Raw genomic sequence first — 55,212 nt, 5'->3', positions numbered from 1 at the left:
GCCGCGCGGATCGGTGAACAGCACCATGCCATAGCCGGGGTTGAGCATCAGGATCAGCGCCAGCATGATGAAGGGCAGGGCCCCCACAATGGCGGCGCTGGCCTTGGCTTCCGATGCCATGGCCCGGATTTTCAGCTTCATGGACCGGCGCTGGCGCACGATGGTGGCCAGATTGGCCAGTGTTTCGGCCAGATTGCCGCCGGTTTCCCGCTGCACCACCACGGCAATGACGAAAAACCGGAAGTCGGCCAGATCCACCCGCTCGGCGGCGGCCCACAGCGCCTGTTCCAGCGTATTGCCCAGGGCCATGCTGTCGCGGATGGCGCGAAACTCGCCCGCCAGCGGATCGCCGATCTCGGCGGCCACATTGGCCAGCCCCTCGTTCACCGGCAGGCCGGATTTCAGGCCACGCACGATCAGTTCGATGGCATCGGGAAACTGGTTCGCCAGCCGCGCCCGCCGTCGCCGGGCCAGCCAGCCCAGTGCCAGATGGGGCAGCCCGATGCCGCCCAGCAGAGCCACGCTCAGCGCCAGCATCCCCGGCAGGCCGATCAATAACAGAACCAGCAGCAGGCCCAGAAACAGCCCGCCAACGCCCTGCATATAGCGCCCCACCGACAGGTGCAGGCCCGCCCGGTCCAGCCGGGCGCGTTGCTGCCGCCGGTGTGGCAGCCAGCGCGCCAGGGCGCCGGCGAGCCCGCTGCCGCCGCCAGCCTCAGGGCCTGACCGGCGGATGGTGCGCACCTGGTCGGGGCGGGCGGCGGTGCGGCCATGGCGGCTTACCAGCCGGGCCAGTCGCGCCCGCGCGGCCCGGCGGCGGCGCCAAGCGGGAAGCAGCAGGGCCCGGCCCAGCACCGCCAGCACGATCAGGCCCAGCAGCAGGGCCAGCAACAGGGTCAGGGTGGCGCTCTGGCTCATGGGTGCCCATCCTTCACGGCGCGCGTTTCCGTCATGGTTTCCATGAGCGCCTTCTCCAGCCCGAAATAATGCGCCTTCTCGATGGCATGGGGGCGCACGCCGGTGGCTTCGAAATGGCCCTTCAGGCGGCCACTTTCGTCCTCGCCGTCATAGACGAAGCGGAACAGGTCCTGTGTGGTGATCACGTCCCCTTCCATGCCCACCACTTCGGTAACGGCCAGAGCCCGGCGGCTGCCGTCCCGCAGGCGCTGCACCTGCACGATCACATCCAGCGACGAGGCGATCTGTTCCCGGATCGCCCTGGCAGGCAGATTGAGCCCGGCCATGTTCACCATGTTTTCCAGCCGGGTCAGCGCCTCACGCGGGCTGTTGGCGTGGATCGTGCCCATGGAGCCGTCATGGCCGGTGTTCATGGCCTGCAACATGTCGATGGCCTCGCCGCCCCGGATTTCGCCCACAATGATCCGGTCGGGCCGCATTCTCAGCGCATTCTTCACCAGGTCGCGGATGGTTACCTCGCCGGTGCCTTCCAGATTGGGCGGGCGGGTTTCCAGCCGCACCACATGGGGCTGCTGAAGTTGCAGTTCCGCCGCATCCTCGATGGTGACCACCCGCTCGCCGCTGCTGATCTGGCGCGACAGGGCATTGAGCATGGTGGTCTTGCCCGACCCGGTGCCGCCGGAAATCAGGATGTTCAGCCGACAGGCTCCCAGGATTTTCAGCAGCTTGCCAAGCGTGGGGGACAGGCTGCCATAGCTCACCATCTTGTCGATGGTCAGCTTGTCCTGCGCGAATTTGCGAATGGAGATGGAAGCCCCGTCGATCGCCAGTGGCGGCGCGATCACATTCACCCGGCTGCCATCGGGCAGGCGGGCATCGCACACGGGGGAGCTTTCATCGATGCGGCGGCCCACGGCGGTCACGATGCGCTGGGCGATGTTCATCAGGTGCCGGTTGTCGCGGAAGGTCACGCCGGTCAGTTCCAGCTTGCCGCGCCGCTCCACATAGACCTGCTCCGGCCCGTTGACCATGATGTCGGATATGCTTTCATCGGCCAGCAGCGGCTCCAGCGGGCCAAGCCCCAGCATGTCATCCATCAGCAGGCGCACAAGGCGGCGCTGCTCGGCCATGTTCAGGGTGATCCGTTCCTGCGCCAGCAGGTCGCCCACCACGTCGCTCACCTGATCGGACAGGCTGTCCCGGTCCAGTTCCGCCGCCACGCCGGGGTCGATATGGTCCATCAAAAGGGGCTGTATGCGTTCCTTGGCGGCGATGACGGCGGGGCTGGCGTCGTCGGTGTCCGGCGCCGCATTGGTGGGCGCCGTGCTGAGCGGGTCCGCGCCCACCGGCCCCACCATTTCCTCAAGCCGATTGAACAGATAGGTGGCCAGTTCCCGGCGCTCCGGTTCGCTGGGAGCGGGCGGCGTATCGGGGCTGTCCGCTTCTTCCGCCAGCAGGTCCGCGATCAGGCCCTCCACCCTGGCGGTCAGGGTCGTCTTGTCGCCGCTACGCAGGGTTTCCGCCACCATCAGGCGGGCGAGCCGGGGTTCGGCCAGCACCGCCAGCCGCTCCACGGGGCTGGTGTCCGGGGTGGCGCCGGTCACGGATGCGGCGGGCGCCGGGGCTTCGGTCGCCATATCGGTCGGCGTGGCCGAGGGGGCGGGCGTGGCCGTGTCGGTCGCCGGGGGCGTGGGGCGGCTGGCGCGCAGCCGCGCGGCTTTCAGGCCGCCGGAATGATGGGTGGGGGCGGTGCGTGCCGTCATGCCGACCCCCCATCCGCCGCATCCAGGCCGAACGCCGCCTTGATTCGCCCCATCAGCCCGCCCTGCGGGGCGGGGTCCGGCGCGCTCACCCGGCCCAGCAGCAGATCCGCAAGGTCCAGACAGGCCAGTGCCGCGGCGCTGTCCGGGGCGGCTGCGGCCACCACCGTGCCCGCTTCCGTCGCGGCCTGATGGGCGGCGGGGTCTTCCGGCATGGCCAGGCTAACCGGCAGGGGTGCGGAAGCGTCGAAATCCGCCTCCGACACGTCCGGCTGGCTCAGCCCGTCGCGGCCCAGCACCAGGTGCAGCCGGGCATCGGGGGCCTGATCCTCCAGAAAGGCGACCAGCCGGATCACGTCGCGCACGCTGGCCAGGCTCTGGTCGGCCACCAGCACCACATCGCTGAACAGCGCCGCCAGACCCGGCAGGCACAGATGGTCGCGCGGCAGGTCGGTGACCAGATGGCTGAAATGCTCGCCCAGCCCGTCCACCACGCGGGTGACCGTATCCGGGTCCATCACGCCCACGCTGCCGGGGGCCGCCTCGCAGCCCAGCACGGACAGCTTGTCCGTGGGCTTGACGGCGGCCCGATCCAGAAACAGCCCGTCGATCCGGTCGGGCGCGCCCAGCGCATCCGCCAGCCCCCGGCCCGGTTCCAGATCAAAGGAAAGCGCGGCGGTCCCGAAGCTGAGGTCCAGGTCTATCAAGGCGGTGTGGTGCCCGTCCTCGGCCAGCGTCCAGGCAGTATTGGCAGCGATACTGCTGGCGCCGAGACCGCCGCGCACCCCCACAACGGCCACATGAAGGCCGTTCTCTCCTGCGGGGGATGCCGGTGTGCCCGAAGCGGCGCGGGTCAGGGCCTCGTCCGCCAGTTCAAGGGCATCATCCAGAAGCGATGCGGGCAGCGTGCCATCAGGCGCCCGCACCAGATAATCCAGCACGCCCGCCCGCATCAGTTCGCGGTAGAGCGTGGCATCATTGGCGGCTCCCACAGCCACCACCAGAACATCATCGGGGATCACATCCGCCAGATCCGCCAGCGCCAGCATGGGGTCGGCGCTGTTGGAAATGTCCACGAACAGCACGTGCGGAAAGCTGCCCTGCCGGGGCATCTGTTCCACCGCGTCGGCCACGCCGCCCGCCCGCAACCAGTCGGTGGGCCAGAACCGCGCCGTCAGCGCGCTGGCCAGGCGGTCCCGCGTGGTGCCGTCATGCAGATAGGCCGCCACAACCGCCGCCGGGGTGCGGGGTTTCCGGCCCGGCTGTGTGGCGTCGGGCGGCGTCATGCCAGGCTGTGTGATGGATGTATCATCCGGCATGGCTCCTCTCCTTATTGCCGACCGCCGCCACCGGCGGCGCCCAGAATGGCCTGAAGCCCCTTCAGCGCGGGCGAGGCGGCGCTACCCCCGCCCTTGGCCCGCATCCGGTCGAATGTGCGGTGGATCGCACCAACCGGGGCATCGGCGGTGCCTTTCCCGGTATGGCCGCCCTTCAGGTCGCGGGGATTGGCGATCATGGCGCCCAGCGTGGCGGTGGTGGCGCAGCCATAGGTCAGGCTCGCCGTATTGCGGGTGTCGCCATAATGTTCCCGCGGCCAGCGGCCACAGGCGGGGCGTTTGACGCGCACGGTTTCCAGCACCAGCGTAAGCGGCGCGCTTTCAGTTCCGTCCGTGGCCGCGCCGAGAAAGTCGAGCCCCTGTTCGGCGCTCCATTGCTTCAGGGCCTGTGCCACGGGCATCCGCGCCCTGGTCATGGCGGTCAGATACACCTGATCACCGGGCCGCGCGCCGCTGCTGGCCAGGAACTGCCGCAGGCGCCGGTCCAGCGCCGGGCTGATTTTGTCTCCGGCCAGGGCGTCCGCGTCGCTGTCGTTGGCGGGGCTGACCGGCAGGCTGTGGCGCTGCTCTTCCAGGCTCAGGCTGTACCCGCCCGACATGGGCGGCGCCGGACGGTCCCGGCCCGCGGTCTGGCAAGCGGTCAGCGCCATCGCCAACAGGCCGAGGCCGACAAGTCGCGCCCCTGTGGCGGGTCGCCGGGCATGGGGGAAAGACATGGCGGTCATGGTCGGTCTCCTGTGGTCCGTTCTTCGGCACCGGACGGCGATGCAGCCGCATCCCGCCGCCTTGGGGGCGGGGCCTTGCCGGGATGGGAATCGGCCCCGCCCGGTGCCCATTGATCGTTGCGGATCAGGCGCTCGGCATCCGTGGGGGCCAGATAATTGTCCGTGGGCAGGCTGACATTCTGCGGCGCCGTGGGCCGCACCAGATAGGGGGTGACCACGATCAGCAGTTCCGTTTCCTCGCGCCGGAAACTCTCCGAACGGAAAAGCGCGCCCAGAATGGGAATGTCGCCCAGGCCGGGCAGGCGGCTGTTGTCCTGCGTGATGGAATTTTCCAGCAGCCCGGCAATGGCGAAGCTCTGGCCGCTGCCCAGTTCCACGGTGGTTTCCGCCCGCCGTGTGGTGATGGATGGCAGGCTGATGCCCTGAATGCGGATGGCGCCCGCCTCGGACAGGTCCGACACCTCCGGCTTGACGCGCATGGAAATGCGCCCGCTGTCCAGCACGGTGGGCGCGAAGGACAAGGATACGCCAAAGGGGCGATATTCGATGCCGATGCCGTTTTCATCGGGCACCGGAACGGGAAATTCCCCGCCCGCCAGGAAATTGGCGCTTTCGCCGGTCAGGGCGGTCAGATTGGGTTCCGCCAGAACGGTCAGCAGACCTTCCTGGTCCAGTGCGTCAATGGCGGCATTCAGGTCCAGATCGCCGGTGGTGATGCCGGTGAACAGGCTGGTGGCCTGATCGCCGGGCCCGAAAAAGCTGCCCAGGTCGCCGCCAAAGGACCGCCCGCGCGCAATGCCCACCTGAACATCGCCGCCGAACAGGCCGCCCTGCCAGTTGAAGCCCAGTTCCTTCAGTACCACGCGGGATACTTCCGCGATCCGCACGCGCAGCGATACCTGAGTGGGCTGGGCTATGCTGATCTGGTTCAACAGCGTGTCCGTGCCGGTCACCTGGCGCACCACGCGCTCCGCCATGGCGGCCTGTACCGGGCTTTCCACCCGGCCACTCAGCATCAGCATATTGCCAAGCGCGGTGACCGATACCGGCAGGTCCGGCAGGGTCTGTTCAAGCGCGCGGCGCACCGCTTTCAGCGGCGGGGTCACGCGCACGGTGGTGCCGAAGATCACCTGATCCTGATCGTCCAGCGCGTAAAAGCTGGTCTCGCCCTGTTTCTGCGCGAACACATAGACCACGCGGGGGGATTTCACCTGCACATCCGCGATGTCCGCATTGGCGATGAAAACCTCGCTGGCGGGCCGGTCCAGCCGCACCAGCACGCCGCTTCCCATGGACAGGGACAGCGCCTGATCGCCCGGTGTGACCAGATCGGCGCCGGGGGCGGCCTTGCTGGCCGGGCTGGCCAGCAGCAGGGTGACCAGCAGCAGGCCGACCAACAGGCCCAAGAGCGCGCCCGGCGCCGTGCGGGGCCGGGGCAGGTGCATGATCCGGCGGGTCATTGCCGCCCCCCGGTGTTGACGGTTTCGCGCCGGGCGCCGCGCGTGACGGTCACTTTCGGCCCGCCTTTCCCGGTATCACCCAGGCGGCCCACCACGCCGGTCACTTCCGCGTCCAGCGTGCGGGACAGGGTGCGGCCCACCGGGCGCGGCTCGGCGTCTTCGGCCAGCGCGCGGGGGGACCGTTCCAGCCCGCGCAGTGCCAGCGCCAGCGTGCCCATTTCGTCCAGCATGGCCACTTTTTCCGCCATCTTGGGGGTGACCTCGATGGTGGCGGTTTCGGCGGGGGCAACGGTTTCCTCGTCCTTCATGCTGCGCTGGTCCAGCGCCAGCACGCGCACATTCTGCAACACCGTTTCCGACAGGGTGCGGTTGCGTTCCTTCAGGTCTTTCATGCGGCGGGTCAGGATCACGTCCACCCGGTCGCCGGGGAAAATGAAGCCGCCCACGCCGGATACCGCCGACAGACGCACCGTCACGGCGCGCATGTCCGGCTTCAGGGCGGCGGCCAGAAAGCCGCGCTCCCCCGGCTCCACCAGCGCCGCGCGGGTGACGGGGCTGCCTTCGGTCAAGCGGGTGCGCACCACGCGGCCCGCCAGTTCGCCAACCACCCTGTCCGCCGCGCTGGCGGGGCCGGTGCCGCGGGCCTGGCGCTGAATATAAGCGTCGTTGATGCCGCTTTCCGGCCAGGTCTGCCAGCTTGTGTCTTCCGGCTGAACAAGGTGCCCTTCAGGCAGGTCGCGGGCCGCCACCAGAATTTGCCGAGTCACGGGGGCGCGGGCCTGCTGCGCCGGGGCGGACTGGCGCGCCGGTTGATCCAGCGCGGCGCGCACCAGCACCACCACGGTCAGGCTCAGGGTCGCCGCCAGCCCCCATAGCACAAGGGTGCGGCGGCGCCGGTTGCCCGGTCCACGCCGCATCTGCCGGGCGGGGCGTGTGCGCCCGTTGGAGCTTGTCCGCGCCTTGGGTCGGGCTTTGGGTCGATCCAGAGTCGTCATGGCTGCCACTTTCTCCCGCTTTGGCCCACACCGGCCAATGACGGGATGATGCACCCCTCATGCGGGGTGCGGGTTCGTGGAAAGGGACAGACGGCGCGCCTAAAACGCGCTCTCCGCCGCCATGCGCGCCAGAACCCAAAGGCCCCCGGCGCTTATGGCGACCCCATAGGGCAGCGTGACGGTTGCGGGGGGTGCCTCTGCCATGGCGGCGGATTGCCGCCGGGCGATCAGGCGTGTCCCCATCATGCCGGCGGCGAGAAGGCCACCGGCGAGTGCCGTCATGATCAGGAAGGGGGGAAGGGCCGCGGGGCCGATGAAGAGCGCCAGCGCGCTCAGCAGTTTCACGTCACCGCCACCCATCAGACCGGCCCGGAACAGGCCCAGACCAGCCAGAAATACGCCGAGCCCGGTAAGAGCGGGCCACACCACCGCGGAGAGAGCGGGGGCGCCGGCCATCATCATCAGAGCCAGGCGAAAAACGGCAAGACCTGTCACAGCCGCCACCAGACGGTTCGGGATGCGGCGCGCGGCCACATCCTGTATCGCCGCCGTCACCAGAAGACCGGCCACCAGCGCCATCAGGGCCAGATCGGCCTGACGGGCAAGGCTTTCCATCTCCGGCACGGGAAGCTGTTCCAACAGAGGATGTCTCACCGCAAGACCCTCCTTCACAATGCCCGCAAGGACATGCTGCCATCAGGGAACCGGGGGAGCGCCACAACCCGACGGGGATGCGCGCGCGCCCGGCATTGTCCCATGTGCGATCAGGCGCCCTTGGGCGCATGATCCGCGCGCTCAGGCGGCACCGGCCGCGCCCCTGCCAAGGGCGCCGGGCCGCCGGGCCGGGTGTCAGGCGCCTTCTTCGCCGCCTTCTTCGCCGCCGTCACCGATCTGTTCGGTCAGCGTGGTGCCGGTATCAGTGAACATCTGGCTGAGCGAACCGCCAAGGGTTTCCAGCGCCGTGATCAGCGCGATGGCCACCAGGGCGGCGATCAGGCCGTATTCGATGGCGGTGGCCCCGCGCTCGTCACGGTGGGCGGATGTGATCAGTTTGGTGAGCTTCGTAAGCATTGTTTGTCTCCAGCTGCCATTTGAGTTGCCAACACCCGATATATCGCAGGTGCAAGTAAACAGGATGTAAATTTTTTGGCTTTTAGCAAGATTTTTCGATTCCAATTTGAAGTATTGATTGATTAAAAATGATTATATAATTTAAAATTCAGTTTAATAAAATTTTATAAATTAAAAGTATTCGATCTATTTGGGCGATAATTACTATGGCCGTATAATGGCACCCGATGCCCGGCGGGTGTGGCAGCACGCACCGGGCGGATGGGTCCGCCAAGGATGTGGCAGCAGCCGGGCCGGGCCATTGGCAATGGAATGTGGCAGCATATGAACAGCCTTCTTGAGCGCCCGCTTGCTCTGGCGGCGGGCCGGATCAAAGCGTTTCGCGGTTTGCTGGCCCGCCTTGGCCGGGATCAGGGCGGCGCGGTGGTGGTGATCACCGGGCTCGCCATGCCGGTTCTGGTGGGGGCGGCGGGTCTCAGCATGGACGTGGCCGCCTGGTACATGGTGGACCGGCGCCTTCAGGGGGCCGCCGACAGCGCCGCGATGGAAGCCGCCCATCTGGCCATTGCGGGGGCGGATATCGACTCCGGCGTGGCGCAATTCCTGTCTGACAACAACCTGCTGGACAGCCGCACAAGCCTGTCGGTGAACGTGCCGCCGCGCTTTGGTGCCCATCAGGGTGTGGACAATCATTATGAGGTGCGCCTGACCCGCCCCGCCCCGCTGTATTTCACCGCCGTTCTGGGCGACATGTTCGGCTGGACCGACTCGGTCAATGCCGATGGCCGGGGCGTGTCCGCGCGCCTTGGTCTGGGCGATCAGTGCGTGGTGGCCCTGGACACGCGGGAAGAAGGGGCGATCTTCCTGTCCGGCAATGCGGATGTGTCCGCCAGTTGCGGTGTGGCGTCCAACAGCAGCAATGATCTGTCCATCCTGCTGTTCGGCAGCGCGCGCCTGCGGGCGGAAACCGTGCGCTCGGTGGGCGGGATTCGCGCCTTTGGCGGTGGCGGTATCGAATCGGAAAATCCCGTGCAGCCGTTCAGCGGGCGATCCGGCAATCCGTTCGCATCCGTTCCGATTCCGTCGGATGACGGCTGCGACTTTTCCGGCGGCACCTTCAAGGACGGTGAGACCCTGACCCCTGGCCGCTATTGTGGCGGCCTGGATTTCAAGGGCCCCGTATCGCTGGAACCCGGCCTTTACGTGGTGGATGGCGGCGATCTGACGGCCAATGCCAAGGCCGCCGTGACGGGGGAGGGGGTCACCTTTCTGCTGACCGGCGACACGCCGGAAGACGTGGGCACGGTAACGGTGAACGGGAAGGCGGATCTTGCATTTTCCGCGCCGGACACCGGCCCCTGGCGGGGCCTTGCCATCATGCAGGACCCGAAAGCCCCCTATCGGGAAACCCGGTCCCGTTTCAATGGCGGTTCGGGCAACCGGATCAAGGGGGCGCTGTATTTCCCGTCCGGCGATCTGCGTTTCGCGGGCGGTAGTACGGCCAGCGATGGCTGCCTGCGGATTTTCGCCGCCACGGTCACGTTCACTGGCGGCAGCACCATCGGCAATGACCCGGATACCTGCGAGTCGCTGGGCCTCAAGGATGCGGCGCCCAGTTATGCGGTCTATCTGGTGGAATAGAGGAGAGGCGCCCATGATCCGTCGAACCGTTTCCCGTATGCGCACCGGGTTTCAACGCGCCCTTGGCCGCCTCACCGGCGCCGAGGAGGGCAGCGTGGCGGTGGAAACCGCCCTTGTGACGACCGTTTTGCTGGTCATGGCGGTGGGGGCGCTGGATTTCGGCCTGGCGTTCAGCCGCCGCATGGCGCTGTCGGAGGCGGTGCGCGCCGGGGCCGATTATGCGGTGATGGCGCCGCCAATGGGGGGTGACATGGCGCCCGTGGTTGCGGCCACCCGGCAGGCGGCACCGGACGGGGCGGGGGCCGAGACCCGCGCGGTGGATGTGGCGCTGTTCTGTACCTGTCCCGGTGAAGCCGGGCGCCATGACTGCATCATCGGGGCGGGGGCCACGCCCACCTGCGCGGCGGGCACGTTGCGCAATGTGTATGTGCGGGTCTCCGCCACCGAGTCGCACCCGCTTCTGGTGGGCCTTCCCGGCCTTCCTGAACGGGTGGCACTGGGCGCCGAAACCGTGCGCCGGATCAATTAGAAGGGCGGGGTAAGCATGAGCGGCCTGAAAACAGAACCATCGACGGGAGTGCAACAGCCGCGTGCCGCCCCTCCGCCCATCCACAGACCCATCCCACGGGCGCGACCGCGCCCCGCCGCAAGTGCGGCGCCCTCGCGGAGCCTTAGCGCGAAGCGCTCAGGCGTGAGCGATGAACAAAGCGCGCGACTGTGCCCCGCAGTCAGTGCCACCCCTCCGCGCAAACACAGACCCATCCGACGGGCGCGACCGCGCCCCGCCGCAAGTGCGGCGCCCTCGCGGAGCCTTAGCGCGAAGCGCTCAGGCGTGAGCGGTCAACAACGCGCGCGATCGCGCCCCCCGGCGCGGAGCGTGCGCGAAGCCGAGGACGGTGCGATGGCGGTGGAGACCGCGCTTGGCCTGCCGGTTTTTCTGACCCTTCTGGCGGTGATCATCGAACTGGGGCGGCTGGGCTTCGCGCTGGCCACGCTGGACCGGGCGGCGGCGGAGGCCGGGCGGCTGGTGTCGCTCAGGCCGGCCATCACCCAAAGCGCCCTGACCGAGCGGGTCGCCAGCGACCTGACCCTGCTGGACCGGTCGGCACTGGGCGCCGTGACGCTGGATGGCCCCACCGTCATGCCCGATTCGGGTGTGAAACGCTTTACGCTCAGCCTGGAATACAGCTATCGTCCCTTATTGCCGCTGGGTCTTCTGGCGCCGGAAGGGGAAGGTCTCACTTTCGGTCTCACAGGGCGGGCCAGCGGCTATGTGGTTGCTCCGCCCGGCAGTTGACGGGCCGGGCGCCCATCAAAAGGGGGATGCTATGGTGGCGCTGACGGACCTGTTGACACGGGCGCGGGCGCTCCGGCGGGTGGAGCCGGATGGCGGCGGCTTTGACGGGTTCCGGGCGGCTGACGGGGCGCGGCTGCGCTTTGCCAGCTTTGCCGCCGGGAATAGCGATGGCGCGGGCCGGGGAACGGTGGTTTTCGTGCCGGGCCGCACCGAATTCATCGAGAAATATTTCGAAGACATGCACCTGTTTCAGGCGTTCGGCTTTTCCGTCGCCGCGCTGGACCTGCGCGGGCAGGGCCTGTCGCACCGGGAAGACCCGGATCGTGACCGGCATGTGATCCGGGATTTCACCCGCCATGTGTCCGATCTGGCCAGCTTTCTGGCTGATGACGGGCCGCTGTCGGACCTGCCCCGGCCCCTGATTCTGGTGGGACATTCGGCGGGCAGCCATGTGGTGCTGCGCACCCTGCACGATCATCCGGGCATTGCCGAGCGGGCCGTGACCATCGCGCCCATGGTGGCGATCAATGGCGGCCCGATGCCTGGCGCGTTGATGCGCCTGATGGCGGGCCTGATGACGGGCCTTGGCATGGGGCGGTCCTGGCTTCCCGGCCATGGCCCCTACCGCGAGGGGGTCTGGGGCTGGCGCAAGCAGCTTACCCATGACGACGGGCGATTCGCCGATGAGGACTGGTTCATCGCCAACCGCGACAGGCGGCTGGCCGTGGGCGGTGTGACATGGCACTGGCTGAAGGCGGCGCTGGCGTCCTGCCATGTGCTCGCCGCGCCGGGCTATGGCGAGGCGATCCAAACGCCCGTGCTCATGGTCCTGGCGGGGCAGGACCGGATCGTATCCAATGCCGCCGCCACGGCGCTCGCCGGGCGTATGCCCCATGCCAGGCGCATCATGCTGGACGGCGCCAAGCACGAAATTCTGCGTGAGACCGATGCGATTCGCCTGTCCCTGTGGCGGGAACTGGTGGCGTTTCTGGACCTGGACCCCACCGGGGCGCGGCTCAGCAGTGCGCCAGATGCGGCAGAACCTGCCCCATAAGGGCCGGGTCCGACAGGGCCAGCAGGCGATGGCTGTCGCCCGCTGTATTGCCGTGCCAGTCGGTGATCACACCGCCCGCGCCGCGCACCACGGGGATCAGGGCCATCATGTCATAAGGTTCCAGACCCGCTTCCACCACCACGTCAAGCTGCCCCAGGGCCAGCAGCGCATAGGCGTAGCAGTCCATGCCATAGCGGGTCAGCCGCACCTGCGCCCTGACCGTGCGGAAAGCCCGGTATTCGGTATCGTCGAACAGGTCGGGGTCGGTGGTGATCAGGGTGGCGGTGCTCAGGTCGCGGCAGGCGCGCGTGCGGATCGGTGTGCCGTTCAGCGTGGTGCCGTCCGGCGTGCCCACGAATCGTTCCTTCAGATAGGGCTGGTCGATCACGCCGATCAGGGGTTCGCCGTCCAGCTTCAGGGCGATCAGCGTGCCCCACAGCGGCACCCCGGTGATGAAGGACCGGGTGCCGTCGATCGGGTCCAGAACCCATTGGAAGCGGCTGTCCGTGGTCTTGTGGCCGAATTCCTCCCCGTGAATGGCATGGTCGGGATATTCGGCCTCGATCAGGGCGCGCAGGGCCTCTTCCGCGCCGCGATCGGCGGCGGTGACCGGGTCGAACCCCCCGGATTCCTTGTTGGTCACGTCATGGGGCCTGCGAAAGGCGGGCAGGGTGACGGCGGCGGCGGCATCCGCCAGTCGCTCCGCGAAGCGGGCCAGCGCCGTGATGTCCTCGGCGGGCAGGGCGGGGCGGTCCTGTGACATGGGCGGGCACTCCTTACCGGTTGCCGGTGGTCGATTGCCGCGGGGCGGCCCTCAATGGGCGCCCTTTTAAGCATGGCGGGGCCGTGTTTGCCAAGCGGGCCATGGCCGGCCAGGGATTGCCGGAAAGCGCGAAAAGGGCCACGCTGCACAGGATCGGGCATTTCTGAAGGGGAGCAGGCAAGGCATGAGCGGCTCGGATTCGCAATCACGGCAGGATGCAGGGGCGGCAGAGGGGGCGGCGGACCCTGTGGGCGGCGACCATCCCGCCCTGATTCGGGCCGACGCGCTCGCTGATAACGGGCGGTGGACCCATGTGGACGTGACAGGCGCCCGACCGGAAGAGACCATTCTGGCGGCGGCGCCGGGCCTGTCGCACAGCACCCTGGCCGCCCTGACGGACGAGGATACCCGGCCGCGCGTGGACAGCGCCGATGGCGGCCTGTTGCTGATCCTGCGCGGTGCCAATCTGGCGCCCGGCGCGCCGGTGGAGGACATGATATCCCTGCGCCTGTGGTGCGACGGGCGCCACCTGATCAGTTGTCAGCGCCGCCCGGTTCGGGCGGTGGAGCGGGTCAGAGATCGCCTGATCGGGCCGGATTCCCCCGCCAGTGCCGGGGCGGTTCTGGCGGCGCTGGTGCAGGTGATCGTGCAGCATATGACGCCTTTCGTGGATGCCATGCTGGAACAGGTGGATGATCTGGAAGACACCCTGCTCGGCACGCCGGACAAGTCCATGTATCATGGCATGATGCGGCTCAGGAGTTCGGTGCTCACCTATCGCCGTTATCTGCGGCCCCAGCGTGACGCGCTGAACACCCTGCAATATGATCCGCCGGGCTTTCTGTCGGCGGAGCGCGGGCGCCTGCGGGAAACGGCCAACACGCTGATCCGCCATCTGGAAGACCTGGATACCGCGCGGGAAGCCCTGCAAATGCAGCAGGAAGAGTTGATGACCATGCTGTCGGCGCGCATGAATGAAACGCTGTACCGCTTTTCCGTGGTGGCGACGATCTTCCTGCCGCTGGGCTTTCTCACCGGCCTGATGGGGGTCAATGTGGCCGGTATGCCCGGCACCGTTCACCCGGATGCCTTCTGGTGGCTCAGTGGCTCGCTGGTGCTGTTCGGACTGGGCCTGTATGCCTGGTTTCGGCGAAAGGGCCTGATGTAAGGGTCTTGTCAAAACCGCCTTTCCGCGCCACATGGGGGCTTTGGACCCCCCGTCCCGGAGCATGTGAGAGAGACGCCGCCACCATGGCAGAACAGGATACAGCCCCCCGCCCCGATCCCGCATCCGCCTCATCAATCGGCATGTCCGGTGGCGGGGTGTATGATGTGATCTGTGTGGGGGGCGGGATCGCCGGCGCGGGCCTGGCCTATTGGCTCAAGGTGCACACATGGCGTACGGCCCGCATTCTGGTGCTGGAGGCGGAGGATATCGCGGGCTATCACACCACGGGGCGATCCGCCGCCTTTTATGCGGAAACCTATGGCGGGCCGGTGGTGCAGCCCCTGACCAGCGCGTCCAAGGCGTTTCTGGCCGATCCGCCCGCCGATCTGTCCCCGCGCCCTTTCCTGACCCGGCGCGGCGCGCTGCACATTTTCTCGAACCGGCAGGCGGATGCGGCCTGGCGCCTTCATGACAGCTTGGCCCCGGCCCTGCCGGATGTGCGGATGTTGAATGCGGATGAAACTCGCCGCCTGGCGCCGCATGTGCGCAGGCCGGACCTGGCGGGCGCGGTGCATGACCCGGACTGCGGCGATCTGGACGTGGCCGGATTGCATCAGGCTTATCTGGGCGCGGCGCGGCGTGCGGGTGTGGCGGTGAAAACCGATGCGCCCGTCACCGCGGCGGTGCGCCGCGACGGTCAATGGCGGCTGACCACGCCGCGCGGCACGTTCGCGGCGCCCGTGCTGGTCAATGCCGCCGGGGCCTGGGCGGATGAACTGGCGCGGCTGGCGCGGGTGCCCGCCGTGGGGATGCAGCCTTTGCGCCGCACGGTGGTCACGGTGCCCCGGCAGGATGCGGTGGGGGCACACCCCCATGCGCCGCTGGTGCTGGACGCGGAGGAGCGTTTCTATATCAAGCCGGAGGGGGAGGGCTATCTCGTCTCCCCGGCGGACGAGACCCCCTCCGCTCCCTGCGATGCGCAGCCGGAGGAAGAGGACGTGGCCCGCGCCGTGGCCCATCTGGAAGAAACGCTGGGTGTGACCGTGCCCCGGCTGGGCGCGCGCTGGGCGGGCCTGCGCACCTTCGCACCGGATCGGGCGCCGGTGATCGGCTTCGATCCGGCGGCGGAGGGTTTCTTCTGGCACGCCGGGCAGGGCGGCTGGGGGATTCAGACCTCCCCGGCATGGTGTGCGCTGTCCGCCGCGCTGATCAGCGGCCATGCGGTGCCCGATCATCTTGGCCGCTTCGGCGTGGACCCGGCCCGCTATGCGCCCGACCGTTTCAAGCGCGCCGCCTGACAGAACCATGCGCCGCACCCATCGGCGATGTCACGAAATCCACTTGATGCGTCGCAGCACCGATTTTTGATCGACGGGCGCGTTCAGCGGATCGGCTGCCGCCCCACCACGGCGGTTACCGGCGCCAGGACAAAGCCCCGTTCATACAGGTCTTCCCGCCAGCGACGGATGGCTTCCAGCGAAACGGGATAGGGCCGCGCCACGCCGACGGCGGCGCCCAGCGTGCGCGCGCGGTTTTCCAGTTGGCCCAGTTGCAGGGCGATTTCCTCCGCCACCAGATCATTGTCGATATAGCGATTATTGATGGCCACGGCGAGCCCCATGGCCTGGCCCATCTTGGCGCCCCGGCTGTACTGGCTGGCGCGGCTGTCCACAAAGATCAGGCCGCGGTTCTTGATTTCCCCCAATACGGGGCGCAGGCTGTCCGAATCCGCCGTGAAGCGGGACCCCATATGGTTGATGATGCCCACATAGCCTGTCATGCGGCCCATGGCGCTGTGCAGCAGGCTGATATTGCGCGATGGCATGTGCTTGACCAGCAGCGACAGCGGCCCCGGATCGTTCTGCGGATAATTCACCGGTTCCATGGGCACCATGAGCAGGGTCTCGAACCCTTTTTCCCGCGCCCGGCGGCCCCATTTGTCCAGTTCCGCGCCATAGGGCGAAAAGGCCAGCGATACCTGTGTGGGCAGGCTGTCCAGCGCGCGGCGGGTGCTGCGCGCGCGCATACCCATATCGGTCATGATAATGGCGATGCGGGGGCGCTCGTCATTCACCGGATGGGCGGCGGCATAGACTTCCGCGGGCATACGCCCGTCCCGGCCAACCTTGGGCAACGGGCCGTTGCTGGTTTCTTCCAGCAGGGCCGGGTCCGGCTCCACGCGCGGGGCGGTGTCGGTGAAGGCCGGGCCTTCAGGCGCTTCGGGGTCGGTGTCCTGCCGGGCCGGGACCGCATCAATGGCCGACCGTGCGCCCGCCTCATCGGGCGCGGATGTGCCGGATTCAGTATCGTTGCCGTCCAGGCTTTCGGTTTCGGGCGCGGCGCCGTTGCCCTCGCCGCTGCCCTCGTTGTCGCCTCCGTTTTCGGCCCTGTTATCGGTGGGGTCGGGGGCGGGATCGTCGTCCCGTCTGGGGGGCGTTTCGCTTTCCCCGGTGGCGGATTGGTCCGCCTGCCCGCCGCCGCTGGTTGCGGGGTCCGGCGGTGTGCTGGCCATTTCCAGCGCCAAAACACCGCCCACCAGTATGATCAGGCTGATCGCCCACGCCGCCAATAGTGCCTTCACACCTTACCCCACTGGCCCGAAACAGGCCCCCATTTGTGTGTCGTTTTCAGGTCCGGCGCGCGCCGATCGGTGCGGGCGCCGGGTTCATTCACCTTCATTGGCGCGTGCGGCCTCGGCCACCTGCGCTTCGGGCAGGCTGTTCATTTTTTTCAACAGGTGCACCGCATGGCGCAGTTGCACATCGACGCGGTTCTCATCCTGCCCCGGCGCGCCGGAGGGGTTGGGCGCTTCATCATCGCCGCCGTCCTTGCGTGCGCCATCGTCCCGTGCCCCGTCATCGTCATTGGCGGGGGCATCCGCCGCGTCCTCCGGGCCGGTTTTGGTGCGGGCGGGGGTGTCATATTCACCGGCCCGGTCAGGGCGGCTTTCTTCATTGGTGATGTGGCCGCGCAGGTCCGCTTCCCGGCGGGGCTTGATGCGGTTGGCTTTCTGGCCGGGGAACAGCACCTCGATATCCGGTTCCACGCCCCATTCCTGAATGGATTGCCCGCTTGGCGTATAATAGCGCGCGGTGGTCAGGCGGATCGCCTTGTCGCCTTCCCGGCCCAGGCGGATTTCGCTTTGTACGGTGCCCTTGCCGAAGGTGCGGTCCCCGATTACCACGGCCCGGCGATGATCCTGCAAGGCCCCGGCGACAATCTCCGACGCGCTGGCGGAATAGGCGTTCACCAGCACCACCACGGGCAGCCCGTCCAGCAGATCCCCGGCGGTGGCATACCAGCGATTGTTGTTCTGGTCCCGGCGGCCACGGGTGGAGACGATCTCCCCCCGGTCCAGAAAGGCATCGGATACGCGGATGGCCTCGTTCAGCAGCCCGCCCGGATTGTTGCGCAGGTCCAGCACCACGCCGTCCAGCCCGGCGCCCAGTTCTTCCTTCAGCTCGCTGATCGCCTGTTCCACGCCCTCGCCGGTCTGCATGTTGAAGGTGGTGATGCGGATATAGCCCACGCTGTCCTCTTCCACGCGGTGGCGCACCGAGCGCACGCGGATGTTATCCCGCACGATTTCCACGTCGAAGGCTTTTTCCACGCCTTCGCGCACCACGGTGATGTTGATGGGGTCGCCCACCGGCCCGCGCATCTTGCGCACCGCTTCCGTCAGGGTCTGGCCCATCACCGGTTCGTCGTCGATATGGGTGATCAGGTCGCCGCCCTTGATCCCGGCCTTGTCGGCGGGGGTGTCGTCGATCGGGGAGACCACTTTCACCAGGCCCTCTTCCATCTGCACCTCAATGCCGAGCCCGCCATATTCGCCTTCCATCTGAACGCGGACCTGCTTGTACACGTCCTTGTTCATATAGGTGGAGTGGGGGTCCAGCGATTTGAGCATTCCCTGAATGGCTGCCTCGATCACTTCGCGGTCGTTCACATCGTCCACATATTCGGAACGGATGCGCTGAAAGACCCGCATCAGCAGGTCCAGTTGTTCATAGACCTGTTCCTCGTCGCTGGCGGCCCGTGCGCCGCGATCCTCCCCCAGCATGGGCAGCAGCGCCAGCGGCAGTGACAGGACAAGGGCGGCGATCGTGAATTTGACCCCGTTGCGCATCATGGTCTCCCGAACTTGGGGCTTGAGGGCCCCATGATTGATCCGGCACCGCCAACGCGGCGCCGAGGGCGGGTACTGTCGCACCCGTGTTTCAAGATCCCGTGCCGCCGGTGCTGGCGCCTTCCGCGGTCTGGCGGGATAGCCAGGGCGCCGGGTCAACCGGGTCGCCGCCCTGGCGCAGTTCCAGATACAGCCGGGCGGGGCGATCCGATTTCGCGGGCATGGCGCCCACCGGTTCGGCGGTCAACACCCGCTGGCCAAGCGAAACGGCCACCTGCCCCATTCCGGCAAGGAGGCTATGATAACCTTGGCCGTGATCAATGATCAAGAGATGGCCATAGCCGCGATACGGCCCGGCGAACACCACGCGCCCTTCAAAAGGGGCAACCACGGTGCCGCCGGGGCGGGTTTCCAGCCGGATGCCCTTCAGCTTGCCCACCGGTGCATCATCGCCGAAGCGGCTTACCACCTTTCCGGTGGCGGGAAAGGGCATCCGCCCGCGTGCTTCGCTGAAGCTGGCGCCCTTGGGCGGGGCGCTGCCCTGGCGGCGCAGAATTTCCCGGCGGCGGCGTTCCCGCTCTTCCAGCTTGCCGATCAGGGCCTTCAGATCGTCCGCGCGGCTGGCCAGCCGGTCCAGTGCCGCGGCTTCCCGCGCGGCGCCCGTCTCGGCTGACTGCGCTTCCTGTTTGCGCTGCGCGATCAGCCGGTCCATGTCCGCCCGGCGCGCCTTGAGATTGTCCAGCGTGCGGTTGAGCGCTCGTTGCCGGTTCGCCACATCGGCGCGCAGCTCCGCCAGCATTTCAAGGTCCTGGCGCAACTGGTCCGACCGTTCCCGGATCATCGGCACCAATGTGCCCATCACGCTGGCGGATCGGGCCGTTTCCACGGCCTTGCCCGGTTGCAGCAGGCTCAGTTCCGGTGGCCGGTTGCCCAGGCGTTCCAGCGCCCCCAGCAGGGCCGCCAGTTCGCCGCGCCGCTCGTCAAGCGCGCTGCGCCGGGCGCGCTGGGCGGCTTGCAGATCATTGATCTTCTGTTCCAGCCGCGTGGCGTCCGCCTCCTTCAGGCGGATGTCCCGGCCAAGGGTGACAAGCCGCTGCGACAGGGATTCAGCGGCGGCCCGCGCCTCCTCGGCGGTCTGCCCAAGGGTTTCGCGGCGTTTGGCGCGGGCGTCCATTTCCTGTTCCAGCGCCTCAAGCTGTGCGCGGGCTTCATCGCTGTCGTCGGCATCCTGCGCGCGGGCATCGCCGAGGGGGCCGCTCAGCCATGCCGCGCTTAACAGAATCAACAGGATCGCCCGCATCACCATGGCGTGCCCCGGTCCTCAGGCGCTGGCGCGGACGCCTGCGCCCGCTTTGAGCAGCGATTTGCCGGTCATGGCAGCCGGCTGATCCAGCCCCATCAGGGCCAGCATGGTGGGGGCCACGTCGGCCAGGCGGCCATTGTTCAGCGTTCCGGTGCCGCCCACCATCAGGATCGGCACGTCGAAGCTGGTATGGGCGGTGTGGGCCTGGCCGGTCTTCGGGTCCGCCATCAATTCCACATTGCCATGGTCGGCGGTGATCAGCAGTACGCCGCCCGCCGCCGTTACGGCTTCTTCCAGCCGCCGCAGGCTTTCATCAATGGTTTCCACCGCCTTGATCGCGGCGTCCAGCTTGCCGGTGTGGCCCACCATGTCCGGGTTGGCGAAATTGGCCACGATGGCGCCGAAGCCGCCATTCCTGATGGCGTCCACCAGCTTGTCGGTCACCTCCGGCGCGGACATTTCCGGTTGCAGGTCATAGGTGGCCACGTCCGGCGACGGCACCAGTATGCGCTCCTCCCCGTCAAAGACGGTTTCTTCGCCGCCATTGAAGAAGAAGGTTACATGGGCGTATTTCTCCGTCTCCGCGATGCGAAGCTGCTTCAGCCCCGCGCGGGAGACCACTTCCCCGAAACTGTCGCGGATTTCCTCCGCCGGGAAAATGGCGGGCAGGTGTCTGCTCAGATCGCTGGAATATTCGGTCATGCCCGCCACGGCGGAAAAGCGGGGCAGGCCATCCCGGTTCAGGGACTCAAAGTCGGGGTCCACCAGCGCGGTCATGATCTGGCGGGCGCGGTCGGCGCGGAAATTGGCCATGATGAAGCCGTCACCATCGGCCATGCCGGCATAGTCCCCCACCACGGTGGCGGCGACGAATTCGTCATTTTCGTCCCGCTCATAGGCCGCTTCCACCGCCGCGCGCGCGCTCTGGGCGGTGTGCTGGCCCGCGCCGCGCGTGATGGCGTCAAAGGCGGTCTGCACTCGGGCCCAGCGCTTGTCCCGGTCCATGGCGAAATAGCGCCCGGTGACCGTGGCGATGGTGGCGCCGGTCGGGGCGATGTCCGCCTCGAACCGTTCCAGATAGTCCAGCGCGCTGCGGGGCGGCGTGTCCCGCCCGTCCAGGAAGGCGTGCACCACCACTTTCAGCCCGGCATCAGCGCCCGCTTGCACCAGCGCGGCAATGTGGCGCTGATGGCTGTGCACCCCGCCAGGGGACAGCAGGCCCATCACATGCAGCGTGCCGCCCGCCGCCTTGATGCGGGCCAGCGTGTCTTTCAGCACCGGCTGATCGGTGAGCGTGCCGTTTTCGATGGCGCTGTCGATGCGGGGCAGGTCTTGCATCACCACACGACCCCCGCCCAGATTCATATGGCCCACTTCGGAATTGCCCATCTGGCCATCGGGCAGGCCCACGGCCTCCCCGCTGGTTTTCAGCCAGGCACGGGGGCAGTTGGCGAAAAGCCGGTCATAGGTGGGCGTATCCGCCTGGGCAATGGCATTGTCCACCGCGTCCTCACGGTGGCCCCATCCGTCCAGAATGCACAAAACAACGGGTTTTCCGGTCATGGGTCGGTCCTTGTCTGGTGGGTTTGGCCCGGCCTTGGCGCCGGGTGTTTCGGGGCTGACCCCACGGGCGGCTCCGTGCCGAACCTGCGCCGGGGGCGATCTGACCGGGAGCATAACAGATTGACCGGGCCGGAACAGGGGGTGCGGCGCATTTTGCCCTCTGGACCGGGAAAAAAGGGCGCCACCATCAGCGGCGGTGATAGGGATGCCCGGTTCGGATCGACCAGCAGCGGAAAAGCTGCTCCGCCACCATGGCGCGGGCCAGCATGTGCGGCCAGGTAAGCTGCCCCAGCGCCAGCACCAGATCGGCCCTGGCGCGCACATCCTTGTGCAGGCCGTCCGCCCCGCCCAGCACCAGCGCCACATCGCGGCTGCCATTGTCTTCCCACTGGCCCAGGCGATCCGCAAGGGCCTCGCTGGTCAGTGCCTTGCCCCGTTCATCCAGCGCCACCAGGCGGGCGCCCGCGGGCACGGCATTCAGCAGCAGGTCCGCTTCCAGCCGCTTGCGCTCGTCGCTGTTGGCGGGGGTCTTTTTCAGGGCCACTTCGCTGAGCGCGGATGGCCAGCCGCACTGCTTCAGATAGCCGTCCGTCAAAGTTTTTTCCGGGCCGGACCTGGCCTTGCCCACGGCGATCAGATGGATATTCATGGGGTGTTCGCGGCCTTTATTGCCCCGTTCCCAAGGGCACGGAGCGCATGGGGCGGTGGCCCGGCACGGGAACCCCCGCAATGCCGGGCCGGGGGATCATCCCCTGACAGCACCTGTCTGGCATCAAGGGCCGGTCAGTTGACCAGGCTGGCTTCATCCAGATCGGTGGCCCACATCTTGTCCAGCGCGTAGAAGGACCGTACTTCAGGCCGAAACAGATGAACGATCACATCCCCCGCGTCGATCAGGACCCAATCCGCCTGCTCCAGTCCCTGAATGGAAAGGGCCTTCAGGCCGCGATCCTTGAGGCTGGTGATCACATAATCGGCCAGCGCGGCCACCTGACGCTGCGAGCGCCCGCTGCTGATCACCATATGGTCGGCAATGCTGGTCTTGCCCTGAAGGTCGATGGATACGGTATCTTCCGCCTTGTGGTCGTCAAGCGTGGCGAGCACCGTGTCGAGAATGGACTGAGAAGAAGGCGCGCCTGCGGCGCTGTCCTGCGCGAGCGTCTCAGAATGAGGGTGCAACACTGTCTCCTTTGGTTGCAGTTGGGGTGGCCCCGATGGCACCTTAGCGTGCCAGCCAGGCCGGGTCCCTGTGCCGTATGCCCGTGGCCGATGCGGCGTGGCGCGGCATGATGATGAAGCTCCACGCCGGTGCGGCCATCCGAACCAGCCGTGAAGGCCGGGTTCGGGCCGCGGGGAAGCGCCGTGCGAGCGCGCCCCGCTGACCGCTCAGAGTGTACGACGGTCTGTCGAATATGGCAATGGGAAGCCGCTTTGCAAGGGCCTGCCAGCGATACCAGCGATGAAACTGCGCGGCGCTGTCCGCCCCCATCAGCCAGACGAACCGGGTGTGGGGCAAACGCGCCTGCAAGGCGGTGATCGTATCCAGCGTGTGGCGGGTGCCGAGCCGGGCCTCAGCGTTGCTGGCGGCCAGGCGGCAATGGCGCGCGGCCAGCCGCCGGGCGGATGCCAGCCGGTCCCCGAATGGTGCCATGCCATGGGCGGCTTTCAGCGGATTGCCGGGGCTGACCAGCAGCCAGACCGCATCCAGCCCCAGCCGTTTCAGGGCGTTTTCGGCCACATGGGCGTGGCCGTCATGGGCCGGGTTGAAGCTGCCGCCATAAAGCCCCACCGTCTGCCCCCGCCAGCGGGCCGCCAGATCCAGCAACAGCGGGTCCAGCCGGGGGCTGCCGGCCGGATGCCCGGCGCCGCCGGGGTGCTCATGCGGGGGCGTGGAGCGCGCCACCGTCACGGGCGGGGCGGGGATCACGGGCGAGTCTGGCCGGTGCCGCGCACCTGGTATTTGAAGCTGGTCAGTTGTTCCAGCCCCACCGGGCCGCGCGCGTGAATGCGCCCGGTGGCGATGCCGATTTCGGCGCCCATGCCGAACTCGCCGCCATCGGCGAACTGGGTGGAGGCATTGGTCATCACAATGGCGCTGTCAACCCGGCCCAGGAATGTTTCGGCTGCGTCACGGTCTTCGGTGACAATGCTTTCCGTGTGGCCGGAAGAATGCCGGGCAATATGGGCGATCGCCTGATCCACATTGTCCACCACCGCCACGGACAGGATGGCATCCAGATATTCGGTGTCCCAGTCGGCGCTGTCGGCGGCCTTGATCGCGGGGTCCAGCGGGTTGATTTCCCCGTCGCCGCGAATTTCGCAGCCCGCGTCCATCAGGGGGCGCAGAATATCCATGGCATGGGGCAGCATGGCCCGGTCGATCAGCAGGGTTTCCATGGCGCCGCAAATGCCGGTGCGCCGCATCTTGGCGTTGAAGGCGATGTCCCGCGCCTTGGCCGGGTCCGCCTTTTCGTGGATATAGACGTGGCAGATGCCTTCCAGATGGGCGAAGACCGGCACGCGGCTTTCGTTTTCCACCCGCGCCACCAGACCGCGCCCGCCGCGCGGCACGATAATGTCGATCAGGCCGGTGGCGGCCAGCATGGCGCCCACGGCGGCCCGGTCCTGGGTTGGTACGATCTGTATGGCGTCTTCCGGCAGGCCGGCATCCTTCAGCCCCGCTTTCAGGCAGGCATGAATGGCATGGTTGGAATGCACGGCTTCCGAACCGCCGCGCAGGATCACGGCATTGCCCGCCTTCAGGCACAGCGCGCCCGCATCGGCGGTGACATTGGGGCGGCTTTCATAGATCACGCCGATCACGCCCAGCGGCACCGCCACGCGGGCGATATCCAGGCCGTTCGGCCGATCCCAGCGCGCCATTTCCCGGCCCACCGGGTCAGGCAGGTCGGCAATGGCCTCCAGCCCCAGGGCCATGCTCTCCAGCCGTTCGTCGTCCAGCCTCAGCCGGTCCACCATGGCGCTGGACAGGCCCCGCTCCCCGGCGGCGGCCACGTCTTTTTCATTGGCGGCCAGAATGGCATCCCGGTCGGTGCGCAGCCGTGTGGCCGCAGCCTTGAGCGCCTGATCCTTGTCCGCCCGGCTGGCCTGCGCCAGATGGCCGGTGGCGGCCCGCGCGCGGTGGCCGAGATCGGCGATCAGGCCGGTGGTGTCGCTCTGATGTGCGCCGTCCATGGCTGCTCTCCTTTATTAGAAAACGACCAGATCGTCCCGGTGAACCAGCGCGGAACGACCCATATATCCCAGCAGGCCGTGCAGGTCCGCCATGCGGGCGCCCTGAATGCGCGCCGTCTCGCTGGCGGAATAGGCGATCAGGCCCTGTCCCACAAGATGGCCGTCGTCGCCCATGAATGCAACCAGATCGCCGCGATGAAAGCCGCCTTCCACGGATGTGACCCCGGCGGGCAGCAGGCTGGCCCCGCGGCGGAGCGCAGCGGCGGCCCCCTTGTCCACATGCAGAAAGCCGCGCGGGCTCATCATGCCGCGAATCCATGCCTTGCGCACGGCAAGCGGGCTTTCCGCCGCCGGGAACAGGGTGGCGCGGCCCCCATCCAGCAGTCGCTGCACAGGGTGGGCGGCGGTGCCGTCGGTGATGATCAGGCTGGACCCGGCGGCCATGGCCAGGTCCGCCGCGGCCAGCTTGGTCACCATGCCGCCCGTGCCCACGCCCATGGCTTCCGGTGGCCCGGCCATGGCCCGCACATCCTGCGTAACCTGCGGCACCACCGGCAGATGCCGGGCGCCGGGCGTACCGGGCGGGGCGGTGTACAGGCCGTCCACATCGGACAGCAGCAGGGTGCAGTCCGCCTCCGCCAGCGCGGCGACGCGGGCGGCCAGGCGGTCATTGTCCCCGAAGCGGATTTCCGACGTGGCCACGGTATCGTTCTCATTGATGACGGGCACGATGTCCCGCTCCATCAGTTCGCCCAGCGTGTTGCGGGCATTGAGATAGCGGGGCCGGTCTTCCAGATCGCCCAGCGTCAGCAGAAGCTGGCCCGTATCCAGGCCGTGGCGGGCCAGTTCGGCGCGGTACAGTTCCGCCAGCAGCACCTGTCCCACGCTGGCCGCCGCCTGTGCCTGTTCCAGCCGCACCACCCGGCCCGTCAGCCCCAGCGCCCGGCGGCCCAGCGCAATGGCGCCGGACGAGACCAGCACCACCTTTTGCCCGCCTTTGACCATGGCGGCGATGTCATCCGCCAGCGCGCGCGCCCAGTCTGTCCGGGGCAGGCCGGTTTCCGGGTCCACCAGCAGGGCCGAGCCGATCTTGACCACCACGCGCCGCGCGGCGGCGAGGCGGGCGGCGGCATTGTCGGCGGTCTGCGCGGGGCTTTGGGTCATGGCGTGGCCTTCGTGAAATTCTGTGGCCGGGACAACGGGCGGCGGGGCCGGATTATACCGGGCTCCAGCCGGGGGTGTCGTCATTGGCGCCGTTGGCATGGCGTGCCGCGTGGTCTTGCGGGTGGCCCTGGGCGCCTGTGTCCACCTTGTCCTTGTGGTCGGCGGCAATGGCGGCGTCAACGGTCTCCTTCAGGGTGTCCACCACCGGGCGCACGCCGTCCCCGCTGACGGCGGACAGTGCCCGCACATCGCTGGCGCCCGCCTGTTTCAATGCTGCCAGCCCGGTGGCGACGGTCTCGGCGTCCAGCGCGTCGGTCTTGGTGAGCGCGGTGACCACCGGCTTGTCCAGCAGGCCCACATTGAAGCGGGCGTCATAGGCTTCCAGCTCGTGGCGCACGGTGCGCCAGTCCGCCACCACGTCCTCGGCGGTGCCGTCGATCAGGTGCAGCAGCACGCGGCAGCGCTCCACATGGCCCAGGAACTGATGGCCCAGGCCCACGCCCTCGCTCGCGCCCTCGATCAGGCCGGGAATGTCCGCCAGCACGAATTCGCCCTGGCTGGCGCCCACCACGCCCAGTTGCGGATGCAGGGTGGTGAAGGGATAATCGGCGATCTTGGGCCGCGCCCGGCTGGTGGCGGCCAGAAAGGTGGACTTGCCCGCATTGGGCAGGCCCAGCAGCCCCGCATCGGCCATCAGCTTCAGCTTCAGCACGACCCACATTTCCTCCCCCGGCCCGCCGGGGGTGGTGCGCCGGGGCGCCCGGTTGGTGGAGGATTTGAAATGGGCGTTGCCAAAGCCGCCATGGCCGCCTTCCAGAATGGTCAGCCGTTTGCCGGGCTCATCCAGATCGGCGATCAGAAACTCGCCGTCCGCGTCGAAAACCTGGGTGCCCTTGGGCACCTTGATCAGCAGATCCTTGCCCGCCGCGCCGGTCATGTCCTTGCCCTGACCGTGGCCGCCCTTTTGCGCCTTGAAATGGCGCTGATAGCGGAAATCCACCAGCGTGTTCAGGTCGTCCACCGCTTCCATGATCACATGGCCGCCGCGCCCGCCATCGCCGCCATTGGGGCCGCCGAATTCCACATATTTTTCCCGGCGGAACGACATGCAGCCATTGCCGCCGGGGCCGCTTTTCAGAAAGACGCGGGACTGATCGACAAATTTCACGGGCTGACAATCCTTGTTCCGGCAAAAAAAGAGGCGGGCCAATGTGCGGCCCACCCCTTTTGTGAATGCGTCTGGCATGTGCCGCACCGGGGCGGCACGGGCCGGGCCGTCAGGCTTCGGAAACCACCGAAACGATGGACCGGTTGCCCTTGCCGCGGCTGAATTTCACCTGGCCGTTGGTCAGGGCGAAAATGGTGTGGTCCTTGCCCAGACCCACATTGTCGCCCGGATACCACTTGGTGCCGCGCTGGCGTACCAGGATATTGCCGGCCAGAACCTGCTCGCCGCCGAACTTCTTGACGCCGAGGCGCCGGCCTTCGGTATCGCGACCGTTGCGCGAACTACCACCCGCTTTCTTGTGAGCCATCTTCTCTCTCCTTCAGCTTAAGCAGTGCTGCGCTTATTCGGCGCTTGCGGCTTGTGTCTCTGTTTTGCTCGTGTCGGTCTTGGCCGCGCTTTTCTTCGCGCCGCCGCCGGACTTGGCGATCTTGGTCACGCGCAGAACGGTGATTTCCTGGCGATGACCCTTCTTGCGGCGATAATTGTGGCGGCGCTTCTTTTTGAAGACGGTGATCTTCTTGTCTTTCTTCTGCTCCAGCACCTCGGCGGTTACCTTGGCACCCTTGAGCAGCGGCTCACCGACCTTGACGCCCTTGTCGTCGCCGATCATGAGCACGTCATCCAGTGCGATGGAGGCGCCGACGTCACCGTCCAGCTTTTCCACCTTGATCACGTCACCCTCGGCCACACGATACTGCTTGCCGCCAGTCTTGACGATCGCATACATGGCTGTTCCTTTCTTCACATGTGCCGCAATCAACCGGGTGGCCGGACCCATCCTTTTCCCGCAATGGGCGGGGGCCACGCTTTGGGCGGTTGCCGCAGGCGTTCTTGTTCGGGGCCAGGCCGATCAGACCGGGCAGACCCTTGAACGCGCGGACTATACGGATTTGCCCCCTGGAGTCAAGCGCCCTCGCGGCCACGCCCCACCCGCACGCCGCCCGGCACAGGATGCCGGGGCGGGATGCCGGAACGGGTGCGCATTTGCTCTTGAAGGCAAGGGGGGACATTGTGTATGCACATCGCACCCTAGCGACGCGCAAGTGTCCCTGATTTGCGGAGAGGTGCCGGAGCGGTCGAACGGGGCGGTCTCGAAAACCGTTGTACCCTTCACGGGTACCGAGGGTTCGAATCCCTCCCTCTCCGCCATTATCATGTAAGGAATTCAAGATGAGGCTCCCTTTGGGGGGCTTTTTCAGAGGCGTTCGCCGGACCCGACCGAACCTCGGAGACTGGCAAGAGGCCGAATTCGGGTTGCTGAACCGCTTTCGTCTCAAACCGAGCGAACCTCATCTGGACCGGTTCGGCTTCGTAAAGGCCAGCGTTTCCAACGGTTCTCGTAGGTCGCTCAAAATTGCATTCAGCGGGCATACTTCCGGTTAACTTGGCCGCCGGGGAAACACGTAGCAAGTCGATTCTGGGAAAAGCGTGCGACATGCCCCCTTTATTAGATATCAAAAATCTGACAGGTCTTCGAGCATTGGTGACAAATCGCTATCAGGTCAGTAGCCTGGCCTAATGTCGAGTGACCCTTGGACCGAGAAAGAGAATGATCTGATTGTCGCGGATTATTTCGCGATGCTGGAGGATGACGCTTTTGGGCGCCCATATAGCAAGGCGGCGCATCGCCGCGCGCTTGTGCCGTTGTTAAATGGCCGCTCGGAGGCATCGATCGAGTTTAAGCACCAGAACATCAGCGCGGTTCTGAAAGGGCTCGGCGAAGATTGGATTCCCGGATATAAGCCCGCTTTTAATTTCCAAATGTCTTTGGTTGAAGCGGTGGCACGGTGGCTGGCAGCGAATCCCATGTGGTTCGACCGTTTGTCAGATTTACGTCTGGCGGCTGGTTTTCAGGAAACTGCGCCAATCTGTACGGGCCCGCCACCTACATGGTCAAACCAGTCGCCACCCCAGGAGTTAGAGCAGGTTCAGCATATCGCTCGAATATTCGACGTGGCAGGCCGGGACGAGCGCAACCGTGCCCTCGGCCGCGCCGGCGAGGAGCGCGTTCTGGCGCATGAGTGGGCATCGCTACGGTCGGCGGGACGTGATGACCTGGCGCGAAAGGTCCGTTGGGTGTCTGAGGAGGACGGCGACGGCGCGGGCTATGACATCGCGAGTTTCGCGCCAGATGGTCAGGCGCGCTTGATTGAGGTGAAGACGACGAACGGGTGGGAACGGACGCCCTTCCACATCACCCGCAACGAGCTGGCGGTTGCGGAAGAGCGCCGATCCGAATGGTTCTTGTTCCGGCTTTGGGGTTTCTCGCGGGAGCCGAGGGCCTTCGAACTGTATCCGCCGCTCAATGCCCACGTCACACTCACGGCCACAGCATTCGTGGCAGGCTTCCATTGATGGCAGGGCGCCGGCGCGCTCAGTCAAAAACCATGTCCATCTGCTCCGCCCACGGCCGATCGGCAACTGTGACGAGGTCGTTCAGCGAAAGCGCCGGTGGTACGCGCCTGATGACGAGGTGTTCGAGCACCTCCGGCGACAGATAGGCGAGCCGCATCATGCGGCTCACGAACCGGTCCGAGACCTTCTCGGCCGCGGCGATATCCTGAATGGTGGAAGCGGTATCTGTTTACAACTACCGCCTTCAACTCAAGCGCGGGCGCGATGGCGTCCATCACATAAGGGTCCTGTGGTTGGCTGTCCCTGACTGGTCACCTCGTTAAGTAAGAGTGTCTATCGTCACCCACTACCCACCTGTGCAGCCCCCAGCGCACAACCAAAAACGCCGGAAGGGTTGTTCCCTCCGGCGTTTATCTCTTCTGCTGCGGGCCGCGTTCAGTAGCTTACGCGGTAGCCGATGGAGATGCGGCGGCCGGGGCCGCGGACATTGGCGAACTGGCTGTTGAAGGCCTGGTTGATCACCGGCAGGTAGTGATTGTTGAACAGGTTGGTCACGCCCAGCTCGAACCGGCCCGGCATTGATGGTGCCGAACAGGTCCACCAGCAGATCGTCATTGATATCCTGCCCGCCCCCCCGCAAACGTGGCGCCCGCCATAGACTTTCAGGCGGGAAAGGCGTGCCGCGTGCGGTTGGCCAGGGCCACGAGGGACAGCATGACCGGCACTTCCACCAGCACGCCCACCACCGTGGCGAGCGCCGCGCCGGAGCCGAGCCCGAACAGGCTGATGGCCACCGCCACCGCCAGTTCGAAAAAGTTGGATGTGCCGATCAGGGCGGCGGGGGCGGCGGTGGCAAACGGCACGCGCCACAGATAGGCCCAGCCATAGGCCAGGGCGAAAATTCCGTAGGACTGGATCAGCAGCGGCACCGCGATCAGGCCGATCACCCCCGGCTTGTCCACCAGCGTTTCCGCCTGAAGGGCGAACAGCAGCACCACCGTCGCCACAAGGCCCATGGTGGCAAAAGGCTTGACCCGGTTGGTGAAGGCGGCGAGCCGGTGTGCCGCCACGGTGCTGTCGGGCGCGCCCCGTGTCACGCCCAGCCGTGTCAGCGTGCCCGCGATCAGGGGCGTGACCACATACAGCACCACCGACAGCAGCAGCGTTTCCCATGGCACCAGCACATCCGTCACGCCCAGCAGCAGGGCGGCGATCGGGGCGAAGGCCACCACCATGATCAGGTCGTTAACGGACACCTGCACCAGCGTATAGGTGGCATCCCCCCGCACAAGCTGGCTCCACACAAAGACCATGGCCGTGCAGGGGGCCACACCCAGCAGAATCATGCCCGCAATATACTGGTTGGCATCCGCCGGGCTCACCAGGTCCGCGAACAGGTGGTGAAAGAACAGCACGCCCAGCCCGGCCATGGTGAAAGGCTTGATCAGCCAGTTCACCACCAGGGTAATGCACAGGCCGCGCGGGCGACGGCCCAGATTTTTCAGCGATCCCAGGTCCACATTGATCATCATGGGATAGATCATGGCCCAGATGAAAACCGCCACCACCAGATTGACCCGCGCCACTTCCAGATCGGCAATGGCGGCCATGGCGCCGGGCACCAGAAGGCCCAGGCCCACGCCCGCCGCGATGGCCAGTCCCACCCAGACGGACAGATAGCGTTCAAAAAAGCCCAGCGGGCTCGTGGCGTTATCAGATGCGGGCTGGTCGGGGGTGTCCGTCATGTGAACCGGTCCTTTACACGGGTGATGATATCCGCCAGCACCGCGTCGAAAAAGGCGCTGCGTTCGTGTTCGTCGCCGTCCGCGGCAGCCGGGTCGGGCAACGACCAGTGCAGGCGGTCGGCAGGTCCGGCAAAGGCCGGGCAGCTTTCCCCCGCCGCGCGGTCGCATACGGTCAGAACCCGGTCAAAAGCCTGCCCGGCGAACCGGTCCCAGCTTTTGCTGTGCGGGTCATGTACGGTAATACCATGGCGGTCAAGCGCTGCCAGCGCCAGCGGGTGCACCTGACCGGTGGGGTGGCTGCCCGCGCTTTCCGCCCGCCAGCCCGGCGCCAGATGATTGATCGCCGCCTCTGTCATGATGGAACGGCAACTGTTTCCGGTGCAGAGCACCAGAACGCGGAATGGTGGTGTATCCGGCATGGCATGTCTTCCCCTGACGCGGCGCCGCTGCAAAGCCTGTCATGACCGGGAGCGATCCAACACCGGATTCATGACAGCTTCGTGTCAGTGCCGGTTTCTGTTCCATTCCCGGCGTCGCAGGTCCACCCGGCGGATCTTGCCCGAAACGGTTTTGGGCAGGCTGGCCACGAAGCGGATGCGGCGCGGATATTTATAAGGGGCGGTGACCGCTTTCACATGGGCCTGTAACACGGCGGCCAGCGCGTCGGACCCTTCATGGCCCGGTGTCAGCACCACATAGGCGGTGACCACTTCGCCGCGCTCCGCATCGGGGCTTGATACCACGGCTGATTCCGCCACCAAAGGGTGTTCCTGCAAGGCGCTTTCCACCTCGAAGGGGCCGATGCGATAGCCGCTGGACAGAATCACGTCATCGGCCCGGCTCTTGAACCAGAAAATGCCGTGCCTGTCCCGTGTGCCCCGGTCGCCGGTGAAATACCAGTCGCCGTGAAAGCGGCTCGCGGTCTGGTCCGGGTCGTCCTGATATTCCAGAAACAGCCCCCTGGGCCGGTCGGGTTTGACGCGCAGGGCGATGTGCCCCTCGGCGCCGGCGTTCAGGGGCGTGCCCGCATCGTCCACAATGGCAAGGTCCACGCCCGGCGCCGGGCGGCCCATGCTGCCGGGGGCGGGGGTCATGCCGGGAAAGGTACCCGCCAGCAGCGCGGTTTCGGTCTGGCCGTAGCCGTCGCGGATGGTGATGCCGGTGGCGGCGTGCCAGCGGGCGATCACGTCCGGGTTCAGGGGTTCGCCCGCGCTGACGCAGCTTGTCAGGCTGTGCCCCGCCAGTGCGGCGCTGTCCTCTTGGATCAACATGCGATACACGGTGGGCGCGGCGCACAGGCTGGCGACCCGGTGGCGCACCATCAGCGGCAGCATGTGCGCGGCATCGAACGCGCCATCAGGGTGCACCATCAGATGCGCGCGCATCAGCAGGGGGGCGAAATAGCTGGACCAGGCGGCCTTGGCCCAGCCCGTGTCGGAAATGTTCCAGTGCCGGGTTCCGGGCGCCAGGCCGAGCCAGTCCCGCCCCGTGACCAGATGGGCCAGGCCATAGGCCTGCCCGTGCAATGTGCGCTTGGGGTAGCCGGTGGTGCCGGATGTGAAATAACACAGCGCCGGATCGCTGGCCCGCGTGTTTGCCGCCGGGGCGGGGTCGGCACCTGCAAGCGCCGTCTGGATATCCGTGAAGGCCGGGGAGCCTCCGGTTTCCGCCTCCCCCACGCTCAGCATTGCATGTGGTGTGGGCAGCCCCCGCAGGGCCGCGGCCACTGTGCCCGTCAGGGCGGTGTCCGCGATCAGGGCGCTGGGCGGCAGGCTTTCCAGCCGGTAGCGCAGGTCCCGTTCCCGAAGCTGGGTGGTGCCGGGGCAGGCCACCGCGCCCAGCCACAGGCAGGCGGTCAGCGTTTCCCACCAGGCCGGGTGCCGCCCCAGCAGGATCATCACCGGGTCGCCGGGCCCCACCCCGGCGGCATGGAGCACCCCGGCCAGCCGCCGGGCCCGGTCCATCAGGTGGGAGATGGTGTAGCTGGTCGCATCATCCCCGTTCATGAAGCTGATGGCGGGATCGTCCGGCGCGGCTTCCGCCCAGGGCAGCAGCACGTCGCGGGCGAAATTGAAGCGGTCCCGTCCGCCGGGGTCGATGCGGTCATACAGGGCCTGAACCGGGTCCGGGGTGGGGGTCATGTCGCGGTGCTCCTGCTGGCGGGGGCGGTGTCAGCCCGGCCCGCTCACAGCGTGGCGGGGTCGAACGGGCGGATGATGTTTTTGCCATCCCAGTTCATGCTGGCCTGCCGGACCATGTGGAACAGGGATTCCACCGGGTCCGTCAGCTCGATCAGTTCGATCATGCCGCCATTGGCGCGGCGGGTGTCCATATAGGCGGCGCGGGCGCCCACCCCAGCCACGCCGTACAGCGCCTGTTCAAAGCCCTGATCGCGGTAGAAGCGCACGCTGGCATCGAAATCCGTGGTGGATACGGCCCAGTGATGGAAGCCATAGCCGCGGTCCCGGCGCACATCCTCATACACACTGGGGGCATCGTTGCGCTGCTGGATCAATTCGAAGCACATAGAGCCGGAAAAGGCGAGCCCCAGCGAAATATCCAGGTCCGCGGGCTGGCCGCGATAGGTGCAGTCGGCCAGGGGGAAGCTTTCAAAATAAATCCAAGGGCCGATGTTCAGGGTTTTGCTCCAGTCGGTCATGGCGGCGTGGATGTCCGGCACGATGTGGGCTTCCTGCATGATGGCGCCAAGCGGCTGGCCGAAGCTGAGCATACGGGTCATGGCCTTGTTTTCCTTCTCAAGTCAGACAATGTGCATACCGCCGTCCACCACAAGCTGGGCGCCGGTGACGTGTTTGGCTTCATCGCTGGCCAGATAGAGCACCGCATGGGCGATGTCGTCCGGCTCGCCGAACTCGGCCATGGGAATGCGGCTGACAAAGGCGGCCTGCGCTTCTTCCCGGCTGATGCCTTCCTTGGCCGCCGTGTCATCGAACAGCCTGTCCAGCATGGGGGTCATGATCTGGCCGGGATGCACCGAATTGCAGCGCACTTTCGGCGAGGTGGCGGCGGCGTGCAGCGCCACGGACATGGTAAGCTGGCGCACCCCCGCCTTGGCGGCGCCGTAAGCGGTGATGAAGGGGGTGCCCACAAGGGCGGCGATGGACGACATGTTGACGATCGCCCCGCCGCCGCTTTCGCGGATCACCGGCAGGGCCGCCCGGCAGCCGAGAAACACCCCGTCCAGATTGATTTCCTGCACCCGTCGCCAGGTGGCGAGCGGCGTGTCCTCCGGGCTGGTGGCCCCGCTGGCCTCGCCGAGCCCGGCATTGTTCACCAATATGTGCAGGCCGCCCGCCTCATGGGTGATGTCGGTCATGAGACTCTCCCAGCGGTCCTCGCGGGTGACATCCTGATGGCGGTACCGGGCACCGGTTTTGCGGGCAAGCGCTTCGCCCGCCTTGTCCTGTATGTCGCTGAAATAGACGTTGGCCCCCTCGCGCATCATCATGGCGACGATGGCGGCCCCCAGCCCCGATGCGCCACCTGTGACGAGCGCGGTTTTCCCTTTCAGACGGTTGGCCATCAGGCCCCTCCTTGAAGTGTTGCTGTTTTTATTGCGTATGGGCGGCGGGCAGGCCCGCCAGTTGGCCGCCGTCCACCAGCAGGCCGTGCCCGGTGATCATGGCCGCCTGCCCGGAAAGCAGAAAGGCGATGGCATGGGCGATGTCGACGGGCCTGGCCACCCGGCCCAAAGGGACCTGTGCTGCCATGCCCGCCAACATCGCTTCCCGGGAGGGGAACTGTTCGGCGACCGGGTCCAACATTTCACTGTCCACATAGGTGGGGTGGATGCTGTTGCACCGGATGCCCGTGTTCTGGCGTCCGCAATAAAGCGCCACGGACTTGGTGAGGATGGTCACGCCCCCCTTTGAGGCGCAGTAACCGGCAATATCTTCGCCGCCCACCAGCCCGCCAATGCTGGACACATTGACGATGGCGCCGCCCCATCCGCCGCGCTGCCGGTTCATGCGCTTCACCGCTTCCCGGCAACCCAGGAATACGCCGGTCAGGTTCACCGACAGCATGGCGTTCCAGTCATTCAGGCTGAGGTCTTCGAACGGGCCGGCGGTGCCGATGCCGGCGCAGTTGACCAGATAATCCAGTTGGCCATGATCGGCGATCACGCCGTCCAGCAGGGTCTGCCAGTCCGCCTCGCTGGCCACGTCCAGCCTTTGCCCGCTGGCGCCGGGCAGGGTGCGGGCGGTGGCCTCTGCCGCTTCGGCGTTGATGTCGGCGATGATGACGCTGGCGCCCGCCTCGGCCAGCAGGGCGGCGGTGGCCCGGCCTATGCCGCTGGCGCCGCCGGTGATGACCGCCACCCGGCCCGTGTGGCCGGATGGCGTGGTGCGTGTGTCCTCTGTCATGGATCGCCCCCTAGAACCGGTAGCCAAGCGACAGGCCCCATTCGCGCGGGCGGCCATAATAGGCTTCCACAAAGCCGAAGGCGTCCACATTGATGCCGTTGGTCAGATACTTCTTGTCCAGCAGATTGCTGCCGAACACCGCCAGTTGCCACGGCCCGTCCTCAGGCGACAGGGTCAGGCGGGCATCCAGCAGCCAGTATCCCGGCTGGGACAGCAGATTGCCGTTCACATCCAGCGTCGGCGAGTTGATCGGGTCCTTTTCCACCGTGCTGATATAGCTGGCGTCACCGCGCAGGGTCAGGCCCAGCGTGTCCGTGGGGTGCAGCGTGTACTGGGCGCCGAAATTCATGTTCCAGCTCGGCGCTTCCGGCAGTTCCGCATCCTCCGGGATGGTCACATTGGGCTCAAGCTCTGTGTATTTGTCGGCCAGATAGGCCACGCTGGCATCGATGGACAGGTCCGGCAGCGGTACGGCGGACACTTCCAGTTCCACGCCCTTGATCTCGTTCTCGGCGGCGTTTTCCACGTTCAGCACCAGCGCGCCGCCCTGGCCCGCCCGAACGGTGGTCAACTGGATGTCTTCATAGATATTATAGAAAGTGGCCAGATTGACCGTCAGCCGGTTGTCGTACCAGCTTGTCTTGGCGCCCAGCTCGAAGCTCCACAGCTTTTCGGGATCGAACGGATTTTCGCCCACATTGCCATTGGTGGGGCGCGGACTCCAGCCGCCGGATTTGAAACCCTTGGACACGGTGGCGAACATCATCAGCGTGTCGGACGGCTCATATTCGATGCCGAAGCGCGGCGACAGATCGGTCCAGCTTTCCCTGAGCGTGCGGGGGCCCACAAGCTGCTGGCGGCCGCGCAGGCTCACATGGTCCTGGAAATAGATCTTGCGCTCCCAGGTATAGCGCAGGCCCGCCGTGACGGACCATTCCGGCGTGATGTCATAGCTGGCCTGGCCGAACAGGGCGATATTGTCCACATCGATCATGTTCAGCGGCTCAAGCGAAGCCTCGAAGCCGAGAAAGGGCAGGGTGCCGTCCAGCAATTGCACCTGATTGAAGTCGCGGGCGTTCTCGTCGAAATAATAGGCGCCCAGCAGCCAGAACAGCTTGTCGTCAAAGGCGTTGCCGGAAAGCTGAAGCTCCTGGCTCACCTGATTCTGCCATTGCCGGTTGTCGGTGGAGACGATGGGCAGTGGCGTCTTGTCCGAGTCTCGGCTGAAACCGGCCTGAAGGTCGCGGTAGGCGGTGATGGATTTCAGGCTCACATTGTCCGAAATGTCCCAGTTGATGTTCAGCGATACGCCCCAGATATCCAGATCGTCGCGGGACCTGTCCGTGCCGTTGGACGTGAACACATCATCCGTCAGCCAGCGCTCATCGAACTGGGTGTCCGCGGGCAAGCCAAGGCCGGGGGCCAGTTGCGGCGCTACCACGGCGTTGTAAAGGTCGATCAGGGTCAGCGCGTCGCCCGGTGTGGGGTCGAACGGGATGCCCACCGCCGGGTCCGCGATGGCAGTGCCCGGCACGAACGCCCTGAGCGAGCCCACAGCGCCGTTTTCCCGCTGGTGCGTCACATCGCCGGACAGCGAGATTTCAAGGTCCGCTCGCGGTGTCCAGCGCAGCATCCCGCGCGCGATGTATTTGTTGTCGTCCCCCAGGTCCAGCCCGTCGCTCAGGCGTTGGCCGTAGCCGTCCCGGTTGATGGTGGCGGCGGATACCTTGGCGAACAGCTTGTCCTCCACGATCGGGCCGGACAGATAGCCCTGAAGATCCAGCCGGTTGAACCGCCCGGTGGTGGCCTGAACGCGGCCCTCCACCTCGTTGGTGGGGCGGTTGGTGACGATTTTGATGGCGCCGCCAATGGTGTTGCGGCCATACAGCGTGCCCTGCGGGCCGCGCAGCACCTCGACGCGCTCCACATCCACCAGGCTCATCATGCCGCCGACGGAGCGGGCGATATACACATCGTCCAGATACAGGCCCACGCCCGGATCATTGGGGAAGATGAAGTCGTTCTGCCCCACCCCGCGCATGAAAATCTGCGCCGCGCTGTCGCCGCCGTCCGGGCGGCCCTGATTGATGCGCAGATTGGGGGTGAACTGCTGAATGCCCTTCAGTTCGAAGATGTTACGCTTTTCCAGCCCTTCGGTGGAAAAGGCGGTGACCGCCACCGGTGTGGATTGCAGCCCCTCTTCCCGTTTGCGGGCGGTGACGGTGATTTCCTCCACCGCATATCGTGACCTGTCCAGCGCGGCGCCGTCCGTGTTTCTGGTTTCCTGTGCCTGTGTGGCCGGGGCCGCCAGCGCCACCGCCAGCAGGGATACACCCAGCCCGGCGCGTGCCCGTATGGCTTTGGTGCCCATGACATCCGTATTGCGCCCCCATGGGCCGCCCGTGTGAAATGATGACTGCATGAGTCCTCCCCAATTCTGTTGCGGCCTTTTCCGGGGCGCGGGCACCCTCCCAAGTGCGATCGCGCCGATGACCGTTCTGATACGCTGCCACCCCGTGTCAGGCCGGCCTATAGCGGAAAACACTCATTTGCGCTCACGCTCCGGCTTCTCCTCTACCGGCACCGATAATCGGTGCCGGAGGCCGCGACCGCGGCCCGCCGCCTTTGCGGCGCCCCCGTGGAGCGGTGAGCGTCAGCGAACGAGCGTGAGCGCAAACGAGCAGTTTCCATGTGCTCCTGCCTCTCCTCTACCGGCACCGATAATCGGTGCCGGAGGCCGCGACCGCGGCCCGCCGCTTATGCGGCGCCCCTTTGGTGCGGTGAGCGTAGCGAACGAGCGTGAGCGCATATGAGTAATTTCCGTCATATCGGGGGGTGGGGGCTGTCCCTAGGCTGGGTGACAGCGATCATGCTTCATGAGGGGAGGACGAACCATGAGCACCGCGCAACTGCAAAAAAGCGATACTTCCGCCATCAAGCCGGTCAAGCCGCGCTTTCCGGCGTTTTTCGATCCCGGCACGCTGGACTGGGCGCCCTGGGTGATGGAGGGCACTTGGTTCAAGCTGCTGAACGTGGATATGAAAACCGGCGGCTTCACCATGCTGCTGAAAGTGGACGCGGACAATGAAGCCCCCGTGCACGGCCATCTGGGCGCGGTGGAAGCCTATGTGCTGGAAGGCGAGTTCGGCTATGAGGAAGACCGTGGCGGGGTCGGTTCCTATGTCTATGAGGAGGCGGGGTCCATCCACATGCCCACCGCGCCGGACGGCACGGTGATGTTCGCCATCGCCCATGGTCCGCTCACCGGTTATAATGACGACGGCTCCATCGCCGGGGTGATCGATGCCTCCGTGATGCTGACAATGGCCCGCGAGGCGGGCGCCGCCGACCATGTGCTTAAGCGCAACCATCTGGACTAGAACCCATACAGGGCAGGCGCGAAAAACAATCACGCCTGTTCGTTTTTATGGGGTATTCAGGTCGATTGCGCTATGCTGGCGCCGGGTCCGCTGCCGGGCCCGGTCGATCCGTCGCGGCACCGGGCCGCCATGCGTGGGAGGATGACATGCGCCTTGACAGCATTGTACCCGCCGAGGAGGTTCTGGGCGTTACCGAAGCCTTGCTGGACTGCCCGTCCCTTGAGGACGCGAGCGACCGGCTGGCCCGCCCGGTGGGTGATTTCGTCGGTGCCCGATCCGCGGCGCTGTTCCAGTTCCGCTGGGACAATGGCCTGCCACGGGTCGGCTTTTCAAGCTGCTTCGGCGTGGACCCCACCTATCACGCCCTCTATAACGACCATTATTTCCGCCATGATCCGCTGGTGCACAGCGCCATGCTCAGGTCCGGGCGCCAGCCGGGCACACGGCCCGAAGTGGGCCTGTTCTGCCTGGCGGACATTTCGGATTATGACCGTCTGATGAAGACGGATTATTACAACGACTTTTTCCGCCCGATCAGCGTGCATCATGTGCTGGCGATTTCCGTTCCCACCGGGCGGCCAGAAGAATCGCTGGTGATGGGGTTGCACCGGCCCGCCGATGCCAAGCCTTTCGACGCCGAGGACATGGCCCGCGCGCGCGCCGTATCCCGCACGGTGATGACCAAATTCCAGGCGCTGCTGCGGGATGTGCAACTGGCGGAAAAGACCGCCATCATCGATATACTGGCCGAGACCCGCGGCGGGCGGGCCGTTCTGGCGATCGATTCCAAAGGGATGATTCTGTATCGCAACCGGATTGAGGGCAGCCGCCCCTTTTCCGACCTTCAGGCCGGGACGGCCCTGCCGGACTCGCTGATGGCGCTGGTGCGGCCCGCCATGCGCCAGCTCGACCGGGAAGGTCAGCCGCCGGGCGGCAAGCCGCTGGCGGTGACCACCGGCGAAGGGCTGGGCCTGGCGGTCAGCCTGCGGCATATTTCCGGCGGCGGGATGGCCCGGCGCTATGTGCTGACCCTGGAACGGGAAAGCCGCCCCGACATGGAAAGCCGTGCCGCCGCACTGGGCCTGACCAGGCGGGAAAGCGTGATCGCCCGTGCCGTGGCGGAAGGTTATTCCAATGGCGCCATCGCCAATCTTTATTCCATCAGCGTGCGCACGGTGGAAAACCATCTGCGCGCCATTTATGCCAAGTGCGGCGCCTCGTCCCGCACGCGGCTGACCCATATGCTGCTCAATGACGCGGGAGAGACACCATGACCGATCAGGGCGCGATCGCCTCCGCCAGCACCGCCACCAAGGCGGGCCGCACATCCACCATGCTGGGAGCCAGCAAAATGCCCTGGGTGCCTTTCGCGCTGGAGGGCACCTTCTTCAAGCCCCTGCATCTGGACGACGATCAGGGCAAGGCCACCTTCATGCTGAAGATTCCCGCCGGGGCCGCCGCCAGCAGCCACAAGCATCTGGCGGCGGTGGAAGCCTATGTGGTGTCGGGGGGCTTCACCTATGAAGGGGAGGGCACCGTCGGGCCGGGGGATTATGTGTATGAGCCGGGCGGCATCGTGCATGAACCGGCAGCCGAAGGGGCGGACGACCTGATCCTGTTCGTGGTGGCACAGGGGCCGGTGCAGGGGATGGATGCCCACGGCACCCCCCTTGGCGTGATCGACAATGACGTGATCTATGACTGCGCCTTGAAGGGCGGGGTGGCGGATCATCTGCGCTGAACGGGGGCAACCGCCCCCGCGCGTGGGGCTGCCGTGCCCGGAAAATCCGTGTGGTGATCATGCGGGGCACAAGCCGCTTTTCAAATGACCGGACGGGCGATAGGGTGGCGCATCTTTCTGATGCACCGTCTGGCGCGGCATCATGTCATTGTTGAGGGGGCCCATGACGCTCTTCACCGGTAACGAGACGCTCGGCACGGTCAAATGGTTCAATGCGGACAAGGGGTTCGGCTTCATCCAGCCGGATACGCCCGGTGATGACATTTTCGTTCATCTGAGCGCCGTGCGGGATGCCGGATGGCAGACCCTGAACGAAGAGCAGCGGGTGGCCTTTCGCATCACGCGGGATGACAGGGGCCGCCAGCGCGCGGTGGACCTGAAAATGCCCGCGCTGAAGGTTTGACGGTCATGGCGGCGGATCAGCGCCTGTTACGCATGGCGGGCTGGCAGGGCGCCAGTCGGCAGCGGCTGAAGGCGGATGCCTCCTTCCGCTGGTATGAGCGGCTGACGGATGGCCCGCGCCGCGCCCTTATGATGCACGCCCCGGCGCCGCGGGAGAACCTGCCCGCCTATCTGCTGGTGCGCCGCCATCTGGAACGGCTGGGCCTGCGCGTGCCGCGCCTGCTGGCGGCCGATGAAGATGCCGGGCTGGCACTGATCGAGGATTTCGGCGACGACACCTTCACCCGGCTGCTGGATGCGCGCCGGGTGGACGGTGCGGCCCTGTATGATCTGGCGGTGGATGTGCTGATCCATCTGGCCCGCGCGTCCGCCGCCACGGATATCGATCTGCCCGCCTACCATATGGATGCCCTTCTGGATGAAGTGGCGCTGCTGCCGGACTGGTATGTCACCCATGGTCTGGGCCGCGCCGTATCGCCAGCCTTGCGCCGCCGCTATCTGGATGCGTGGCGGGCCGCCCTCGCCTCGGTGGCCGACCGCCGGGAGGCGCTGGTGCTCAGGGATTATCATGTGGACAATCTGATGATTCCGCATGGCGTGACGCTCGCCGCGCCCGCCGGGCGGGATGTGAGCGCGTGCGGCCTGCTGGATTTTCAGGATGCCCGCCTTGGCGTGGCGGCCTATGATCTTGTTTCCCTGGTGGAGGATGCCCGCCGGGACGTGCCGGACGACGTGAAGGAACGCGCGATCCGCCGTTATCTCGATGCCCTGCCGGGCGTGGACGGGGCGGCCCTCAGGGCGGACATGGCGCTGCTCGGCGCCCAGCGTCACGCCAAGGTGGCGGGCATTTTCACCCGGCTCAGCGCGCGGGATGGCAAGCATCACTATCTGGCCCATCTGCCACGGGTGCTGCGGCTGCTGGCGGCGGCACTGGATGATCCGGCCTTGGCAGAGGTGCGCGGAGTGATGGCCGATTTGGCACCGGACCTGCCCGCGATTGCGGCTCCGACCAGCGTGTCGGCCTGAAATCGGTCTAAAAGCCGCCCCGTTTCCACGCTTCTGCATTTCCCCGCGTCAGGGGGCGGACACCGCGTCCGGGTCGCTCATCAGGCGATCATAGGCTTCGATCATGGTGTCCAGCCGGTATTGGCTGCGTGCCTTTTCCCTGTTGGCGGCGCCGATGTGGGCCCGGTCGGTGCCGTCTTCCAGCAGGCGCAGCATGGACCCGCTCAGTTCAGCCGCATCCGTGCCCTGCACGAAGGGGCGGTTGGCCTCTGACACCATGCGGGCCACGTCGCCCACATCGGTGGCGGCCACCGGGCGCCCGGCCAGCATGGCTTCCACCACGGCCAGCGGCATTTGCTCCGTGTCCGACGACAGGGCGAACAGGTCAAAGGCCGGGATCAGCCGTTCCGGGGTGCTGACGGGGCCGGTGAAGGTGACACGGCCTTTCAGCCCCACCCGCTCTACCAGCATGGATAGCGCCGCGCGGGCCATACCATCGCCTACGATCACCAGCCGGGCCGTGTCGTATTTTTCCGCCACCGGCAGGAAGGCTTCGATCAGGCGGCCCAGATTCTTTTCCGGGCGAAGAGCGGCAACCGTGCCGATGATCGGGCTGGCCCCTTGCAGATTGAAGGCGTGGAGCATTTCCGGGTCGGTGTCCCGGTCAAAGCGGTCGCTGTCCACCCCGTTGGGAATGTGCAGCAGCTTTTCGGGCGCGATCTTCCAGCTTGTGCGCGCCAGCTCCAGCAGCGTGTGGGAGGGGACCACCACCTTTTTCGCCCGGTTATAGGCCAGCCGACGCACCCATTTGCGCAGGCGCTTTTCGCCGCCAGCCTCGTCCGGGCCGAAGCCGTCCTGTATCTGGATCATGGGGCATATCCGCCCCAGGCAGTTGGCCAGCATCCATTCCACGCTGCCCCAGTTATAGCCCACCAGCAGGTCCGGCGCGATTTCCGCCAGCCGGTCCCGATAGGGCATGATCGCGCCCACCAGCCGTTCATGATAGGGGGTGAAGCCGGGCTGTTCCGGCTGGCGGTCGGGGCGGATCAGGTCCATCGCCTCATAGCGCCCGTCCATGGCCAGCACGCTGTGGCGCAGGTTCGCGCTGCTGTTATTGACATGGGTGGCGAAGCGGCGCTGAGAGCCGCCCACGGTGAAACTGGGAAAAACATGCAGAATATGCTTGGTCACGGTCCCTGTCCTTGGCTGTCGGGTGCGCCACTTGATCACATGCCCGGCGCCCGCGCAAGCGACGAGCCGGGCCGGCCCCACAGGCACCCGTACAGGCATCCACGGGCGCGGGCCTAATGGGCCATGAAGATGGGCAGCGGGCAGTCCGCCACCAGATCGCGGGTCACACCGCCCAGGATCATTTCCCGCCAGCGGGCATGGGAATAAGCCCCGATCACGACCATGTCGGCACCCAGCCTGTCCGCCTCGGCGATCAGCCGATCCGCCACCGGCGCCCCGTCGCGTGCCACCTTGTGGTCGCTGACCGGAATGGCGTGCAGGGCCAGATAGTCCCGCGCATCGCCAAGACCGGGCCGGGCGCTGTCTATGTCGCCCACCTGCACCAGATGCACCTTGGCCGCCTCCGCCAGTACGGGCAGGGCGGCATTGACCGCGCGGGCACATTCGGCGCGCCCGTTCCAGGCCACCATCACGGTGCGCCCCACATCACCGGCTCCCACGCTGTCCATGCCGCCCGGCACCATCAGCAGGGACCGGCCTGAGCGAAACAGCAGATCGGAAAAGATCGCATCCTGATCGCCGTCCCCGTCGCTTGGCTGGTGGCAGATGGACAGGTCCGCCAGTCGTGCGCGGCGGCCCACATGATCGGTGATGAGGCCGGTGACCTCGTCCCAGTGGGCGGCGGGCGTGCCATTGTCGCCCTTCACCTTGTCCAGCGGCAGCCCCGCCCGTTCGCAGGCGGCGCGGAAAACCGCCAGGCCCCGGCTGGCCTGCTGGCGGCCTTCCTGTTCGGCGGCATCGCACAATTCCTGCACCATGTCGGCGGTCAGCCCTTCGCCCATGAAGGGAATCGCCGTGCGCGGATCGGGGCGGATGAACAGCCCGGTCAGCGTGGCCCGGTAGCGCCGGGTCAGCGCCAGCGCCACTTCCACGGCACCGTCCCGCGCCTTGGCGTCCGCGCTGTCGGGCAGGGTCTGGCCGGTCATGGGCACCAGAAGCGATTTCAGCATGGCTTGGTCCTCTCGCATGGGGTGCGGCGGCGGGCGAGCCGGTCGGGCCTGCCCGTTTCCGGCAAGGAGTTTAGAGGGAAAGTCGTCGATCACCAATGGGCGATGTGTCGCCGTCGGATGCCATGGCCGCCCCGCGCCTGAACAACTGCGCCTGAACAACTGCGCCTGACCGGGGCCGCGGCGCGGCCACGGCCCTGATCCGCCCATATTCCGGTTCAGCCTTTATTCAGGGGGGCGGGCTGATAGACTGGGGCCATGACCGCACCCGCATTCACGCCGATTGTACTGGCCGCCCTTGTGGCGGGGATCGCGCCCGCCGCCTTCGGGCAGGGGCGCGGCGTACCGGATCATGAAGCCGCGCTGGAAGCCCGGCGCGCGGGACTGATTTTGCCGCTTGCTGAATTGCGGCGCCGGGTGGCCCGGCAGCTTCCGGGCCGCATTGTGGGCCATCGACTTCTGCGCACCAATCGCGGCTGGGTTTATGAATTGCGGCTGATTTCGGCGCGGGGACGGGTGCTTTACAGCCTTGTGGAAGCGGATACGGGCCGGGTTCGCCTGACCCATCCGAAAAAGGATGACCGCTAGGGCGCGGGCCGCGCGGTCGGAATGTATTTTGGGGAATGATGATGCGTCTACTGGTCATTGAAGATGACTTGGAACTGGCGGGGCAGATACAGGAATCCCTGGCCGAGGCGGGCTATAGCGTGGACCTGAGCCATGACGGCGAGGACGGCCATTTCCTTGGCGAGAGCGAGCCTTATGACGCCATCATACTGGATCTGGGCCTGCCGGTGATGGACGGCGTGAGCGTGCTGCGCAAATGGCGCGCCGACGGGGTGGACAAGCCGGTCATGGTGCTGACCGCCCGCGATAGCTGGTCCGAAAAGGTGGACGGCCTGGACGCGGGCGCGGACGATTATCTCACCAAGCCCTTTGTCATGGCGGAACTTCTGGCCCGTCTGCGGGCGCTGATTCGCCGTGCCGCCGGACAGTCCTCCCCCACGCTGGAGGCGGGGCCGGTCAGCCTGGACACCCGCGATGGCCGCGTGCATGTGAATGGCAGGCCGGTCAAGCTTACCGCGCAGGAATTCAAGCTGCTCAGCTATATGATGCACCATGCGGGCAAGGTGGTCAGCCGCACCGAACTGACCGAGCATATTTACGATCAGGATTTTGACCGTGATTCCAACACCATAGAGGTGTTCGTCAACCGCATTCGCAAGAAGCTGGGCGTGCCGCTGATCCACACCATGCGCGGGCTCGGCTATCGGCTGGAATGGCAGGGGGACGGGCCGGCATGACCGCCCGGTTCGCCGGTATTGGCGCCCGCCTTCGGGCCTTCTGCCGGTCGCTGACCGGGCGGCTCACTCTGTCGGCGGTGGCGCTGGCGGTGGTGATCGTGCTGGCCGGGGCGTTTGCGCTGACCACGGCGTTCAGAAGCTATGCGCTGACCAATCTGGATGACCGGCTGCGGCTGGTCATGGATGTGATGGTGGGGGCGGGGGAGGTTTCCCGCAGCGGCGTGCTGCGTTTTTCCCGCGACGTGTTCGACGAACGCTTCATGACCCCTTATTCCGGCTGGTACTGGCAGGTTTCGGAACAGGGCCAGCCCGCGTTCCGGTCCCGCAGCTTGTGGGATCAGGCGCTCGATCCCGATCTGTCCAGCCAGCAGTTCGAGCCGCGCTACCGTGAAGTGGCGGGGCCGGACGGCCAATATCTCAGGGTGCTGGAGCAGGACATCGTCTTGCCGGAAAGCGACCGGGTGTTCCGCTTCATGGTGGCCGCGGACATGTCGCGCATCCGGGCGGACGTGGCGCGCTTCAACTGGCTTCTGGTGGCCAGCCTGAGCCTGTTCCTGGCCGTGCTGGCGGCGGCGCTCGTGGCTCAGGTGGCGTTCGGGCTGCGGCCATTGCGGCGCCTGCAACGGGAAGTAAAAGCCGTCAGCCGCGGTGAGCGGGACCGGATCGAGGGGCACTATCCGCCGGACCTGATGCCGCTGGTGGATGAAGTGAACACGCTGGTGGCCCACAACCATAACCTTCTGGGGCGGGCGCGGACCCAGGTGGGCAATCTGGCCCATGCCCTGAAAACACCGCTCAGCGTGGCGCGCAACTCGACGGCCCGGATGACGGAGACGGAGGCGGAAAAGGTGAACCGCCAACTGGACCGGATGCAGCAGCATATCGATCATTATCTGCGCCGGGCCCGGCTGGCGGGCGGTCAGACCGGCGCCGCCATCCCCCTGAAAGACTGCGTGACGCGGCTGGAACGTGCGCTGGGGCGGCTCTATGGCGACAAGGGCCTGCGGTTTGAAAGCCATATCGGCGGCCATCTGGCCTTCGCCGGGGAGCGGGAAGACCTTGATGAGTTGCTCGGCAATCTTCTGGACAATGCGGCCAAATGGGCGGAAAGCCGGGTTGTGGTGACGGTGGATACGCTCACCCGGCGCGGGCGCGGCTGGCTGGATATTCATGTGGCCGACGATGGCCCCGGCGTGCCGGAAGACAAGCGGGATGACCTGTTCGAGCGGGGCCGCCGACTGGACAGCCGCACACCGGGCAGCGGGCTTGGCCTGTCCATTGTGCGTGATCTTGTGGATGCCTATGACGGCACGGTCAGTCTGGGGCGGGCCGATATGGGCGGGCTCAGCGTGCGTCTGATCCTGCCGATGGCGAAAGCCAAAGCCTGACCCCCGCATAGGCCAGCATGAACCAGCCCGCCATGATCAGGCCGCCGCCCATGGGCGTGAGCGGCCCCGCCATCGCGGCAAGGTCCGGCATCAGGCTGCGGCCATAAAGCGTGCCCGCGAACAGCCAGATGCCCGCCAGCATCAGTCCGGCCGAAAGGCGCGCCGCCCGTGCGCTGGCGGCGGGGCCGATCGCGGCCAGCAGCGCGGGGGCAAGCACCGCCGCGGCGTGGCTCAGATGGATTTGCAGCGCTGTTTCATAAAGCCGTGCCGCCGCCGCGTTCAGGGGGGTCAGATGGCTGCCCGCCGCCGCCGCGATCACACCGGCAAGCCCGGTGATCCCGGCCCATGCCAGTAGCAGGCCGCCCTGTTCCCGCCGCATCAGGGCGCCGCCTGCTTTGTCAGGGTCTGGTGGATGGCGGCCAGGCAGGCTTTGGCCAGGTGGCGCGCGCGGTCAGGGGTCCAGCCATGGGTTGGGTCGGGGCGGTCGGCATTGTCCTTGAACGGCATTTCCAGCGTCATGGCCAGACATCCGAAGCGATGGGCCGTCCAGTCCGTGCATTTGGTCAGGTCGGCGGTGCCGGGGGCGTCCGCCTCATAGCCGTAAACGTCTTGAAAGTCGGGGCTGAGGGTGGTCAGCAGGGTGCGGAAATCGGTGAAGGCGCTGGCATGGTCCGCCGTCAGGCCGGGAATGCCCTCATACCCCGCCAGGAAATTATAGGGCAGCCCCTCGTCGCCGTGCACATCCATGTGCAGATCCACGCCGGTACGCTCCATTTCCGCGCGGACCAGTGCCACTTCCGGGCTTGTTGCCATGTCCGGCGCGTGCCAGACGCGGTTCAGGTTCACCCCCGCCGCATTGGTGCGCAGATGGCCGCGGCGCGCGCCGTCCGGGTTCATGTTGGGCACGATGCGGATATGCGCCCGGTCCAGCAGCGCCCGGGAGATCGGGTCCGCCGGGTCCAGCAGTGCATCTAGGGCGCCTTCCATCCACCACTCGGCCATGGTTTCGCCGGGATGCTGGCGGGCGATCAGCCAGACTACCGGGCTGTCTGGCCGGGGGGCGTCCAGCTCCAGCAGGTCCATGGCCTGACCGTCCAGCGTGTGGCCGAGCACGCGGCAGCGCACCCGCGGATCGGCGCTGGCGCGGGCGATCAGGTCCTGATGGCGCTCCATGGAATAGGGCGGGAAATAAGCCAGCCACAGCGTGTCCTGTGCGGGGGTCAGGCTGAAGGTCAGCCGCTCCCCGTCGAAGCTGGTGGGCACCCGCCACCAGTTTTGCCTGTCATAGCTGACGGGTACGCCATAATCCCGCCAGCCATCGGGATAAGCGGCCCCGCCCGCATTGTCGATGGTGATGGTGCAGGGGGTATCCCGCACGCCGCTGAGGCGGAAATGGAACCATTGGTAAAAATCCGACCGGTTGTCCCGGCGGATGGCCAGATGGATGTCGTCTGGCCGGTTGGCCCGGATGATCTCTATATTGCCGCTGTCAAAGGCGGATGTGATCTGCATGGCGCGCTCCCCCGCTGGTGGCCTGATCCGGTCAAGGCTTAGGGCCGGGCGCCGAGGGCGTCAAGATGGGGCTCCGGCTGGTTATGGTGGGCGGGTCAGTCCTGTTGCCCCATTAAGGCCGTGACAAGACCATCCCAATGTGGTATTAAAAATGACACTGACGCCAAGGCGTGAGCGGACACCCCCGCTTCCTAGCGGGAGCCTAGACAGGGGCGCCTCCCGGCTGACAGGCCGACACCGGAGGCGCTCCTTTTTTGTAAGGTGCGGCGCCCTGTGATCCTCGCACTCTGTGATTCCCGAAACACCCGCGCGCGGGCGCATGGGTGATAATGCGATCAGGCGTTTTCGCGCCGGAGGGGCGGGTCCGCTTCCATGTTGTCGGGTGTTGCGGCGCCGGGCAGTTCACCCAGCGCGGCTTTCAGGGCGGCATTGGTGATGAAGGCGGAGCGGGTAATGCCAAGGGCGGCGGCGCGGCTGTCCACTGTGTCCAGCACGTCCGACTCCATGACAAGCTGAACCCGTTTTTTCATGGCGCCGCCATCAATGAGGGGGACGGAGATCAACCAGGCGCCTGCCGCGAGGGCTTCGCGCACGTCGTCCCGCTGGCGGGCGGCGGCGGTGCCGATGGGGGTGGGAACCGCCCAATCTTCAGCCTTGATCGCCGCCACATGTTGGGCGAGGGCGCGAATGGCCGTGTCCATCACGGTGTCTTCGTCGTCCGTGGCTGCGAAGGCACCGTCCATGTCAACAAAGCTGATACCAAAGGCGCTGCCGTCATCCTGACGAACGAGGGCGGTGTAATAATTGCTGGCCATGGTGCTTGTTCCTTCCGGTTCGCGTGGGGGCTGATGGTCGATCAGAGCCATCCCGCTTTTTTTTGAATGTCCCGCTGCGTGCCGATGGGCAGGTCTTTTTTGGGGTGTGGCACGGTGATGATCTGCTGCCTTTGGCTGTGTTTGAAAGTGTGGTGATCGCCCGACTCCCGGACTGGTTCCCATCCTTCCCTTAGCAGCCGCCGGATGATGTCCCGGCTGGACATCCGCTGCATCTTTTTACTCATCGGCGCGCCCCTAATTTGTGTATATTTATACATATTCCAGTGTATGTTCGCAAGTGTTTGTGTCAATAAATACACATGTGCAGGTGGATTGTCGAGACCGGGCGCGGCGGCGGGAGCCTGTGCCGTCTGGGTTTGACCCGGCGCGTGAGACATATCTTGACAGGGCGGGATCGGCTGAGTAGGTTCCGCGCCCATTGCCGGGGCGATCGCTGCCGGTGTGATCATGGCGCGCCCGGCGCGCGGCAACACCATCAAGAGTGCAGGATAGACAGATGAAAGTGCGGAATTCTCTCAAGTCCCTGAAAAATCGCCACCGCGATTGCCGCGTGATTCGCCGCAAGGGGCGCATTTACGTGATCAACAAGACCCAGAAACGCTTTAAGGCACGCCAGGGCTGAGCCTATTCAGGGCTGACTTAAGGCGGCTTGCCGGGCCGGAGCATGAAGCGCCGGTTCCGGGGCCAGGCTTGCACATCGGCCTTTCCGGGTGGCTTTGAATATGTTTAAAACCGCGCATGGGGTTAATGCGCGGTTTTTGCCGTTGGAGGCATCATGGTTCAGGCGGTTCTGTTCGATATCGGCAATGTGTTCGTGCACTGGTCGCCGCGTTTTCTTTATGAAAAGCTGATCGATGACCCCGCCGAGTTGGACTGGTTTCTGTCCGAGGTGGTCACGCTGGACTGGCACACCGCCCATGATGCGGGCAGGCCCTTTGCCGAGTCCATTGCCGAGCGGGTGCGCGCCTATCCCGATCATGGCGATCTGATCCGCGCCTTTGACAGCCGCTGGGACGAGACCATTCGCGGCCCGATCCCCGGCAGCGTGGCGGCACTGGAGTCGCTGAAAGCGGCTGGCGTGCCCAGCTATGCCCTGACCAATTTTTCCGCCGAGAAGTGGCCGCCATTCCGGCAGTCATTCGCCTTTGCCCGATTGTTCGACGGGGTCGTGGTCTCTGGCGAGGAAGGGCTGGTGAAACCGGACCCCGCCATTTATCACCGCGCCGTGACACGTTTCCGGCTTACGCCGGAGCACACATTGTTTGTGGATGACCGGGCGGACAATATAGCCGCCGCCGAGGCGCTGGGCTTTCGGGCACATCTGTTCGAAAGCCCGGACGGGCTGCACAGGGCGCTGGAAGCCCACGGCCTGCCCGCCCCGCGCCGCTGACGCAACGGGGTCGCTGACGCGCCGTCACTGTGGGACTGGGGGCGCCGTTGACGCGACGCCGCCGTGGGGCGCCGTTCGGCGGTTTATTCGCCGTCTTCATAGCCTTTCAGTTCCTTGCCGCTGATCCAGGCGATATGCAGCACATTGGTGGCGCCGGGCGTGCCGAAGGGAACCCCGGCGGTAACCACGATGCGCTGCCCGCCCTTGGCAAGGCCCTGGCGAAGCGCCATGCGCCGGGACTTGCCCACCATTTCCTCAAAGGTGGACACATCCCGCGTTTTCACCGTGTGACAGCCCCACACCACCGCCATGCGGCGGGCCACCTTGTTGCTTGGGGTGAGGACCAGAATCGGCGCCGCCGGGCGCTCCCGCGCGGCGCGCAGGGCCGTGGCGCCGCTGGATGTGAAGGTGACGATGGCGCGCGCCCCCACCGTGCCGGATACCTGCCGGGCCGCCTGGGTGATGGCGTCTTCCGCCGTGGGGTTCGGGCTGGCGCTTTGAATGTCCACCTGTTCGTAATAGCCGGGTTCGCCTTCAATCTGACGGGCGACCCTGTCCATCACTTCCACTGCCTCGCGGGAATAGCTGCCGACGGCGGATTCGGCGGACAGCATCACGGCATCCGCGCCGTCCATCACGGCGGTGGCCACATCCGACACTTCGGCGCGGGTGGGAACGGGGGCGGTGATCATGCTTTCCAGCATCTGGGTGGCCACCACCACGGGCTTGCCTTCCTCGCGGGCCAGACGAATGATCCGCTTCTGGATGCCGGGCACTTTTTCCAGCGGTTCTTCCACGCCCAGGTCGCCGCGGGCCACCATCACGCCGTCCGCCAGTTCGATGATTTCCTCAAGGCTGTCCACCGCGGCGGGTTTTTCGATCTTGGCCATCACGGCGGCCTTTCCGGCCACCAGTTTCTTGGCCTCGGCCACGTCGTCGCTGCGCTGTACGAAGGAAAGCGCGATCCAGTCCGCGCCCACTTTCAGCGCGAAGGACAGGTCCCGCCGGTCCTTTTCCGTCAGCGCCGCCAGCGGCAGCACGGCATTGGGCACGTTCACGCCCTTGCGGTCGGATAGCGGGCCGCCCACCATCACCGTGCAATTGGCCTTGCCCGCCTGCACCTTGTCCACCCGAAGCTTGATCTTGCCGTCATCCAGCAGGATGTGCGTGCCCTTGTCCAGCGCGTCGAAGATTTCCTTGTGGGGCAGGGGCGCGCGGGTGGCGTCGCCGGGTGTGTCTTCCAGGTCCAGTTGGAAGCTGGCGCCCTCTTCCAGCGTGACCGGCCCGTCCGCAAAGGTGCCGATCCTGAGCTTCGGCCCCTGAAGGTCGGCCAGGATGGCAATGGGGCGGCCCAGTTCCGCTTCCACGTCGCGGATGGTATCCACCAGCGCCTGCTTGTCCTTGTGGTCGCCATGGCTCATGTTCAGGCGGAACACGTCCACGCCGGTCAGAAACAGGGTGCGGATCTGTTCGCGGCTGCTGCTGGCCGGGCCGAGCGTGGCAACGATCCGGGTCTTGCGTTCGCGGCGGATAATGGTGCGATTGGGCACGGGTCACTCTCTCCTTGGCGGGCGGGGCGCATGGGTGGCGGCCCCGCGGGCGTCCTTTACAAGATCTCTGTCAGCCTCCCCGGCGCTGCAATCCTTTGCAAAAAGCACTGGACTGCGGCCATGATGTCGGATCGTGGGGGCTCCCCCCCTTGCCGCAAGGGCCTGACGTATTAGACTGGCACCATCAGGCTGGCACCTTCAGGGCATCAGGGTCCGGGCGCGGGCCGGCCAGTCGATTTCCTAAGGGTATCTCATGGGCACAGAGTCGCATCAAGTTGAAATTTTGAACAAGCATGGCCGGGGCGGCGTGATCATTTTGTGCGATCATGCCACCAATCGGGTGCCTGAGGCACTGTACCGGGACGGGAAACCGCTGGGGCTGGCCGCACGGGACATGGGCCGCCATATCGCGTGGGACATCGGCGCGGCGGCGATCACCCGGCGGCTCAGCGCCCTGATGGATGTGCCCGCCGTGCTGGCGCCGGTGTCCCGGCTGGTGATTGATTGCAACCGCGAACCGGACCATCCCACTCTGGTGCCCGACCGATCGGACGGGGTGATGATTCCCGCCAATCAAGGGCTGGACGGGGCGGCCATCGCGGCGCGCAAGGCGGCCTGGTACGATCCTTTTCACGATGCGGCGGCGGATCTGGTCGCCAGCCACCTTCGGGAGGGGCGCGTGCCGCTGGTGGTGGGGATGCACAGCTTCACCCCGGTCATGAACGACAAGGTGCGCCCCTGGCATATCGGCTTTCTGTGGAACCGGGACCGGCGGCTGGCCCAGGCCATGATCGGCCTGATCGAGCGGGAGACGGACCTGAGAGTGGGCGACAACGAGCCCTATTCGGGCCGGGCGCTCTATCATTCCATGCAGGCGCATGGCGCCGATCACGGTCTGCCCCAGACCACCGTCGAAGTGCGCAATGATCTGGTGAACACGCCGGATCGGGTGGAGCAATGGGCCCGGCTGTTGGCGGACATACTGGATGAATGCATGAATCGCCCGGATGTGTGCTACCGGGCGGAGGAAGGACAGATGACATGACGGACCCGAACAATCTGGACGTGGCGCAGCGGGACAGGATCGAGGCGCGGGCCTTTCGCACGCTTCTGGATCATCTGGCGCTGCGCAGCGATGTGCAGAATGTGGACCTGATGGGACTGGCGGGATTTTGCCGCAACTGCCTGTCGGACTGGCTGCGCGATGCGGCGGAGGCCGAGGGCGTGTCGATGGACAAGGGTGAGGCCCGCGCCCATGTGTATGGCATGGCCTATGAGGACTGGAAGGCCCGCCATCAGACCCCGGCGAGCGAAGCGCAGATCAGGGCGATGGATGAAAGCGTGTCCCGGAACAAGGCCCTGCGCGCGGCCCGCGACCGGGGTTGATGGCGGTGGTTCCGGCCCCCTTGCGCATATTCGGGCCGGGCTTGCCCGTCCGTGCTTGATGCGCGGCGGGCGCGCGGATAGGGTGCCCGTCCCCGGTGCGTGACCGGGACGGAATTTGGACATATGGGAATTTCAAAACATGGTACAGGCAGGCGGTGTTGCCGGCGATCAGTTGCGGTCTTTCATCGAGCGGATCGAACGGCTGGAAGAAGAAAAACGCGGTATCGCGGAAGACATGAAAGAGGTCTATAAACAGGCCAAGGCCGTAGGGTTCGACACCAAGATCATGCGCAAGGTGGTGGCGCTCAGGAAAAAGGATCAGGCCGAGCGGCAGGAGGAGGAAGCCCTGCTGGACGTTTATCTTCACGCCCTTGAGGGCGGTGACCGCCCCGCCGCATCGGGTGGTGAGGGCGAAGGCTGATCCGGCGCCACACGTTGGCGCTTGGCATGGCCCGAATGATCGATCGGTAAAAGGAAAGCCGGGCTCCGTGGCCCGGCTTTCCTGTCAGATCAGGATGGCATCGCTGTCCAGCAGGGCGGTCGATTGGCCCGACAGGGTCAGGGTGAGACCGTCCGTGAGCGCCAGTTCCAGGCTGTCGCCCGCCTCGTCGCCCACAGTGCGGGCCAGATCCCGCAGGGCGGCCCGGTCCAGGTCGAAGGCCGAGAGGTCGAGCCGGTCCATATCCGCATTGAAGTCGGTGATGGTGGTGGCGCCGGTGTCGTCCGCCGCGAACAGGAACAGGTCCGCGCCGGGGCGGGCCAGCGGGGCGTCTCCCGTCAGGATATTGTCGCCCGAGCCGCCGACCAGCGTGTCGGCCCCGCCGCCACCGGTGAGCGTATCATGGCCGCCAAGGCCAAAAAGGCGGTCATCACCGCCGAACCCGCGCAGATCATTGCTCAACCCGGTGCCGCTGATGCTGTCATCGTGCATTGAACCGATCACCCCTTCAATGGAGCGCAGCACGTCGCCATCGCCGTGACCGCCGCTGACGGCACCGGTGGCCAGATCCACCCGCACCCCGGCGTCGGATCGGGTATAGAGCGCGAAATCACGCGCATTGCCGCCATCCAGTGTGTCGGCGCCGGGGCCGCCTTCCAGCCGGTCTATGCCCCGTTCGCCGAACAGTCTGTCCCGCCCCGGCCCGCCAAAGATCAGGTCGAAGCTGTCGCCGCCATGGACGGTGTCCGCGCCCCTGCCGGTGAACACCCGGTCGGCGCCAGCGCCCGCCATGACCCGATCATGACCGGGGCCGGCCCAGATCTGATCCCGGTCCACTCCGCTGTCCAGCGTGTCATCGCCCGCGCCGCCGTGCAGGCTGTCCCGTCCCTCGCGGGTGAAAATATGATCGCCCGCGTCGGTGCCGGTCACGGTATCGTGGCCGTCCCCCGTGGTGGCGGTGGCAAAGCGCGTGCCGTCCAGGGTGAACACCTGCCCGGTGGCGTCATTGCCGTAATGGCCGGCCATCACCGACGCCCCGGCGGTCAGGTCCAGGGCGATGTCGCCGCTGATGGCGGCCATGTTCAGGCTGTCCGTGCCGGTGGTGTCGTCAATGACCGGCACCGCGCCCGCGGCCTCGTTCATATTGGCCCAGTCGTCGGTGAAAAAATACACATCGTCATTGCTGGCGGCGTCCCCTTCGAAGATCAGTTCCATGCCGGAGACCGACCCCGATTTGCCGTTGTCGATCACGTCCTCCACGGTGATGGTCCAGGTGCCCGCGCTATCCTCCCCCCAGAAGGCGCGGGACAGCATGGGCCACCCCTCCCGGCTGCCGGAGAAGCTTGGGTGATCCAGCGAGCGGTTGGAGGAAGCCGCATTGTCTTCCAGTTCTTCCTGCGGGGTCAGGTAATCCGTTACGGTGCC

Annotated in this window: 58 protein-coding genes and 1 tRNA gene (2 of these 59 running past the window's edge); 21 read left to right on the top strand and 38 right to left on the bottom strand. The window is 66.4% G+C overall.

What is annotated here, in order from left to right; translation table 11 throughout:
• The 8 genes from WGH93_RS06970 to WGH93_RS06935 all read right to left on the bottom strand — a co-directional run.
• On the bottom strand, positions 1-918 hold the 5' portion of the coding sequence (locus WGH93_RS06970) for a type II secretion system F family protein (protein WP_374764146.1). Its footprint begins 81 nt before the window's first position; only the first 918 of its 999 coding nucleotides appear in the window; it begins with the start codon at positions 916-918; its stop codon lies off the left edge, out of view.
• A complete protein-coding gene (locus tag WGH93_RS06965) occupies positions 915-2,681 on the bottom strand; it encodes a TadA family conjugal transfer-associated ATPase (protein WP_374764145.1) in 1,767 nt (588 codons plus the stop codon). Before WGH93_RS06965 ends, WGH93_RS06970 begins: the two co-directional genes overlap by 4 nt.
• The gene (locus tag WGH93_RS06960; RefSeq protein WP_374764144.1) at positions 2,678-3,997 is read right to left on the bottom strand and encodes a CpaE/TadZ family protein; all 1,320 of its coding nucleotides are present in this window, start codon (positions 3,995-3,997) and stop codon (positions 2,678-2,680) included. Before WGH93_RS06960 ends, WGH93_RS06965 begins: the two co-directional genes overlap by 4 nt.
• Positions 3,998-4,008: 11 nt before the next feature.
• Positions 4,009-4,740 (bottom strand): CpaD family pilus assembly lipoprotein, encoded by a 732-nt coding sequence (locus tag WGH93_RS06955; RefSeq protein ID WP_374764143.1) that lies wholly within the window; start codon positions 4,738-4,740, stop codon positions 4,009-4,011.
• Entirely contained in the window at positions 4,737-6,200 is a 1,464-nt protein-coding gene (locus tag WGH93_RS06950; protein WP_374764142.1) for a type II and III secretion system protein family protein, read from the bottom strand. The genes WGH93_RS06955 and WGH93_RS06950 overlap by 4 nt, the downstream gene beginning before the upstream one ends.
• Positions 6,197-7,195, bottom strand: a complete 999-nt coding sequence (gene cpaB, locus WGH93_RS06945) for a Flp pilus assembly protein CpaB (RefSeq protein ID WP_374764141.1) — start codon at positions 7,193-7,195, stop codon at positions 6,197-6,199. Before cpaB ends, WGH93_RS06950 begins: the two co-directional genes overlap by 4 nt.
• A 99-nt stretch (positions 7,196-7,294) precedes the next feature.
• Positions 7,295-7,849, bottom strand: a complete 555-nt coding sequence (locus WGH93_RS06940; protein WP_374764140.1) for an A24 family peptidase — start codon at positions 7,847-7,849, stop codon at positions 7,295-7,297.
• 195 nt (positions 7,850-8,044) lie between these two features.
• Entirely contained in the window at positions 8,045-8,266 is a 222-nt protein-coding gene (locus tag WGH93_RS06935) for a Flp family type IVb pilin (RefSeq protein ID WP_374764139.1), read from the bottom strand.
• Between the two features lie 324 nt (positions 8,267-8,590).
• On the opposite strand from WGH93_RS06935, the gene WGH93_RS06930 reads away from it, so the two are divergent.
• The 4 genes from WGH93_RS06930 (at position 8,591) to WGH93_RS06915 (ending at position 12,258) form a co-directional block, all read left to right on the top strand.
• Entirely contained in the window at positions 8,591-9,907 is a 1,317-nt protein-coding gene (locus WGH93_RS06930; protein WP_374764138.1) for a pilus assembly protein TadG-related protein, read from the top strand.
• Positions 9,908-9,920: 13 nt separating this feature from the next.
• Entirely contained in the window at positions 9,921-10,436 is a 516-nt protein-coding gene (locus WGH93_RS06925; RefSeq protein ID WP_374764137.1) for a TadE/TadG family type IV pilus assembly protein, read from the top strand.
• A 372-nt stretch (positions 10,437-10,808) separates the two neighbouring features.
• Positions 10,809-11,204, top strand: coding sequence for a TadE family protein (locus WGH93_RS06920; protein WP_374764136.1), 396 nt, complete (start codon positions 10,809-10,811; stop codon positions 11,202-11,204).
• Between the two features lie 31 nt (positions 11,205-11,235).
• Positions 11,236-12,258 carry an alpha/beta fold hydrolase gene (locus WGH93_RS06915; protein ID WP_374764135.1) on the top strand — a complete coding sequence of 341 codons (1,023 nt, stop codon included), beginning with the start codon at positions 11,236-11,238 and terminating at the stop codon, positions 12,256-12,258.
• Here WGH93_RS06915 and hisN read toward each other — a convergent pair.
• Positions 12,221-13,021 carry a histidinol-phosphatase gene (gene hisN / locus WGH93_RS06910; protein ID WP_374764134.1) on the bottom strand — a complete coding sequence of 267 codons (801 nt, stop codon included), beginning with the start codon at positions 13,019-13,021 and terminating at the stop codon, positions 12,221-12,223. The genes WGH93_RS06915 and hisN overlap by 38 nt on opposite strands.
• Positions 13,022-13,205: 184 nt before the next feature.
• Here hisN and WGH93_RS06905 point away from each other — a divergent pair, with 184 nt between their 5' ends.
• Complete coding sequence (locus WGH93_RS06905) at positions 13,206-14,189, top strand: zinc transporter ZntB (RefSeq protein ID WP_374764133.1); 984 nt, start codon at positions 13,206-13,208, stop codon at positions 14,187-14,189.
• A gap of 83 nt (positions 14,190-14,272) precedes the next feature.
• A complete protein-coding gene (locus tag WGH93_RS06900) occupies positions 14,273-15,487 on the top strand; it encodes an NAD(P)/FAD-dependent oxidoreductase (RefSeq protein ID WP_374764132.1) in 1,215 nt (404 codons plus the stop codon).
• An 83-nt stretch (positions 15,488-15,570) separates the two neighbouring features.
• On the opposite strand, the gene WGH93_RS06895 is transcribed toward WGH93_RS06900, so the two are convergent.
• The 12 genes from WGH93_RS06895 to rplU all read right to left on the bottom strand — a co-directional run bounded on the left by WGH93_RS06895 (position 15,571) and on the right by rplU (position 27,549).
• A complete protein-coding gene (locus WGH93_RS06895) occupies positions 15,571-16,770 on the bottom strand; it encodes a divergent polysaccharide deacetylase family protein (protein ID WP_374764131.1) in 1,200 nt (399 codons plus the stop codon).
• A gap of 84 nt (positions 16,771-16,854) precedes the next feature.
• Complete coding sequence (locus WGH93_RS06890) at positions 16,855-18,321, bottom strand: S41 family peptidase (RefSeq protein ID WP_374764130.1); 1,467 nt, start codon at positions 18,319-18,321, stop codon at positions 16,855-16,857.
• 88 nt (positions 18,322-18,409) lie between these two features.
• Complete coding sequence (locus WGH93_RS06885) at positions 18,410-19,624, bottom strand: murein hydrolase activator EnvC family protein (protein ID WP_374764129.1); 1,215 nt, start codon at positions 19,622-19,624, stop codon at positions 18,410-18,412.
• A 15-nt stretch (positions 19,625-19,639) separates the two neighbouring features.
• On the bottom strand, positions 19,640-21,184 hold the full coding sequence (gene gpmI / locus WGH93_RS06880; RefSeq protein ID WP_374764128.1) for a 2,3-bisphosphoglycerate-independent phosphoglycerate mutase: 1,545 nt from the start codon (positions 21,182-21,184) through the stop codon (positions 19,640-19,642).
• A gap of 187 nt (positions 21,185-21,371) precedes the next feature.
• A complete protein-coding gene (rlmH, locus tag WGH93_RS06875; protein WP_374764127.1) occupies positions 21,372-21,833 on the bottom strand; it encodes a 23S rRNA (pseudouridine(1915)-N(3))-methyltransferase RlmH in 462 nt (153 codons plus the stop codon).
• Between the two features lie 134 nt (positions 21,834-21,967).
• Positions 21,968-22,366, bottom strand: coding sequence for a ribosome silencing factor (gene rsfS, locus WGH93_RS06870; protein ID WP_374764126.1), 399 nt, complete (start codon positions 22,364-22,366; stop codon positions 21,968-21,970).
• A gap of 40 nt (positions 22,367-22,406) precedes the next feature.
• Positions 22,407-23,111 carry a nicotinate (nicotinamide) nucleotide adenylyltransferase gene (nadD, locus tag WGH93_RS06865; protein ID WP_374764125.1) on the bottom strand — a complete coding sequence of 235 codons (705 nt, stop codon included), beginning with the start codon at positions 23,109-23,111 and terminating at the stop codon, positions 22,407-22,409.
• Positions 23,108-24,379 (bottom strand): glutamate-5-semialdehyde dehydrogenase, encoded by a 1,272-nt coding sequence (locus WGH93_RS06860; protein WP_374764124.1) that lies wholly within the window; start codon positions 24,377-24,379, stop codon positions 23,108-23,110. The genes nadD and WGH93_RS06860 overlap by 4 nt, the downstream gene beginning before the upstream one ends.
• Positions 24,380-24,394: 15 nt before the next feature.
• Positions 24,395-25,543 carry a glutamate 5-kinase gene (proB, locus tag WGH93_RS06855; RefSeq protein WP_374764123.1) on the bottom strand — a complete coding sequence of 383 codons (1,149 nt, stop codon included), beginning with the start codon at positions 25,541-25,543 and terminating at the stop codon, positions 24,395-24,397.
• 52 nt (positions 25,544-25,595) lie between these two features.
• Positions 25,596-26,711, bottom strand: a complete 1,116-nt coding sequence (gene obgE / locus WGH93_RS06850; RefSeq protein WP_374764122.1) for a GTPase ObgE — start codon at positions 26,709-26,711, stop codon at positions 25,596-25,598.
• A 109-nt stretch (positions 26,712-26,820) separates the two neighbouring features.
• Positions 26,821-27,078 (bottom strand): 50S ribosomal protein L27, encoded by a 258-nt coding sequence (rpmA, locus tag WGH93_RS06845; protein ID WP_374764121.1) that lies wholly within the window; start codon positions 27,076-27,078, stop codon positions 26,821-26,823.
• A gap of 33 nt (positions 27,079-27,111) precedes the next feature.
• Positions 27,112-27,549: a 50S ribosomal protein L21 gene (gene rplU / locus WGH93_RS06840; protein WP_374764120.1), complete on the bottom strand. Its 438-nt coding sequence runs from the start codon at positions 27,547-27,549 to the stop codon at positions 27,112-27,114.
• Positions 27,550-27,829: 280 nt separating this feature from the next.
• On the opposite strand from rplU, the gene WGH93_RS06835 reads away from it, so the two are divergent.
• Both WGH93_RS06835 and WGH93_RS06830 read left to right on the top strand, forming a co-directional pair.
• Positions 27,830-27,920, top strand: a tRNA-Ser gene (locus WGH93_RS06835).
• A gap of 369 nt (positions 27,921-28,289) precedes the next feature.
• Positions 28,290-29,126: a protein NO VEIN domain-containing protein gene (locus WGH93_RS06830; protein WP_374764119.1), complete on the top strand. Its 837-nt coding sequence runs from the start codon at positions 28,290-28,292 to the stop codon at positions 29,124-29,126.
• Positions 29,127-29,145: 19 nt separating this feature from the next.
• Here WGH93_RS06830 and WGH93_RS06825 read toward each other — a convergent pair whose 3' ends face one another.
• From WGH93_RS06825 to WGH93_RS06785, 9 genes are all read right to left on the bottom strand, one after another.
• Positions 29,146-29,295, bottom strand: a complete 150-nt coding sequence (locus WGH93_RS06825; protein ID WP_374764118.1) for a hypothetical protein — start codon at positions 29,293-29,295, stop codon at positions 29,146-29,148.
• Between the two features lie 266 nt (positions 29,296-29,561).
• On the bottom strand, positions 29,562-29,741 hold the full coding sequence (locus tag WGH93_RS06820) for a hypothetical protein (protein ID WP_374764117.1): 180 nt from the start codon (positions 29,739-29,741) through the stop codon (positions 29,562-29,564).
• 47 nt (positions 29,742-29,788) lie between these two features.
• The gene (arsB, locus tag WGH93_RS06815) at positions 29,789-30,871 is read right to left on the bottom strand and encodes an ACR3 family arsenite efflux transporter (RefSeq protein ID WP_374764116.1); all 1,083 of its coding nucleotides are present in this window, start codon (positions 30,869-30,871) and stop codon (positions 29,789-29,791) included.
• A complete protein-coding gene (locus tag WGH93_RS06810; RefSeq protein ID WP_374764115.1) occupies positions 30,868-31,290 on the bottom strand; it encodes an arsenate reductase ArsC in 423 nt (140 codons plus the stop codon). The genes arsB and WGH93_RS06810 overlap by 4 nt, the downstream gene beginning before the upstream one ends.
• An 84-nt stretch (positions 31,291-31,374) precedes the next feature.
• Positions 31,375-33,012, bottom strand: coding sequence for an acetate--CoA ligase (locus WGH93_RS06805; RefSeq protein ID WP_374764114.1), 1,638 nt, complete (start codon positions 33,010-33,012; stop codon positions 31,375-31,377).
• 44 nt (positions 33,013-33,056) lie between these two features.
• Positions 33,057-33,611, bottom strand: coding sequence for a VOC family protein (locus WGH93_RS06800; protein WP_374764113.1), 555 nt, complete (start codon positions 33,609-33,611; stop codon positions 33,057-33,059).
• Between the two features lie 21 nt (positions 33,612-33,632).
• Positions 33,633-34,415 (bottom strand): SDR family oxidoreductase, encoded by a 783-nt coding sequence (locus WGH93_RS06795; RefSeq protein ID WP_374764112.1) that lies wholly within the window; start codon positions 34,413-34,415, stop codon positions 33,633-33,635.
• A 28-nt stretch (positions 34,416-34,443) separates the two neighbouring features.
• Positions 34,444-35,256, bottom strand: a complete 813-nt coding sequence (locus tag WGH93_RS06790; RefSeq protein ID WP_374764111.1) for an SDR family NAD(P)-dependent oxidoreductase — start codon at positions 35,254-35,256, stop codon at positions 34,444-34,446.
• Between the two features lie 10 nt (positions 35,257-35,266).
• Positions 35,267-37,678 (bottom strand): TonB-dependent receptor, encoded by a 2,412-nt coding sequence (locus WGH93_RS06785; protein ID WP_374764110.1) that lies wholly within the window; start codon positions 37,676-37,678, stop codon positions 35,267-35,269.
• Positions 37,679-38,150: 472 nt separating this feature from the next.
• Between WGH93_RS06785 and WGH93_RS06780 the strand changes: the two genes are divergently transcribed.
• The 5 genes from WGH93_RS06780 to WGH93_RS06760 all read left to right on the top strand — a co-directional run bounded on the left by WGH93_RS06780 (position 38,151) and on the right by WGH93_RS06760 (position 41,805).
• Positions 38,151-38,636 carry a 2,4'-dihydroxyacetophenone dioxygenase family protein gene (locus WGH93_RS06780; protein WP_374764109.1) on the top strand — a complete coding sequence of 162 codons (486 nt, stop codon included), beginning with the start codon at positions 38,151-38,153 and terminating at the stop codon, positions 38,634-38,636.
• 146 nt (positions 38,637-38,782) lie between these two features.
• Complete coding sequence (locus WGH93_RS06775; RefSeq protein WP_374764108.1) at positions 38,783-39,910, top strand: helix-turn-helix transcriptional regulator; 1,128 nt, start codon at positions 38,783-38,785, stop codon at positions 39,908-39,910.
• Positions 39,907-40,377, top strand: a complete 471-nt coding sequence (locus WGH93_RS06770; protein ID WP_374764107.1) for a 2,4'-dihydroxyacetophenone dioxygenase family protein — start codon at positions 39,907-39,909, stop codon at positions 40,375-40,377. Before WGH93_RS06775 ends, WGH93_RS06770 begins: the two co-directional genes overlap by 4 nt.
• A gap of 163 nt (positions 40,378-40,540) precedes the next feature.
• A complete protein-coding gene (locus tag WGH93_RS06765; RefSeq protein WP_374764106.1) occupies positions 40,541-40,780 on the top strand; it encodes a cold-shock protein in 240 nt (79 codons plus the stop codon).
• A gap of 5 nt (positions 40,781-40,785) precedes the next feature.
• Positions 40,786-41,805 (top strand): aminoglycoside phosphotransferase family protein, encoded by a 1,020-nt coding sequence (locus tag WGH93_RS06760; RefSeq protein ID WP_374764105.1) that lies wholly within the window; start codon positions 40,786-40,788, stop codon positions 41,803-41,805.
• Between the two features lie 48 nt (positions 41,806-41,853).
• Here WGH93_RS06760 and WGH93_RS06755 read toward each other — a convergent pair whose 3' ends face one another.
• Together WGH93_RS06755 and WGH93_RS06750 are read right to left on the bottom strand one after the other, a co-directional pair.
• Positions 41,854-42,975, bottom strand: a complete 1,122-nt coding sequence (locus tag WGH93_RS06755) for a glycosyltransferase family 4 protein (RefSeq protein ID WP_374764104.1) — start codon at positions 42,973-42,975, stop codon at positions 41,854-41,856.
• Positions 42,976-43,088: 113 nt separating this feature from the next.
• Positions 43,089-43,985, bottom strand: coding sequence for a universal stress protein (locus WGH93_RS06750; protein WP_374764103.1), 897 nt, complete (start codon positions 43,983-43,985; stop codon positions 43,089-43,091).
• A 255-nt stretch (positions 43,986-44,240) separates the two neighbouring features.
• On the opposite strand from WGH93_RS06750, the gene WGH93_RS06745 reads away from it, so the two are divergent.
• From WGH93_RS06745 to WGH93_RS06735, 3 genes are read left to right on the top strand one after another with little or no spacing between them, the layout of a single operon-like run.
• On the top strand, positions 44,241-44,570 hold the full coding sequence (locus WGH93_RS06745) for a PepSY domain-containing protein (RefSeq protein WP_374764102.1): 330 nt from the start codon (positions 44,241-44,243) through the stop codon (positions 44,568-44,570).
• Positions 44,571-44,611: 41 nt separating this feature from the next.
• Complete coding sequence (locus WGH93_RS06740) at positions 44,612-45,286, top strand: response regulator transcription factor (protein WP_374764311.1); 675 nt, start codon at positions 44,612-44,614, stop codon at positions 45,284-45,286.
• Complete coding sequence (locus tag WGH93_RS06735; protein ID WP_374764101.1) at positions 45,283-46,674, top strand: ATP-binding protein; 1,392 nt, start codon at positions 45,283-45,285, stop codon at positions 46,672-46,674. Before WGH93_RS06740 ends, WGH93_RS06735 begins: the two co-directional genes overlap by 4 nt.
• Here the strand turns inward: WGH93_RS06735 and WGH93_RS06730 are convergent.
• From WGH93_RS06730 to WGH93_RS06715, 4 genes are all read right to left on the bottom strand, one after another.
• A complete protein-coding gene (locus WGH93_RS06730; protein ID WP_374764100.1) occupies positions 46,631-47,053 on the bottom strand; it encodes a DUF423 domain-containing protein in 423 nt (140 codons plus the stop codon). The genes WGH93_RS06735 and WGH93_RS06730 overlap by 44 nt on opposite strands.
• On the bottom strand, positions 47,053-48,186 hold the full coding sequence (locus WGH93_RS06725) for a M14 family metallopeptidase (RefSeq protein ID WP_374764099.1): 1,134 nt from the start codon (positions 48,184-48,186) through the stop codon (positions 47,053-47,055). Before WGH93_RS06725 ends, WGH93_RS06730 begins: the two co-directional genes overlap by 1 nt.
• A 335-nt stretch (positions 48,187-48,521) precedes the next feature.
• The gene (locus WGH93_RS06720) at positions 48,522-49,001 is read right to left on the bottom strand and encodes a type II toxin-antitoxin system HicB family antitoxin (RefSeq protein ID WP_374764098.1); all 480 of its coding nucleotides are present in this window, start codon (positions 48,999-49,001) and stop codon (positions 48,522-48,524) included.
• Positions 49,002-49,042: 41 nt separating this feature from the next.
• Positions 49,043-49,471 carry a type II toxin-antitoxin system HicA family toxin gene (locus WGH93_RS06715; protein ID WP_374764097.1) on the bottom strand — a complete coding sequence of 143 codons (429 nt, stop codon included), beginning with the start codon at positions 49,469-49,471 and terminating at the stop codon, positions 49,043-49,045.
• A gap of 47 nt (positions 49,472-49,518) precedes the next feature.
• On the opposite strand from WGH93_RS06715, the gene ykgO reads away from it, so the two are divergent.
• Complete coding sequence (gene ykgO, locus WGH93_RS06710; RefSeq protein ID WP_374764096.1) at positions 49,519-49,644, top strand: type B 50S ribosomal protein L36; 126 nt, start codon at positions 49,519-49,521, stop codon at positions 49,642-49,644.
• Positions 49,645-49,797: 153 nt separating this feature from the next.
• Entirely contained in the window at positions 49,798-50,412 is a 615-nt protein-coding gene (locus WGH93_RS06705) for an HAD family hydrolase (protein WP_374764095.1), read from the top strand.
• 83 nt (positions 50,413-50,495) lie between these two features.
• Here WGH93_RS06705 and pyk read toward each other — a convergent pair whose 3' ends face one another.
• The gene (gene pyk, locus WGH93_RS06700) at positions 50,496-51,962 is read right to left on the bottom strand and encodes a pyruvate kinase (RefSeq protein WP_374764094.1); all 1,467 of its coding nucleotides are present in this window, start codon (positions 51,960-51,962) and stop codon (positions 50,496-50,498) included.
• Positions 51,963-52,215: 253 nt separating this feature from the next.
• Here pyk and WGH93_RS06695 point away from each other — a divergent pair, with 253 nt between their 5' ends.
• The 3 genes from WGH93_RS06695 to WGH93_RS06685 all read left to right on the top strand — a co-directional run bounded on the left by WGH93_RS06695 (position 52,216) and on the right by WGH93_RS06685 (position 53,769).
• Positions 52,216-53,007 (top strand): N-formylglutamate amidohydrolase, encoded by a 792-nt coding sequence (locus tag WGH93_RS06695; RefSeq protein ID WP_374764093.1) that lies wholly within the window; start codon positions 52,216-52,218, stop codon positions 53,005-53,007.
• Positions 53,004-53,348, top strand: coding sequence for a DUF1244 domain-containing protein (locus WGH93_RS06690; protein WP_374764092.1), 345 nt, complete (start codon positions 53,004-53,006; stop codon positions 53,346-53,348). The genes WGH93_RS06695 and WGH93_RS06690 overlap by 4 nt, the downstream gene beginning before the upstream one ends.
• Positions 53,349-53,487: 139 nt before the next feature.
• Positions 53,488-53,769, top strand: coding sequence for a DUF2312 domain-containing protein (locus WGH93_RS06685; protein WP_374764091.1), 282 nt, complete (start codon positions 53,488-53,490; stop codon positions 53,767-53,769).
• An 84-nt stretch (positions 53,770-53,853) separates the two neighbouring features.
• Here the strand turns inward: WGH93_RS06685 and WGH93_RS06680 are convergent, their stop codons facing one another.
• Positions 53,854-55,212 carry the final stretch of a S8 family serine peptidase gene (locus tag WGH93_RS06680; RefSeq protein WP_374764090.1) on the bottom strand. Its footprint extends 1,617 nt past the window's final position, so only the last 1,359 of its 2,976 coding nucleotides appear in the window; the start codon falls outside the window, past its right edge; the stop codon is at positions 53,854-53,856.

The organism is Yunchengibacter salinarum (assembly GCF_037658235.1).
GTDB classification, from domain to species: domain Bacteria; phylum Pseudomonadota; class Alphaproteobacteria; order Sphingomonadales; family Kordiimonadaceae; genus Yunchengibacter; species Yunchengibacter salinarum.
Note: the sequence above shows the minus strand (reverse complement) of the source record. Positions and strands in the feature narration are given on the sequence as shown.

Coding starts and splice junctions, on each gene's coding strand:
- WGH93_RS06900 (WP_374764132.1), top strand. CDS start 14,273: ATGGCAGAACAGGATACAGCCCCCCGCCCCGATCCCGCATCCGCCTCA.
- WGH93_RS06800 (WP_374764113.1), bottom strand. CDS start 33,611: ATGACCCGTATGCTCAGCTTCGGCCAGCCGCTTGGCGCCATCATGCAG.
- gpmI (WP_374764128.1), bottom strand. CDS start 21,184: ATGACCGGAAAACCCGTTGTTTTGTGCATTCTGGACGGATGGGGCCAC.
- WGH93_RS06745 (WP_374764102.1), top strand. CDS start 44,241: ATGACCGCACCCGCATTCACGCCGATTGTACTGGCCGCCCTTGTGGCG.
- WGH93_RS06925 (WP_374764137.1), top strand. CDS start 9,921: ATGATCCGTCGAACCGTTTCCCGTATGCGCACCGGGTTTCAACGCGCC.
- WGH93_RS06915 (WP_374764135.1), top strand. CDS start 11,236: ATGGTGGCGCTGACGGACCTGTTGACACGGGCGCGGGCGCTCCGGCGG.
- WGH93_RS06725 (WP_374764099.1), bottom strand. CDS start 48,186: ATGCAGATCACATCCGCCTTTGACAGCGGCAATATAGAGATCATCCGG.
- cpaB (WP_374764141.1), bottom strand. CDS start 7,195: ATGACGACTCTGGATCGACCCAAAGCCCGACCCAAGGCGCGGACAAGC.
- WGH93_RS06695 (WP_374764093.1), top strand. CDS start 52,216: ATGGGCACAGAGTCGCATCAAGTTGAAATTTTGAACAAGCATGGCCGG.
- WGH93_RS06790 (WP_374764111.1), bottom strand. CDS start 35,256: ATGACAGAGGACACACGCACCACGCCATCCGGCCACACGGGCCGGGTG.
- arsB (WP_374764116.1), bottom strand. CDS start 30,871: ATGACGGACACCCCCGACCAGCCCGCATCTGATAACGCCACGAGCCCG.
- WGH93_RS06920 (WP_374764136.1), top strand. CDS start 10,809: ATGGCGGTGGAGACCGCGCTTGGCCTGCCGGTTTTTCTGACCCTTCTG.
- WGH93_RS06685 (WP_374764091.1), top strand. CDS start 53,488: ATGGTACAGGCAGGCGGTGTTGCCGGCGATCAGTTGCGGTCTTTCATC.
- WGH93_RS06955 (WP_374764143.1), bottom strand. CDS start 4,740: ATGACCGCCATGTCTTTCCCCCATGCCCGGCGACCCGCCACAGGGGCG.
- WGH93_RS06820 (WP_374764117.1), bottom strand. CDS start 29,741: ATGACGATCTGCTGGTGGACCTGTTCGGCACCATCAATGCCGGGCCGG.
- WGH93_RS06720 (WP_374764098.1), bottom strand. CDS start 49,001: ATGGCCAGCAATTATTACACCGCCCTCGTTCGTCAGGATGACGGCAGC.
- WGH93_RS06690 (WP_374764092.1), top strand. CDS start 53,004: ATGACGGACCCGAACAATCTGGACGTGGCGCAGCGGGACAGGATCGAG.
- WGH93_RS06810 (WP_374764115.1), bottom strand. CDS start 31,290: ATGCCGGATACACCACCATTCCGCGTTCTGGTGCTCTGCACCGGAAAC.
- WGH93_RS06785 (WP_374764110.1), bottom strand. CDS start 37,678: ATGCAGTCATCATTTCACACGGGCGGCCCATGGGGGCGCAATACGGAT.
- WGH93_RS06730 (WP_374764100.1), bottom strand. CDS start 47,053: ATGCGGCGGGAACAGGGCGGCCTGCTACTGGCATGGGCCGGGATCACC.
- WGH93_RS06705 (WP_374764095.1), top strand. CDS start 49,798: ATGGTTCAGGCGGTTCTGTTCGATATCGGCAATGTGTTCGTGCACTGG.
- WGH93_RS06905 (WP_374764133.1), top strand. CDS start 13,206: ATGAGCGGCTCGGATTCGCAATCACGGCAGGATGCAGGGGCGGCAGAG.
- WGH93_RS06935 (WP_374764139.1), bottom strand. CDS start 8,266: ATGCTTACGAAGCTCACCAAACTGATCACATCCGCCCACCGTGACGAG.
- WGH93_RS06775 (WP_374764108.1), top strand. CDS start 38,783: ATGCGCCTTGACAGCATTGTACCCGCCGAGGAGGTTCTGGGCGTTACC.
- WGH93_RS06890 (WP_374764130.1), bottom strand. CDS start 18,321: ATGATGCGCAACGGGGTCAAATTCACGATCGCCGCCCTTGTCCTGTCA.
- ykgO (WP_374764096.1), top strand. CDS start 49,519: ATGAAAGTGCGGAATTCTCTCAAGTCCCTGAAAAATCGCCACCGCGAT.
- WGH93_RS06960 (WP_374764144.1), bottom strand. CDS start 3,997: ATGCCGGATGATACATCCATCACACAGCCTGGCATGACGCCGCCCGAC.
- WGH93_RS06760 (WP_374764105.1), top strand. CDS start 40,786: ATGGCGGCGGATCAGCGCCTGTTACGCATGGCGGGCTGGCAGGGCGCC.
- WGH93_RS06715 (WP_374764097.1), bottom strand. CDS start 49,471: ATGATCACACCGGCAGCGATCGCCCCGGCAATGGGCGCGGAACCTACT.
- WGH93_RS06735 (WP_374764101.1), top strand. CDS start 45,283: ATGACCGCCCGGTTCGCCGGTATTGGCGCCCGCCTTCGGGCCTTCTGC.
- WGH93_RS06965 (WP_374764145.1), bottom strand. CDS start 2,681: ATGACGGCACGCACCGCCCCCACCCATCATTCCGGCGGCCTGAAAGCC.
- WGH93_RS06830 (WP_374764119.1), top strand. CDS start 28,290: ATGTCGAGTGACCCTTGGACCGAGAAAGAGAATGATCTGATTGTCGCG.
- WGH93_RS06860 (WP_374764124.1), bottom strand. CDS start 24,379: ATGGACGGCGCACATCAGAGCGACACCACCGGCCTGATCGCCGATCTC.
- rlmH (WP_374764127.1), bottom strand. CDS start 21,833: ATGAATATCCATCTGATCGCCGTGGGCAAGGCCAGGTCCGGCCCGGAA.
- WGH93_RS06930 (WP_374764138.1), top strand. CDS start 8,591: ATGAACAGCCTTCTTGAGCGCCCGCTTGCTCTGGCGGCGGGCCGGATC.
- WGH93_RS06750 (WP_374764103.1), bottom strand. CDS start 43,985: ATGCTGAAATCGCTTCTGGTGCCCATGACCGGCCAGACCCTGCCCGAC.
- WGH93_RS06740 (WP_374764311.1), top strand. CDS start 44,612: ATGCGTCTACTGGTCATTGAAGATGACTTGGAACTGGCGGGGCAGATA.
- WGH93_RS06950 (WP_374764142.1), bottom strand. CDS start 6,200: ATGACCCGCCGGATCATGCACCTGCCCCGGCCCCGCACGGCGCCGGGC.
- WGH93_RS06770 (WP_374764107.1), top strand. CDS start 39,907: ATGACCGATCAGGGCGCGATCGCCTCCGCCAGCACCGCCACCAAGGCG.
- WGH93_RS06765 (WP_374764106.1), top strand. CDS start 40,541: ATGACGCTCTTCACCGGTAACGAGACGCTCGGCACGGTCAAATGGTTC.
- WGH93_RS06885 (WP_374764129.1), bottom strand. CDS start 19,624: ATGGTGATGCGGGCGATCCTGTTGATTCTGTTAAGCGCGGCATGGCTG.
- rplU (WP_374764120.1), bottom strand. CDS start 27,549: ATGGGTCCGGCCACCCGGTTGATTGCGGCACATGTGAAGAAAGGAACA.
- WGH93_RS06795 (WP_374764112.1), bottom strand. CDS start 34,415: ATGGCCAACCGTCTGAAAGGGAAAACCGCGCTCGTCACAGGTGGCGCA.
- rpmA (WP_374764121.1), bottom strand. CDS start 27,078: ATGGCTCACAAGAAAGCGGGTGGTAGTTCGCGCAACGGTCGCGATACC.
- proB (WP_374764123.1), bottom strand. CDS start 25,543: ATGACCCAAAGCCCCGCGCAGACCGCCGACAATGCCGCCGCCCGCCTC.
- WGH93_RS06780 (WP_374764109.1), top strand. CDS start 38,151: ATGAGCACCGCGCAACTGCAAAAAAGCGATACTTCCGCCATCAAGCCG.
- hisN (WP_374764134.1), bottom strand. CDS start 13,021: ATGTCACAGGACCGCCCCGCCCTGCCCGCCGAGGACATCACGGCGCTG.
- WGH93_RS06805 (WP_374764114.1), bottom strand. CDS start 33,012: ATGACCCCCACCCCGGACCCGGTTCAGGCCCTGTATGACCGCATCGAC.